Genomic DNA, 47,879 nt, shown 5'->3' with positions numbered 1-47,879 from the left:
AGCTTAAAACGGGGCTTTCCGGGGTGTTAGGATTGTATACAATCAGCGACAGACTTTTTCTTTACATATAAAAAGCAAAAGCATATGGTTTTCATACATTTTATATCTCTATCGCCTTCCCCAGCGACATAAATGAAAATATACCTACCGCAAGCTCGACATCGTCCTGATCTTTTACAGATATGCTGTAGACGGAGATTTTCTTTCCTTTCTTTATTTCTGTGGCTGTAGCATAAAGTTTTTTTGTGTTTAATCCTGCACGCAGATAATGGAAGTTTCCGTCTATTGTAGTAACATGTATTCCGTAGGAACTTGCGGCGGCACCACCTGCTATATCGGCGATGGTATAGAGGCAGCCTCCATGTATTGAACCTATGGGATTTAAAAGTTCTTTTGTGACTTTCATTTCTGCTTTGGCATAGCCGTTTGAAAGCTCGGTAAGTTCTATGCCAAGTAATTTTGCAAAGTTGTTGTTTATATTTCTAAATGATTTCAGTTTCTCATAATCCATATGTATCCTCCTGATAATCGAAATTTACTCCGATTAATTTTAATAATTATACAATAAAATGTACCATATAAGAATATCATTTTTATTTTACACTTTAATAATATGTATTGTATTAATGAAATATATGTGCTAATATATCTAAGTAAAATTTAATTGGTTTATATTTCAGCCATTGTTTTTAGAATGAATCGTACTACCTAGGGGGTAGTGCGTCAATTTTAAAGGCAATGGCTTTTTGCTGTGCTTTTTTGCACCTTGAAAATTAAATCCGCAGATGCAAATGACGGCCGGCCGGGGAAGTATGCGATGACAGACAGTGAGCATGCCAAGGAAGAGTTATTGCAGACTGCGACTAAAACAAAATAAATTAAAAACGAAAAGAGGTATGGCAATGAATAAAACAAATGAAATACGTAAAGAATTCTTATGTTCAACATCAATAGTATATACAGGTGAATTTAACGGTGAGATATATGGTGTCAGTGACAGATTTATGACCTATGGAATGTATTTAAAAGAAGGTGAGACTTTGGGATTTGAAATTGTAATGAATCAGGGTTAGCCTTATAAAAACTATATATACTTGGATGCGGACAAGAAGGTTTCTACAGATGAGTTTTACTGGATTTTCGGTAATTACGCAAAGATAATTCCTGACAAGTATATTTTGGAAGATAAATTCTCCAAGAATGACAGAGTAAAGTATAGAGCGGTTGCCTGTGAGAGTATGAATATGAATTTTATAGATGATGACATAATATATATGATTCCTAAATCCGAATATTTTGAGGCAATGTGTAAGGAGATAAGAGAGGTTGGAGGACATATCAGTGTTATTATGAAAGCCGGAGGAAATAAAGACGGTAATGTTGGAAGTATTGTTTTTGATTTTCCGCAAAGAATATCCAAAAAGCTTAAATCACTTATAAGTATGGTCTTTAAGGGTTGTGTTTTGGAAGAGGTAGGAGATGAAGCAAGTGATAATAACATAAGTAAAAAGAATTTACGAGATTATATTATCATTCTATTGAAAGTACTTGGTATTCAACAAAAGTTGGATAGGGACTCTATTGACAATCTGGAACTGGGGGTTAGATCTTATAATTCATTAAAAAAGGCAAATATAACATCTATAAAGAAGCTTCTTGAAATGTCCGATATGGAACTACTTAAGGTTAAAAATCTCGGCAGGAAACATGTTGCGGAGATCAGAACACAGCTTATTGAAAAGAATTATGTAAGTTCGTATGAGGATGAATTATTTGAAAATATGGATTCTGCCGGATTGCCGGCAATTTCCGAAAACATTTTTGATAATATAACGGATAAGCGTAACTACATGGAGGAACTACAGTCTTTGGTTGGGATAAAGGCTGCAAAGAATCAGGTGAAAAAGATTTTAGCATTTGCAAGGATGAGAAAGGCCATGGAAGAAAAGGGAGAACAGTTAGAGCCTATAACTTTGAATATGGAGTTTGTAGGGAATCCGGGCACTGCAAAGACTACTGTAGCAAGGATTGTGGCCGGATTGCTGAAGGAAATCGGTATTATAAAAACAGGAGAGTTTATAGAGGTAGGAAGAGCCGATCTTGTAGCACAGTATGTGGGTCAAACAGCTCCGATGGTAAAGAGTGTATTTCAAAGAGCCAAGGGAGGTGTGCTCTTTATAGATGAGGCATATTCTCTTTTAGATAAAGGAAGCGGAAGATTCGGTGACGAAGCTCTAAATATGATTGTTCAGGAAATGGAAAATAACAGAAAGGATACCATCGTAATATTTTCAGGCTATCCTGATGAGATGGAGAAGTTTTTCTTGCGAAATACCGGACTTAGATCAAGAGTACCTTTTAGAGTGAGATTTGACGACTATACTACAGATGAACTGGCAGATATTTGTGAGCTTGAAGCAGGTAAAAGAGGATTTTTAGTAGATAATAATGCAAAGGCATTTATTAAAGAAATCTGTGCGAGCTCTACAAAAAACATTGAGAGCGGAAACGGAAGATTTTGCAGAAATCTTGTGGAAAGGGCTGTTTTAAACTTCGCATTAAGAAATTACAGAGGAGATGAAGTTGAAGCTGATATTGAATATATATTAAAAAGGGAAGATTTTTGTGACGTAAATGTTTTTGAAGAGAAGAAATCAACGATCGGTTTTCAAGTTTTTGCCTCATAATTTTAGTCAAAAGCGGTTTTACATAGAAATATCGTATTTCTTTATAATTTATTTCTAAATATTGATATTGGCTAATTTCATTATTTGTTGTAGAATAGTATACAGTGTGTTACATTAAAATTTATAATAAGTAGTTTGGAGGAGAATATGTTTTGGTTTACATCCAATGACATTGGTATAGATCTTGGAACAGCAAGTATCTTAGTTTATATAAAGGGCAAGGGTGTTGTTTTAAAAGAGCCAAGTGTTGTAGCTATAGATAGAGAAAACGGCAAGATACAGGCCATAGGTGAAGAAGCCAGACTTATGATCGGAAGAACACCGGGAAATATTGTGGCGGTAAGACCGCTTCGTCAGGGTGTTATTTCAGATTATACAATTACAGAAAAGATGTTAAAGTACTTTATCGACAAGGCTGTAGGAAAGAAGACTTTCAGAAAGCCTAGAATTGCAGTATGTATCCCGTCAGGTGCTACTGAGGTCGAGAAGAAGGCTGTAGAGGATGCAACATATTCTGCAGGTGCAAGAGAAGTTAAGATTATTGAGGAGCCTGTAGCTGCCGCTATAGGTGCAGGAATTGATATTGAGAAGGCTGTAGGAAACATGATAGTTGATATCGGTGGAGGTACAGCGGATATTGCGGTTATATCTCTTGGAGGTACTGTTGTAAGTACATCAATTAAGATTGCGGGTGACGATTTCGATGAGTCTATCGTAAGATATATGAGAAAGAAGCATAATCTTTTGATCGGTGAGAGAACAGCGGAAGAAATTAAGATTAATATCGGTGCAGCATACAGAAGACCTGAGGTTCTTACTATGGAAGTTAAGGGTAGAAACCTTGTAACAGGACTTCCAAAGACCATAGAGGTTAACTCTGATGAAACTTTAGAGGCACTCAGAGAGCCTGCAATGCAGATCGTAGACTCTGTTCACAATGTTTTGGAGAGAACACCACCTGAGCTTGCGGCCGATGTATATGACAGAGGTATTGTACTTACCGGCGGTGGTGCATTACTTTCAGGTCTTGATGCTCTTATTGAGGAAAAGACAGGTATCAACACTGTAATAGCTGACAATCCTTTGACAGCTGTTGCTATAGGTACAGGTAAGTTTATCGAATTTAGAACCGGTAATAAGGGAGATTCTAAAAAATAATATGTCAACAGTATCAGGCTATATCGAAAAAATCATTTATAGGAATGAAACAAATGGCTATACTGTGCTCAGCGTGGAGGCCGATGATGACGACTATGTCCTTGTCGGTACCTTCAACTATATCGCTGAAGGCGAATTTATAAAGGCAAAGGGAAATATGAAGCTGCATCCAAACTATGGAGAGCAGCTTTTTGTCGATGAATACGAAATAATCGAGCCTAGAGAACTTGACAGTATACAAAAGTATCTGGAATCTTCCGCAATAAAGGGTGTAGGCGAGGCACTGGCAAAAAGAATTGTCAAAAAATTTAAGATGGATACTCTAAGGGTTATGGAAGAAGAACCTGAGAGACTGGCTGAAGTCAAAGGTGTAAGTGAAAAGCTTGCAAGATCAATAAGCGAACAGATACAGGAAAAAAAGTCCATGCGTGATGCTATGATTTTTTTGCAAAAGTTCGGTATCAGCATGAAGCTTTCCGCAAAGATATATATGGAATACGGAAGTAAAATATATACTATAATAGAGACCAATCCATACAAACTTGCAGATGATATAGACGGTATAGGTTTTAAGATTGCAGACGATATTGCCAAAAAGGTCGGTATTACAGCCGATTCCAAGTTTCGTGCCATTGCCGGGGTGGAGTATATTCTATCAAATGCCATGATGTCCGGACATCTATATCTGCCTGATACAGTTTTAAATGCTGAATTCCTTGATTTATTCGGTGAAAATATATTTGACTTTGATTCTTTACTTTCAGAGATGCAGATGGAAAAAAGAATCGTTGTGAAGAAAAATGAAGAAACTCAAGTTTATCTTTCACAGTGTTATTATACTGAGCTTGCCGTAGCAAAAATGCTGACAGATATCAATATAAAAGCAAAGTATGATATAGAAAAGATAGAAGAGAAAATTCTAAAGATTGAGGATAAAGAAGGTATTGTCCTTGATGACTTGCAAAGGCAGGCGGTAATAGAATCCATAAGCAGCGGTCTTATAATAATTACCGGAGGACCGGGAACCGGAAAGACTACAACTATAAATACTATTATCAAATACTTTGAGAGCGAAGGCGAAAGCATTGCGCTCGCAGCACCTACGGGAAGAGCTGCAAAGAGGATGTCTGAAGCCACATCATATGAAGCGAAAACCATTCACAGACTTCTGGAAATAACACCTAATAACAGTGATAATTCGAGCAATATAGGCACTCATTTTGAGAGAAATGAAGACAATCCTCTTGAGTCAGATGTACTTATAGTGGATGAAGTCAGTATGGTGGATATTTTCCTTATGAATGCACTTTTAAAGGCTGTAGCAATAGGAACCAGACTGATTCTGGTAGGAGATATAAATCAGCTTCCAAGTGTAGGACCGGGAACAGTGTTAAAAGACATGATTGATTCAAATTGTTTTAATGTTGTAAGGCTTAATAAGATATTCCGCCAGTCCACGGGAAGTGATATTGTTGTAAACGCTCATAAAATAATGACAAATGAAGAGATTGATCTGGGTAAGAAAAGTAATGATTTTATTTTTATCAAACAGAGTAATCCCGAGCATGTAATGGCTTCCGTTATTTCCCTTATAAGAGATAAACTTCCTTCATATGTAAAAGCATCTACAAATGAACTTCAGGTTATGACACCTATGAGAAAGGGTCCTCTCGGAGTGGAGCTGTTAAATTCATTTTTACAAAATAAACTTAATCCTGCAAGTAACTCCAAAAAAGAAAAAGAATATGATGCCACAGTCTTTAGAGAAGGTGATAAGGTAATGCAGATAAAAAACAATTACCAAAAAGAGTGGTTCGTATACAATGAAAAACATCTGCCGGTAGATAAGGGACTTGGAGTTTACAATGGTGATACCGGAATAATTAAAGAAATAGATATGTTTTCGGAAAGCTTCACCATTTGTTTTGATGACGGTAAGGTTTCAAATTATGAGTTTTCTGAGTTTAATGAGATTGAACTTGCATATGCTATTACAGTTCATAAATCACAGGGAAGTGAGTATCCGGCTGTAATTATTCCCATTTATAAGGGACCTGCAATGCTTATGAACAGAAATCTTATATATACGGCTGTTACAAGAGCAAAAAAATGTGTGGTACTTGTAGGTATTCCTGAAGTGTTTTACAGTATGATTCAAAATACTAAGGAGATGGCAAGATATACCGGTTTAAAATCCAAAATAATTGAACTTTCCATGTTATCTAAGGAGGATTAGGACATATTTAAAAACATAGTTGATATTATTTACCCGAGAAGATGTCCTGTGTGTGAAGAGATAGTAAATGAAAAAGGTCATCTTATATGTAAGACATGCATAAAAAAGCTCTCTTTTGTGAAAGAGCCATATTGTATTAAATGCGGTAAGGAAATAATTTCAGAAGATTCCGCCTACTGTGACGAGTGTAATTCAGACAGAGAGTTTGAAGCCGGAAGAGGACTTTGTAATTATACCGATGAGATGAGGCATATCATACTTAAAATTAAGTATGATAACAAAAGAGAATATATTGAAGGCTTTGCAAAGCTAATGGCAATTCGCTATGAAAAGTTTATTAAAGTCTCAAATATTGACTGTATCATGCCTGTTCCCCTTCACAGCTCACGAAAGAGGATGAGAGGTTTTAATCAGTCCGATATATTGGCAAAGAACTTATCAAAGTATCTGGATATACCTGTATTACATGACTGCCTTTGCAGAGTAAAAAAGACTATAGATCAAAAGGGCTTAAGCAGAACGGAGAGGCTTCACAACCTTGACAATGCATTCATAGTAAGGGATTTGCCTTCAAATATTAAAAATATTTTGATTGTTGATGATGTATATACTACAGGTACAACTATAGAAAAATGTGCAAAAGTCTTAAAAGATTCGGGAGCAAACAAAATTTATTTCTTAACCATATGTACAGGAAGTATAAGTTAGTAGTACAATATACTTAGGTTTACAGTTCTTAAAACCTTACATTTTAACTTCCGGGAGGACATAATTTATGAAAAAGAGTTTATATCTGTTACCTTTAATGATTGTAATGCTTTCTGCTTGTGGAAATAAACAGGCGGATGTAGCGGCGACTGCAAAAGCGGATGAGAGTACGGTGGAAGCCACACAAAAAGATGATGCCGCCACTAAAGACTCAAAGAGAGTTGAAAAGGAGTTTGGAAGCTTTATCGTGGCTGATGGATTCGGTGAAGCAAAGGAACAGTCGGGAGGCGGAAGATATTTTTATGTTGTGGAGGGTCATGAACATGATGCAAGACCAAATAATATCTCTATAAATACCGGACATCAAAATTACAACTTGGATGAAAGTGAAAGGTTTGCCGAGTCTACCACATGGCAGTTAAATATGCAAATCAAACAATACGGTATGGATGCTGTAGTTTACGGTTCATCGGGAAAAACCGATGCAGGAGATATAATGTATATATTTGATATCAAGTTTAATGACAGTGATGAGATAGATCGTCAATACTATATATTAAGAGATAAAAAATATGTGATGGTATTTATGTCAAACTTTGACAATGATGAGTCTGTAAACAAGGCGGCGGAGCTGATGGCAAAGAGTTTTGAGTGGAAATAAATTTTCTTTGTGCAAACTTTAAGGGTTTATTTTGACATTGTATAACTATTTTCCCTATGGTATACTTGTGTCATAATTCCAATTAAAAAGGATAGAAGAATCTATGCAAAATAAAAGAGTAATGTTGAAACTGAGCGGTGAAGCTTTGGCTAAACCTGAAGGCGGTTACAACGAAGATAAAGTAAGAGATATTGCAAAGCAATTAAAGCCTTCCTTGGCTGCAGGTACAAATATAGGTATTGTTATCGGTGGAGGTAACTATTGGAGAGGCAGAACGTCTGAGGCTATAGACAGAACAAAGGCGGATCAGATAGGAATGCTCGCAACCATTATGAACTGTATTTATGTATCTGAGATTTTCCGTTCTGAGGGAATAGATACTGCAATCTTTTCAGCATTTGCATGTGGAGATATGGCGGAGATCTTTTCAAAAGACAGAGTAAATGAAAGATTTAAAGAGGGTAAGGTTGTATTCTTCGGTGGCGGTACAGGTCACCCATACTTCTCTACAGATACAGGTATAGTTTTAAGAGCTATAGAGATGGATGTAGATATGATACTTTTGGCAAAGTCTATTGACGGAGTATATAATGCAGATCCTAAGGTCGATCCTAATGCCAAGAAGTATGACACACTTACAATTCAGGAAGTTATTGATAAGAGACTTGCTGTAGTGGATTTGACCGCTTCAGTAATTTGTCTTGAGCATAAGATGCCGCTTGCAGTGTTTGATTTAAATGAAGAGAATTCTATAAAAAATGCACTTGACGGTAAGATAAACGGAACAATTGTGACAGTGTAAATTGTATTATATTTAATAAACATAATTTTTAAGGAGATTTTATGCAAGAGAGTATTAAAAAGTTTGAAGAGAAGATGACTAAATCTATCGATGTTTTGCTTGAGGAATACGCTTCAATCAGAGCAGGAAGAGCTAACCCTCATGTACTTGACAGAATAAAAGTTGAATATTACGGAACACCTACACCTATTCATCAGGTAGGAAACATTTCAGTTCCTGAGCCAAGAATTATACAGATATCACCTTGGGAGAAGTCTCTTTTAAAGGAAATCGAGAAGGCTATCAATTTGTCGGACCTTGGTATCAATCCTACAAATGACGGTTCATGTATCAGACTTATCTTCCCTGAGCTTACAGAAGAGAGAAGAAAAGAGCTTGTTAAGGATGTAAAGAAAAAAGGTGAGGCATGTAAGGTTGCTGTCAGAAATATCAGACGTGATGCTATAGATGCCATCAAAAAACTTGAAAAGGCCGGAGAGTTCACAGAGGATGATTTAAAGGACGGCGAAAATAAAATACAAAAGATTACAGATAAGGCTATTGAGAGAGTAGATAAGGCTATTGAAGACAAGTCAAAGGAAATATTAACAGTTTAATTAGCCGACTTCATATCAGTAGAGACAAACAGTTTCTAAAGTTTAAGAAGGTGGGCTTCCACCTTCTTGTTTTATAATTTAAAGTGAATGGAGTATAAATTTGGAAAACTTAGTTATACCGAAAAGCATTGCCATAATACTGGACGGCAATGGCAGATGGGCTGAAAGAAGAAACCTTCCAAGAGCAATGGGACATAAAGCCGGATGTGAGGCGCTCGAAAAAACTGTTGAGGACTGTGTACGACTTGGAGTGGAGTGCCTTACAGTATACGCTTTTTCTACAGAGAATTGGAAAAGATCCGCTGTGGAAGTAAGTGCTTTGATGAAGCTTCTCAGATTTTACATGGTGAAGCTTATTGATGTTGCAAATAAAAACAATGTAAAGGCTGTAATGATCGGTGATGAGAGCAGATTTGATCCCGATATCAGAAAAGGAATTCAAAAGCTTGTGGATGCAACAAGTAAAAACACCGGTATGACTTTTGCATTTGCAATAAATTACGGTGGAAGAGATGAGATAAAAAGAGCTATAGAGCATATAGTGGATGATGCCGCCGCCGGAGTTATTTCAAAAGAGAATATAAATGAGGAGCTTATATCCTCATATTTAGATACAAAGAATTTACCGGATCCGGATTTGCTTATTCGTACAAGCGGTGAGCTGAGAGTTTCAAACTTCTTACTTTGGCAGATAGCATACAGTGAGTTTTATATTACGGATACCTTGTGGCCGGATTTTGATAAGGAAGAGCTTTTGAAGGCTGTTGAGAGCTACAGCAAAAGACAGAGGAGATTTGGAGGTCGTTAATGTTTTTTACCAGACTGATAAGTGGAATAGGACTTTTGATAGTGGCTATCTTGGCTTTTTATATCGGTAATTTACCGCTTATAATATTATCCGCATTGATTTCCTTTATAGGTTTATTTGAGTTTTACAGAGCTTTGGACCTTGATAAGAAAAATATTGCATATCTTGGATATGTGTATTCATTGATATATTATTGCTTGATTTATTTTAAATTAAATCAATATATATTCTTTTCAGTGATAGCATTTCTTATGCTTATTTTTGCAATATATGTATTTACATTTCCAAAGTATAAGACCGAGGAGATATCACTTATATTTATGGGAGTGATGTATATTCCAATACTGTTTTCATATGTTTACAATACCAGAACATATGAGGACGGACAGTATCTTGCATGGCTGATACTTATATCCAGCTGGGGCTCGGATACATGTGCATATGCAGTAGGATCACTTTTCGGTAAGCACAAAATAGCTCCTGTACTAAGTCCTAAGAAGTCTGTAGAAGGCAGTATAGGCGGAGTTTTGGGTGCCGCTCTTATAGGAGGTATATTCGGCTTTATATTGTCGGGACATTTTACAAGTACTTTCTCACCTATATTTACCTGTGCGGCTTCATGTGCCATAGGTTCTGTAATATCACAGGTTGGAGATGCACTTGCCTCAGCTATAAAGAGAAATCATGATATAAAAGACTATGGAAATTTGATTCCGGGACATGGTGGCATACTAGACAGATTTGATAGTATGATATTCACCGCTCCTGCAATCTTTTTTGCAATATATTTTTTGGGTTAAATAAATGAAAAAAATATCTATTTTGGGGTCCACAGGATCCATAGGAACACAAACACTTGATATAGTGAGAATAAATAATGATGTGGAAGTGGTAGCACTTTCCGCACATAAAAATATAGATTTACTGGAAAAGCAGATACGAGAGTTCAAGCCTAAGGTGGTTGCCATATGGGAGGAAGCTGATGCTAAAATTCTTTCAGATAAAGTAAAGGATTTGAATGTAAAGGTGAGCTTCGGTATGGAAGGACTGATAGAGGTTGCCACTGTTTGTGATGCGGATATAGTGGTAACGGCTGTTGTAGGTATGATAGGTATAGAACCTACTATTGCGGCAATTAAGGCAAAGAAGGATATTGCACTTGCAAATAAGGAGACACTTGTTTGCGCAGGTCATATTATAATGCCGCTTGCAAAGGATATTGGTATTAATATATATCCTGTTGACTCTGAACACAGTGCTATTTTTCAATGCCTTGATAAAAACAATCCTATCAAGAAGATCTTGCTTACCGCTTCAGGAGGTCCTTTTAGAGGATTCAGTAAGGAAGAGTTAGAAAATGTTACTCTTGAAGATGCTCTAAAGCATCCGAATTGGAGTATGGGCAAAAAAATCACCATCGATTCTGCTACAATGATCAACAAGGGATTGGAGATAATTGAGGCGTCGCATTTATTTGATGTGGATATTGATGATATTGAAGTTGTAATACAGAAAGAATCCATCATTCATTCTATGGTAGAGTTTAAAGATAACGGAATTTTAGCACAGCTTGGTACACCTGATATGAAGTTGCCTATTTCCTACGCTATTTTTTATCCGGAGAGAAGATATATATCTGAGGAAAGAGTGAACTTTTCAAAACTTTCAACTTTAAACTTTTCAAAACCTGATTTGGATGTATTTGAAGGACTCAAGATGGCTATATCGGCAGGCAAAAAGGGTGGAAGTGCACCTACAGTTTTAAATGCCGCCAATGAATGGGCTGTAGATAAATTCTTAAATAAAAAGATTGGATTTACAGATATACCGCGTCTCATAGGTCTTGCCATAGAAAATCATCAGTTCAAGGAGAATCCGTCTCTTGAGGATATCCTATCATTGAAACAATGGACCGAAGAATATCTGGAAAGGATAAAAATTTGAATATAGTTATTGCACTGATTATTTTTGGAATAATAGTTTTAATACATGAGTTTGGACATTTTCTTTTTGCCAAACTCTCAGGAGTAAAAGTTGTAGAGTTTTCTGTAGGTATGGGACCTAGAATTTTTTCTGTAAAAGGAAAAGAGACCAGGTACTCACTGAAACTCTTACCGCTTGGCGGTTCCTGCGCCATGTATGGAGAAGATGAGGATGAAGATGCACCGGGAAGCTTTAACAGTGCACCGCTTTTAGGTAGAATTGCCACTATTGCGGCAGGACCTTTTTTTAACTTTATCTTAGCATTTTTAGTTGCCATATTTATAGTTGCAAATGTAGGCGTGGATAAACCTGTTATAAGCGGATTTGTATCAGGACTTCCGGCTGAGATCTCAGGGCTTATGGTAGGCGATGAGATAGAAAAAATTAACGGAAGAGAGATTGATTTTTACAGAAGTGTTTCCACATATCTGTTTATGAATCAGGGTAAGGATATTACACTTACAGTAAAAAGAAATAATGAAAAACAAACAATAACCGTTACACCTGTGTATAATGAGGAATACTCTCAATATATGATAGGTATAAAAAGCTCAGGATATGAAAAGCTGAAAAATCCTTTTTCTGTACTGAAGTATTCTGTTTTGGAAGTAAAATATACAATTTCCATGACTGTTGATTCACTTATATACCTTCTCAGAGGCAGAGCAAGGGCAAGTGAGATAAGCGGACCTGTAGGTATTGTAAATATGATTGGAACTACGGTAAATGAATCAAAACCGTATGGAATATTTGTTGTGCTGCTTTCATTGTCACAGATGGTTTTGCTTTTAAGCGCAAACCTTGGAGTAATGAATTTACTTCCACTACCGGCACTTGACGGCGGAAGACTTATCTTTTTATTCCTTGAGGCGATATTTAGACGACCGTTAAACAGAAAAGTGGAAGGCTATATTCATTTTGCAGGTTTTGCTCTCTTAATGCTTTTGATGGTTTTTGTAATGTTTAATGATATAAGAAAGATTATATGATGCTAAACATCATTGGAGTAAATAATGAGAAAGAAAACAAGATTAGTACAAATAGGAGATAAATATATAGGCGGTGACATGCCTATTCTTATACAGTCGATGTGTAATACAAAGACTGAGGATGTTAAAGCAACTGTAGATCAGATTTTAAGACTTGAGGACGCAGGATGTGACATAATAAGAGTTGCAGTACCAAATTCGGAGGCCGCTTCGGCAATCTCCGAGATTAAAAAGCAGATACATATACCTCTTGTTGCAGATATTCATTTTGACTACAGACTGGCACTTGAGGCTATAAAGTCAGGTTGTGATAAGATAAGGATAAATCCCGGAAATATCGGAAGCAGTGAAAGAATAAAAGCTGTAGTGGATGCCTGCAAAGAAAGAAATCTTCCTATAAGAGTCGGGGTAAACTCAGGTTCTTTGGAGAAAAATCTTATAGAAAAATATGGCGGTGTCACTGCTGAAGGTATTGTAGAGTCTGCACTTGATAAGGTTAAAATTATAGAGGATATGGATTATAACAATCTGGTTATAAGTATCAAATCTTCCGATGTAATGATGTGTGTAAAGGCACATGAGCTTATTTCACAAAAGACCGACTATCCTCTTCATATAGGTATTACGGAATCCGGAACGGTAAAAAGAGGTATGATAAAGTCATCCCTCGGCCTTGGTATTATATTATATCAGGGTATAGGTGATACTGTCAGAGTATCTCTTACAGGTGATCCGGTAGAAGAAATCTTTGCGGCAAAGCTTATATTAAACAATCTCGGCCTGAGAAAGGGCGGTATTGAAGTTGTATCCTGTCCTACATGCGGAAGAACAAATATTGATCTGATAGGTCTTGCAGGTAAGGTTGAAAAGCTTGTAGAAGGTTATGATCTTAATATAAAGGTCGCAGTAATGGGATGCGTGGTAAACGGACCGGGAGAAGCAAAGGAAGCCGACATAGGAATTGCCGGTGGAATAGGTGAAGGGCTTTTGATAAAGAAGGGCAAGGTTGTGAAGAAATTGCCGGAGAATGAACTTTTGGCAGCCCTTAAAGAGGAACTTGATATATTGTCAAAAGAGGCATAGAATGTTAAAAAAATTCAAAGATGTTTTTCAAAGTTTAGAATGTTCAGGTCATATTGATGAACTTTTAAACTTTGTTTTTGTGGAAAAAGTAAGCGCCAGCAATGATATGTCTTTGATAAAGATAAATATCATTGCCGAGAGAATAATAGAGAAGAAAACAATCCTTGATTTGGAAAAGCTTATAAAGGATAAGATGTTTCCAAAGAAGAATGTTAAAATTAAAATATTTGAAAAATTCAAACTATCAAGCCAATATACCGCCAAGAACCTTTTTGAGGCATATAGAGAGAGCATACTTCTGGAAATAAAAAACTATAAGATATCCCAGTATGTTATTTTAAACAATGCCTGTATTACATTTGACGGTTCATACATGGACATGACGGTTGAGAAAAATCCTTTAAATGAAAGTGTAATTGATGAGCTTGTAAGAATACTTGAAAAAATATTTAATGAAAGATGTGGAATACTTTGTACGGTAAGGCATAAGTTTATTGCAAGAAAAGAAAAGAACGAAGAGATAGAGTATGCCGAGCGAACTGTTACAAAGAAAAGCGATAACAGTGATTTTGTTACCGGAAATGCAAATGCGGCCTGGGAAAGCGGTGAAAATAATGAAGCTGCAAAACCAAATGAAGCTACAGCAAAGTCAAATTCCCAAAATGATAACGGTAAGAAAAAGTTCGGAAACAAAGGCTTTGATAAAAAAGGATATACTCCTAAATTTACAAAACAAAAGTCTGATAATCCGGATGTTATTTACGGAAGAGATTTTGATGACAATTTTATAAAACTCTCAGACCTTATCGGAGAGATTGGAGAAGTCACTGTCAGAGGAAAGATAATAGAAGTTGAAAGCAGATATCTTGAAAGAAGTGATTCTACACTTTATATTTTTGCAATTACAGATTTCAGCGATTCTATTTATGTAAAGATGTTTGTTCGTGGCGAGCAGTTGGATGCTGTTAATGCAAATATAGTCAAGGGAAATTACATAAAAGTAAACGGTATGGCTCTGATTGATAAATTTGACAGTGAGCTTACTATATCTTCTATAAAGGGAATTAAAAAATGTGAGAAGTTTGAAGAAAATATAAGAACGGATAATGAGCCTATAAAAAGAGTGGAGCTTCATTGTCACACAAAGATGAGCGATTTTGACGGTGTTTCTTCAGCTTCCGATATCATAAATCAGGCTAAAAACTGGGGTATGGATGCAATTGCAATTACAGATCATGGAAATATTCAAGGCTTTACCGAAGCCAGCCATGTGAAGAATCCACCTAAGATAATATATGGCGTAGAAGGTTATCTGGTAGATGATTTAAAAGAACTTGTGACCAATCCTATGGATAAAACCTTGGATGACGGTTTTATAGTATTTGATATAGAGACCACAGGTTTTTCTGCAAAAAACGATGCCATCACAGAGATTGGTGCTGTAAAGGTTGTAAAGGGGGAGATAGTTGACAGGTTTTCTACATTTGTAAATCCAAGAAGACCAATTCCTTTTAAGATAGAGGAACTTACACATATAAACGATGCAATGGTAATGAATGCCCCTGTTATCGAAGATATACTTCCGGATTTTTTGGATTTTTGCGAGGATTATATTATAGTTGCACATAATGCAGGCTTTGATACCGGCTTTATACGTGAGAATGCAAAGAGGATAAACAGAGAGTACAATCCTTCTATAATAGATACCGTAGCAATGGCAAGATTACTTCTGCCTGATCTTAACAGATTTAAGCTGGATACGGTATGTAAGGCTTTAAATATATCACTTGAAGGCCATCATAGAGCAGTAAATGATGCCGAAGCTACGGCACAGATATGGGTGGAGTTTATAAAAAGACTTAAAGCAAGGGGGCTGTCAAAATTAGCAGAGGTAGCAAGTTTAGGTGAGACAAATGCGGATATTGTAAAGAAAACCAAATACAATCATGTAATAATACTTGCAAAAAATGATATCGGAAGAATAAATCTTTATAAATTGATTTCTTTATCACATATCGATTTCTTTAATAAAAGACCCAGAATACCTAAGTCAATTCTTTCAAAGATGAGAGAGGGACTGATTATAGGAAGCGCCTGTGAACAGGGAGAGGTTTATAAGGCTATTTTAGATGATGCTACAGATGATGAATTAAACAGAATAGTATCATTCTATGATTATCTTGAGATTCAACCTATAGGCAACAATATGTTCCTTTTGGAAGATGAACAAAATGATATTCATTCTATAGAAGATCTTCAGGATATCAACAGAAGGATTGTAGAGCTTGGAAATGTATATGAAAAGCCTGTAGTTGCCACCTGTGATGTGCATTTTTTGAATCCTGAGGATGAAATATATCGAAGAATTATATTCTATGGAAAGGGATATAAGGATGCGGATACACAGCCGCCTCTATATCTTCGTACAACTAAAGAGATGCTTGATGAATTTGAATACCTCGGCAGTGAAAAAGCCTATGAAGTGGTTGTTACAAATACAAGGATGATTGCAGATATGGTGGAGGTGATATCACCGGTAAGACCTGATAAATGTCCTCCTGTCATAGAAAATTCGGATGAGGATTTGACCAATGCATGTTACAAGAAAGCACATGAGCAGTATGGTGAAGTATTGCCTAAGATAGTGGAAGACAGACTGAAAAAAGAGCTGAACTCCATTATCTCAAACGGATTTGCGGTTATGTACATTATTGCAAAAAAGCTGGTGGAAAAGAGCAACGAAGACGGCTACCTTGTCGGTTCAAGAGGATCTGTAGGTTCTTCTTTTGCCGCATATACATCAGGAATAACAGAGGTTAATCCGCTACCTGCACATTATTACTGTGATTGTAAATATGTGGACTTTGATTCACCTGAGGTAAAGGCGTTTGCGGGAATGGCAGGCTGTGATATGCCTGATAAGATTTGTCCGAAATGCGGTAAGAAGCTTAAAAAAGACGGATTTGATATTCCTTTTGAGACTTTCCTTGGATTTAAGGGAGATAAAGAGCCCGATATCGATTTGAACTTCTCAGGAGAATATCAGCCAAATGCCCATGAATATACCGAGGTGATATTCGGTAAGGGTTATACTTACAGAGCCGGAACAGTCGGTACTCTGGCAAACAAGACGGCATACGGTTATGTAAAGCATTACTTTGATGATAAAAATGAGAGTAAGAGAAAATGTGAAATAAACAGACTTGCTGTAGGCTGTGAAGGTGTAAGAAGAACTACAGGTCAGCACCCGGGAGGTATAATAGTATTGCCTCATGGTGAGGAAATATATACATTTACACCGGTGCAAAGACCGGCAAATGATATGACAACAAAGACCATTACCACACATTTTGATTATCATGCTATTGACCACAATCTTTTGAAACTTGATATACTGGGACATCAGGATCCTACAATGATAAGAATGCTTCAAGACCTTACAGGTATTGATCCTGTAAAGGATATTCCACTGGATTCAAAGGAGACAATGAGTCTGTTCCAAAACACTTCGGCACTTGGTATTGAGCCGAAGGATATACTTGACTGTCCGCTTGGTGCCTTAGGAGTACCGGAGTTTGGTACCGACTTTGCTATGCAAATGTTAATTGATACCAAGCCACAGGGACTTTCAGACCTTGTAAGAATTGCAGGACTTGCACATGGTACCGATGTTTGGCTTGGAAATGCACAGACCTTGATACTTGAAGGCAAGGCAACCATCAGAACAGCCATCTGCACCAGAGATGATATCATGATTTATCTTATAGAACAGGGACTTGATGAGGGTGAATCATTTAAGATAATGGAGAGTGTAAGAAAGGGTAAGGGACTTACAGACGAATGGGTGGAACATATGGAGGAAAAGGGTGTGCCTGGCTGGTATATCTGGTCCTGTAAGAAAATAAAGTATATGTTCCCTAAAGCTCATGCGGCGGCCTATGTTATGATGGCATGGAGAATTGCTTACTGTAAGATATTTTATCCTTTGGCATATTATACGGCATATTTTACTATAAGAGCTACAGGATTTAACTATTCTCTTATGTGTATGGGAAAGGATAAACTTGAGTTTAATATTGCTCAGTATAAGAAAAATCCTGATACCACAGCCAAATATGCGGATACTCTTCGTGATATGAGAATAGCACAGGAGATGTACGCCAGAGGTTTTGAATTTGCAAAGATTGATCTTTTCAAAGTGCATCCTACAAAGTTTCAAATAATGGATGACGGTAAAATAATGCCTTCGCTTTCAAGTATTGAAGGCCTTGGAGAAACTGCCGCAACATCCATAGTCAATGCAACAAAGGCCGGACCTTTCATTTCAAAAGATGATTTTATGTCAAGAGCCAAGGTCGGAAAGAGTACATGCGAACTTCTTGACAGTTTGAACTTGCTGGGTGATTTGCCGGAGAGTAATCAGATATCGTTTTTTGATTTGATGGGGTAAAATAAAGAAAATTATAAGGGGGAATTTATGGCAAAAAGACCTATATTTATTGCAAAGGATAAGTATCCTTTTTATACAGAGAAAACAATTGAATTTGAGTATTTTGCAGGATTTTCTGAAAGTCAAAAGAAAAAATCAATCAACTCTCTTCACAATTCTTATAAAGAACAAGGTGGAGGTAATGTTTTAGAGATTTCAACTAAGGGAGAGAATAAGCTTGGAATAAACCTAAGTGCCTTTAACTTGTTGACCTGTATAAATGGGAGTCAATATAAACTTGAATATGTATTTCAAGGAAGTAAAGTCTTTGAACATGGTGGACCGTATACAGATTTATATGATGTTAAACCGTGGGAGGCAAAGAAAGATAGCCGCTTAAGAGAAAGCGGAAAGGTAATAGGATTTAATTTGTTCGGAAAAGATTTTAAAAGCGAACCTAAAGATTTTTTCTATAATTGGATCTACATAAATGCCTTAGCTAAAAATAAGAAGTATTTGGAAGAACTTGATATGTATGAGGCATTTACAGATATTGAGTTTAATCCGAATAAATCCATCAACTGCCAGGCCAGATCTGTTGCAATTGCAGTCGGCTTAAAAAAAGCCGGTATATTGGAAAAATGTATTTCGGATGAAAAAGTTTTCTTAAAAGAAATTTACAATATAGAAGTATAAATATATGAACAGATAGTATTTCACTATCATATTAAAACATCTGAGGTGTGTGTAAATGGAATTTCCTTTTCACACACCTCTTTTTATGTTGTTTTATTAGATTTAAGGATATTTAATACTAAATATTTATTATTATACTCGATAAAACTTCTACTTTTTATTGAATTAATCGATTTTATAATTGAAAAAGAGTAAAATATAAGTTACAATAATATAATAAAATTCGTAGTATTTATATCAACATATATGCTTATTACGGAATATATAATGATTTATATAATCAATATAACTATTCCGTTGATTAAAGTAGGGGAAATATGAGTAAAAATAAGAAGATAATTATAATGTTTTTAATATTGACAGCCGTTTTTGTTATGTCATTCGGAATAGGAAAATATTCGATAAATCCGATAAATGTAGTAAAAGTGCTTTTATCAAAGTTTATTCCTTTAAAGAAAACCTGGGATGATAACACATATACAGTTATATATCAGATAAGAATGCCGAGAATACTGGCAGCTTTACTGATAGGAAGTGCTTTGTCGGTGGCAGGTTGTGTATATCAGGGGCTTTTTAAAAACAACATGGTTTCTCCAGAAGTGCTTGGTGCATCAAACGGTGCAGGTTTCGGTGCGGCACTTGGGATATTCTTTTCAATAGGATATGCCAAGACTACATTTTTATCATTTATTGTAGGGCTTTTTGCAGTGAGTTTGGCATATTTTATAAGTGAAAAATCTAGGGCGGACAAGACTTTCAGTATGATATTGGCTGGTATAATGGTAGGCTCGTTGTTTTCAGCTATGATTTCATATCTAAAGCTTATCGCAGATACCGATAATACATTGCCGGCAATAACATATTGGTTGATGGGATCGCTTGCATCCATAAAGATGAGTGATACAGTATTTGTAAGTATTCCAATCATACTTTCTATGATTCCTCTTATGCTTATCAGATGGCGAATAAATATTTTGACAATGGGTGAAGAAGAAGCGGCTACTCTTGGAATTAATGTTAAAGTCTTAAAGGTTATTATAATTGTGACAGCCACACTGATGACTTCAGCAAGTGTAAGTGTAAGCGGAATAATCGGCTGGGTAGGGCTTGTTATACCGCATTTTGCAAGGATGATAGTGGGATATGACTACAGATATCTCCTTATAAGTTCCGCATTGCTCGGATCTGCATTTTTGATTTTTGTAGACAATTTTGCAAGGAATATTTCAACTTCGGAAGTACCGCTTGGTATACTGACTTCCTTTATAGGCGCTCCGCTGTTTTTATACTTAATATATAAATCGGGGGAGAATAAATAAATGGGTATAAAAGTTAACAATTTAAGCTTTGCGTATAAAAAAGATCTTATACTTGATGATGTGAATTTTGAAATAGAAAGTGATACTTTACTTTGTGTTCTCGGACAAAACGGTGCCGGTAAATCGACACTGTTTAAATGTATGCTTGGAGTATTAAAGCCGAAATCAGGAAATATCTTCATAAATGATAAGGATATTTCAAAGCTTTCAGCAAAAGAGATTTCAAGAATGGTGGCATATATACCACAGGTTCACACACCACATTTTAACTATACAGTTATAGATGTGGTGATAATGGGAATGGCAAGTAAGATAGGAAGTTTTTCGGTCCCTAAGGATACTGACTATGACAGAGCAAGAGAAGTTTTAAACTATTTGAATATAGCAGATTTGGAAAAACGCGGATATCTGGATATAAGCGGAGGAGAGAGACAGCTTGTTTTGATAGCCAGAGCCATGTTGCAGGATGCAAAAATACTTATAATGGATGAACCTACATCAAACCTTGATTACGGCAATCAAATAAGGGTTATGAAGAGAATACAGAGGCTTTCAAAAGAGGGATATATAGTTATTTTATCCTCTCATAATCCGCAGCATTCTCTTATGTTTTGTGATAAAGCTCTGGTATTAAAGAACGGGAAAGTACTAAGTTACGGCAATACAAAGGATACTCTGAATACTGATATATTAAAACAAATATATAAAATAGATATCAATATAAAAGATGTGGAGGGTACGCCGGTATGCCTGCCTGTTTTGTAAGACTTATAACAGAGGATAAAATGGAAGAGTTAAAGACTATGTTTAATTGGAACGAAGATAAAATATACTGGAACATAGTATGTTGTGAGACAAACAACATGGATGAAAAAATTTGTAATGAGATAAAAGACTACATTAAGAATAAAAATGTAGCCGAACTTGGTTGCGGTACAGGATATTTTTCACTTGCTATGTCAAAATATGCCAATATTGTGGTGTCAACCGATATACAGGATAAGGTACTTGATGTATTGGAAAAGAATATAAAAAAACACAACATAAAAAATATAATTCCTATAAGATCAAATGTGTATGAGAATGTGTTCCACAATGTGGATTATATAGTGGCAAAGTTTTTTTCAAGGCCTTCAAAGGATGTGAAGCTCATGCTTGATATGGCAGATAAAGGGGTTATTCTTATCAAAAATACTACATCCGACAGCGGTATGAATCAGGATGAGGCAAGTAAATTTTGTAAGGAAAACTCATTAACCATAATTCTATACCTTGAAAAAGAGAAAATAAAATATAAAAAGATTGATATGGAATGTGAGAACGGACAGTATGTAAGAGATGAAGATGAGGGAATAAGGTTTTTGAAATCTTATACTCAAAATAATAATGAGCAGATAAAGGATATACTTAAAAAAAGTAAGCTCTCAAAAGAGTATAAGGCTTTGGGCGAAACTTTTACCTATTTTATAAGTGTATACAGAAGATTCAGTATATTTATAATAGAAAAATAAATTATAAGGAAGGCTCTTATGTTTGATAAAAGTTACTATTTGGAGAAACTTAAAAAAGCCGTCAACTACCACGGACATCTTTGTTCCGGGCAGGCAATAGGTGTTAAAATGGCAATCTATGCTGTAAGGCTTTTAAATCTCGGTGAAAAAGAAGATTATAAGAACTTAAAGGTTTATGTTGAAACCGACAGATGTATAGCGGATGCAATAATGACAGTTACAGGATGTAAAGTAGGTAAGCGAAGATTTGTATTTCTTGACTATGGCAAAACCGCATGTACATTTGTAAATATGGATACTAAAGAAGCTTACAGAATTTATAGAAAGAACAGGTGTTATCCTCCGGATGGCGGAGACATTGCAGAGTTTTTTGCCGATTTAAAAGATGAAGACTTGTTCACAGTCCAAAGAGTGTTTGTAGATATAAAACCTCAAGATATGCCGGGGCTTCCTCTTGGAGAGGCTGTTTGCGAAGTATGCGGTGAAGAGGTAATAGATTTAAGGCAGGTAGTAAAAGACGGCAAGGTTATGTGCAAAAATTGTGCAGATAAAAGCTACTACAGGGTAACAGAATAAAATCGGGGTTGTGAAACTCAGGTTTATATAAATTTAATTTAAGGAGAGAAGTTATGAAAAAATTTCTATCGGCACTGATTGTGTCAACACTTATGTTCTCGGCTACAGCCTGTTCAAGTCAGTCTTCAAAGAATACCGGACAGGAACAGTCCACCACGGCACAGGCGGTGGAGAGCAGTAAAGAGCAGACAACTGCCACGGCTACAGAGCAAAAGTCACAGGAGGAAACTGTAAAGTTCACAGATTCCGCAGGTCGAGAGGTGGAGTTACCTGCAAATATTGAAAAGATTGCACCTTCAGGATATTTAGCACAGATAATGCTTTACTCCATTGCACCTGATAAGATGGTCGGATGGGGTTCAAAGCCTAAGGATGCTCAGATGAAATATATTGATGCTAAATACGCAGATAAGCCTGAGTTCGGTGCATTCTACGGTAAAAATGCAAATCTGAATATGGAAGCTCTTATGTCGGCAGGACCGCAGGTTGTAATTGATCTCGGTGAACCGAAAGACGATATTAAAGAAGGTATGGATACCATTCAGACTCAGACAAATATTCCCGCTATCTTTATAGACGCAACATTTGATAAACTGCCTGAGGCGTATACAACACTTGGTAAGGTGTTGGGAGAAGAGGAGCAGGGAAAGAAGTTGTCTGATTACTGTAAGGAAGCTCTTGATGTAGCTAAGTCAAATGCCGAAAAAGTTACCACAAAGCCAAAAGTATACTATGCGGAGGGTGAAGATGGGCTTTCAACTATGGGTTCAGGATCTATACACTCTGAGACTATTGAGTATATGGGCGCTGAAAATGTAGCCAAGCTTGAAAAGGGCAGCAAAAGCGGAGCGCAAGTTTCAATGGAGCAGTTAATGAACTGGGATCCTGATGTTATTATAACAGCGGATTCTAAGGTGTATGAGCTTATAACAACCGACAGTGCCTGGGCAAATCTTAGAGCAGTAAAAGACAACAAAGTCTATGAGGCACCTTCACTGCCGTATAACTGGGTAGGAAGACCGCCTTCAGTAAACAGAATACTTGGAATGCAGTGGCTCGGAACAATACTTTTCCCTGATAATTTCAAGTATGATATGGTTAAGCAGGCGCAGGAGTTCTACAAATTGTTTTATCACTATGATTTAAGTGAGGATGAAGCAAAGGACATGCTGAAAAACTCAATATTAAAACAGCAGTAAAAATAAATTTTGAAGGTCATATTTGACAAAATACAATTTAAGTAATACAATTGTAATACACAAGAAAGGAGAGAGTTATGTCTGTAATCAGTTTGAGAGTTCCTGAAAATGAATTGAACATTTTTAAATCGTATGCAAAACATAATAATAAGTCCTTGTCTGAAATAATCAGAATTGCTATGCTTGAACGTATTGAAGACGAATATGATCTTAAAGTTTTTGAAGAATATGAGGCTGAGAAAAGGTCAGGTACACTAAAAACAAGACCAATTAGTGAACTTTGGAAAGACCTTGACTTATGATTTATGAAATAAGTACAACAGAAAAATTTGATAAAGCATTTAAAAAATTAGATAGACAAACTCAAAGGATAATCAAAGCATGGATTGAAAAAAATCTGATAAACTGTGAAAATCCAAGAATACATGGTAAAGCTCTCACTGCAAACAGGAGCGGACAATGGAGATATAGAGTTGGAGACTATCGTATTTTAGCCGAAATACAAGATGATAAACTTGTTTTAATCTTTATTGATGTCGGACATAGAAAAGATATCTATTTGTTTTAAGGCATGTATATTTATTTTTCAAGCTGTCAAGTAAAAACACTTTTTCAAGCTGTCAAGTAAAAACACTTGACAGCTTCTTTTTATGCTGTTATACTCTCACAGTATGGAAAATAATGATATAGAAAAATATATCAATCAAGGGATTCTTTATGATTTCTATGGAAAGCTTTTGACAGAGCATCAGCAAAGAATTTATGAGGATGTGGTTTTCAATGATTTCTCACTAAGTGAGATTGCTGAAAATGAGGGAATAAGCAGACAGGGTGTGAGCGATCTTATAAAAAGATGCAATAAATCACTGGTTTCTTATGAGGAAAAGCTTGGTTTGATAAAAAAGTTTGATGAAACAAAATCTTATGTAAAAGAGATACAAAGGATTGTTAAGATATATCAGGACACAAAGAATGAAGAACTTATATCAAAGATAGAAGAGCTTTCATTCAAGATACTGGATGTATAGGAGGTTTGAATGGCTTTTGAAAGCTTATCGGAAAAACTTCAAAATGTTTTTAAAAATCTTCGAGGCAAGGGTAGACTTACTGAGGATGATGTAAGAGCCGGATTAAAAGAAGTAAGGCTGGCACTTCTTGAGGCTGACGTAAGTTTTAAAGTTGTAAAAGATTTTATAAAGAGTATTCAGGAGAAGGCAACAGGTACTGATGTACTTAATTCACTTACACCGGCTCAACAGGTTATTAAAATAGTTAATGATGAGATGGTTTCTTTGATGGGTAGTGAGACTACAGAAATAAAGATTAAACCGTCAGGAGAAATAACTATTATAATGATGGCAGGTCTTCAGGGTGCAGGTAAAACAACAACTACCGCAAAGCTTGCCGCAAAATTAAAGAAAAAGGGAAATTCTCCACTTCTTGTAGGTTGTGATATCTACAGACCTGCCGCCATAGAGCAGTTAAAAAGAAACGGTGAAAAGGTGGATGTGCCCGTCTTTGAGATGGGAACCGATCACAAACCTGCAGAGATTGCTAAAAGAGCTGTAGAATTTGCTAAGGAGAATCATCACAACATCATATTCCTTGATACTGCAGGTCGTCTGCATATCGATGAAGATATGATGAATGAGTTGATAGAGATAAAAGAAAATGTAACTGTTGACGATATCATTTTGGTGGTTGATGCCATGACAGGTCAGGATGCGGTAAATGTGGCCGAGACCTTCAATGAAAAGCTTGATATTACCGGAGTAATACTTACAAAGCTTGACGGTGATACCAGAGGTGGTGCGGCTCTTTCAGTACGTGCCGTTACAGGTAAGCCGATACTTTATGTAGGAATGGGAGAAAAACTCTCTGATCTGGAGCAGTTTTATCCTGACAGAATGGCAAGCAGAATTCTCGGCATGGGAGATATCCTTTCTCTTATTGAAAAGGCCGAGATGGATATGGACAGTGAGAAAGCTAAGAAGCTCTCACAAAAGATTGCCAAAGCTGATTTTGATTTCAACGATTTCCTTGATCAGCTGGAACAGCTTGAGAAGATGGGTGGCATGGCAAGTATACTCAGCATGTTACCGGGAATCGGTGGTAAGGCTGCATTGCCTGAGGTGGATGACAGTCAGATGATAAAAATAAAAGCTATTATTCAGAGTATGTCTGAAAAGGAGAGGCTTGATCCGAGTCTTTTGAACCCTTCAAGAAAAAACAGAATTGCAAAGGGTTCAGGTGTTAATATTGCTGATGTCAACAGACTTGTAAAGCAATTTGAGCAGATGAAAAAGATGATGAAGCAATTCCCCGGCATGATGAAGAATGGTAAAAAGAGAGGAGCCCTTGGTGGACTCTTCGGAGGAAAATTAGGTTTTTAGCGGATTTTATTCTAAATAATTAGAATTGATCATATATAGATTTTTATAGCTATTAGGAGGATAATAAAATGGCAGTTAAGATGAGATTAAAGAGAATGGGACAGAAGAAGGCACCTTTCTATAGAGTAGTAGTGGCTGATGCTCGTTCACCAAGAGACGGTAGATTTATCGATGAGGTTGGTTACTATGATCCTACAGTTGAGCCAAGCGTAATCAAGTTTGATGAGGAGAACACAAAGAAGTGGCTTGCTAACGGTGCACAGCCAACTGACAGAGTTGCTAAGCTTTTAAAGAGTGCCGGATTAGTATAATAAGGACTGATTATGAAAGAAGTCATTGAGGTTATAGCAAAAGCTTTGGTAGATGACCCGGCTCAAGTAAAAGTTGAAGAGACAATCGATGGTGATACTACTATCTGTACATTGTCTGTAGCCGAAGCTGATATGGGCAAGGTTATAGGGAAGTCAGGAAAGATAGCTAAGGCTATTCGTTCTATTATAAAATCAGCATCTATAAGAGCTGAAAAAAAAGTAGTATTAGAAATAAAATAACAAAACAAGCTGCTACATTTGTAGTAGCTTTATTGTTATTTAAAGGCTGCATTAAGTAATTTTTGAAAGTGAACAAAATGATAGATAGATTTAGAGTGGGAGTCATCACAAGCTCTCATGGAATAAAAGGTGAGGCAAAGGTATATCCTACATCTGATGACCAAAACAGATTGAAAAAGATAAAGAAAGTATATGCAAATATTAAGGGAGTTGAGACTGCACTTGATATTGAAACTGTCAGATTTCAAAAAAATATGGCACTTGTAAAGTTTAAGCAGTTTAACACTCCTGAAGAAATACAGGCACTTAGGAATACTGATTTGTTTGTAGACAGACAAAATGCCACACCTTTAAAAAAGAATGAAAACTATATTGCGGATCTTATAGGTCTTGATGTAATTGATGAAGAAGGTATTTTGCTTGGTAAGGTTACAGATATATTCCCTACAGGGGCTAATCATGTAATGGAAGTGGATATGGGAGAAAAGAAAGTATTATTCCCATATATCAGCCAATGTATACTGGATGTGGATCTTGAAGAGGGAAAGATTAGAGTCCATGTTTTGGACGGACTTTTGGATTTATAGATATGAAGTTTTTTTGTTTAACATTATTTCCTGAAATGATAGAAATGTGTATGAACACAAGTATAGTAGGTAGAGCCATAAAAAATGATTTGATATCAATGGAAGCTATAAATATTCGTGATTATACACTTGATAAACATAGAAGAGTGGATGACTATCCATATGGCGGCGGTGCAGGAATGGTAATGCAGGCTGAGCCTATTCACAAAGCATATGAAAGTATCTGTGACAGACTGGATAAAAGAGCTAAGCTTATATATCTTTCACCACAGGGTAAGGTGTTTGATCAAAATGATGCCAAGGAACTTGCAAAGCTTGATGAGATAGTTTTTCTTTGCGGTCATTATGAAGGCGTCGATGAGAGAGCACTTGAACTTACAAATGCGCAGTGTTACTCCATAGGAGACTATGTACTTACAGGTGGTGAGCTTCCGGCTCTTGTAATGATGGATGCAATCGCAAGGATGGTAGACGGAGTACTTACCAATAATGAAAGTGCTGATTTTGAGTCATTTGAAGACAATTTGCTTGAGTATCCGCAATATACAAGACCTGTAGAGTATGAGGGACTTAGGGTACCTGATATGCTTCTTTCAGGGCATCATAAAAATATAGAAGAGTGGCGTAGAAAAGAGTCTATAAAGAGGACTTATCTTAACAGACCGGATTTGCTTGAGATCGCCAATCTTTCAAAAAAAGATTTAATTTATCTGGAGCAATTGAAGCAGGAAAGTAGTGAAAAAAGATGATTAGAGAAGAAATAAACGAGATCAAAAAGCAATTTAATAAGGATACCAATGTTATCACAAAGTATGCAGGTTGCTATGTTGATGCTGAAAAGAATATAAAATTTATGAATAAGGATGCTTTCTATTCATTACCTGAGGAGGATGCTTTCAAATATGAAGAAATATTCAGAAAGACCTTGTCGGGAGCAATTGGGAAGTCATTACTGACCTTGGACTTTTCTTTGGATGATGAAGATGAAGACAGTCCACATGCATTTTTAATGAAACTTAGAGAGAGCAGGCTTGATGATGAATTGCTTCTGGATGAATTCTTCAGAAAAGTAATAGAATCCTATGAGCATGCCGAAAATTATTACATAATACTTATTGATATCATGTATGATATTCCGGGTAAGGCAAGCGATAAACTTGCAATGGATGATGCTTCAACCGAAGTTTATCATGCACTGCTATGCAGTATATGTCCTGTGAGCCTTTCAAAGCCTGCACTCAGCTATTTTGCCAATGAAGGTGTAATTGCAAACAGAGTCAGAGACTGGATAGTAGGTATGCCTATGCACGGATTTTTATTCCCTGCATTTACAGACAGAACTACAGACATACATGCGGCATTATACTTCAGCAAGAAAAATGATGCACTTAATGAGAGCTTTATAAATGAAATAATAGGTGTTGAGCCTCCTATGTCATCAGTTATGCAAAAAGAAACTTTTGAAGCTGTGCTTTATGATATTTTAAGAGATGAGCTTACAATGCCTGTTATGTCATCTTTAAGTTCAAATATGCTTGATTTGATTGCTGAAAACTCCGACAACCCTGAACCTTTGGTACTTACAAAAAATGATATGGTTAAGCTTATTTCAAAGAGCGGTGTATCAGATGAAGCAGTGGAATCATATGAGAAAAGTGCAGATGCAGATATAGAAGTACTGGCAGATAATGTAATAGATACAAAGAAATTTGAAGTTAAAACACCCGGCATTACCGTAAAAACCGATACGGACTCTATTGAAAAGCTTGAGACAAGAATAATAGACGGAAGAAAATATATTCTCGTTCCTATAGAAGATGATGTGGAAGTTAACGGTATGCCTGTAAGGAGTCTATAATACTATTGACATTTTGTATAAAAAGTTTTAGAATTAAGTTAATAAAAATTAATATTTCTTCGGGGCGGGGCGTAATTCCCCACCGGCAGTATAGTCTGCGACCTGCATGAGCAGTTGATTTGGTGAAATTCCAAAACCGACAGTATAGTCTGGATGAGAGAAGAGTGTTTTCAAATTCATTTGCTTATGCCCCCTATAGATAATATAGGGGTTTTTGCATTGAAGAAAACCACTCCGAAGCATAAGCTATGGAGGTAGTTATGTTAAAAACAGTAGTTGAAAATTTGGTTTTTGTAGCAGAGTTTCTGGGAATAGTATTTGCTACATTTTTAGTTGCATATCTTTTTGAGAAGATAGCAAATAAGAGGTCCGGCTATACAGGTCCTGTTATTACCACTCAAAAGATTGCAATGGTCGGTTTGTTCGGTGCCATAAGTACAATACTCATGATGTTTGAGTTCCCTGTACCTTTTGCTCCTACATTTTACAAACTTGACTTTTCCGAGTTACCTATAATGATAGTAACCTTTGCTTTCGGTCCGGTTGCCGGAATACTTACAGAGTTTATAAAGATACTTTTAAAAGTAATGTTTAGATCAACTACCACAGCATTTGTGGGCGAGCTTGCAAACTTCTGTGTAGGAGCATCTTTAATCCTTCCTTCAAGTATTATTTATATATTCAGCAAAACAAGAAAAGGAGCTTTGATTGGAAGTATAGCAGGAACACTTACAATGACAGTATTCGGATCGCTTTTTAATGCATTGTATCTTTTACCTAAGTTTGCACAGATGTATGGAATGGATCTTAGTGCACTTGTAGGAATGGGAAGTGCACTAAATCCTGCAGTAACAAGTATTCAAACCTTTGCATTGATGATAGTTGCACCGTTAAATCTGTTAAAGGGTTGTATGATTTCAGTCCTTACAATTGCTTTATATAAGAAATTTTCACCTATATTAAAGCAAGGCAATTCATTCAGAGAAGTGAATACAGTAAAATAGACTTGAAATAATAGATTTAAAGAGTGACAATGACATTATGGTTTAAGGAGGTGCACATAAATGAGATATAATAAAGATAGGCATTTACCATTTTGGTATTTAGTAATGTTATTTCAAGTTATAGGTTTGATTGTATTTTTCCCATTTTACATAATATATTTACTGGCAAAAAATCAAAAATAAAGTTTAATAATAAAATTTAAGGGTTTGATAAAAATGTTGAGATTTAGTATTTGTAAATCTCAACATTTTTTTGATATAATTAAAAACTTTAAATTCACAGTTTGTAATAATCTACATAATCATTTTATAAAGCACCTTTTTTCTTAGGTTTTCTTGCTTTTTTTACATTATATTCGTATAATAAAAGCTTAGACATATATAACCCAAACTATAGCTTTGCAATATTTTAGCCTGAGAATGAGGAATTTAATGAAAGAGGATAAGTTGAACTTTCTGGATGAAAATATAGAAACACCTATTGATAAACCGGCAGATTTTACTTCGCCGGAAAGCTTGTATAAAAAACTTGTTGATATCATATTACATTATCATCCTTCAGATGATATCACAATGATATCAAAAGCCTATGAACTGGCAAAAAAAGCACATAATGATCAAAAAAGAAAATCGGGTGAACCATATATCATTCACCCTATTTGTGTTGCAATTATTCTTGCCGAGCTTGAACTTGATAAGGAAACAATAGCCGCAGGTCTCTTACATGATGTAATAGAAGATACGGCTATATCATTTGAAGAGCTATCAAATATATTCGGCGTGGATGTAGCCAACTTGGTAGACGGTGTTACAAAGCTTACACAGCTTTCATTAAAGAATGATAAAATAGAGATGCAGGCTGAAAACTTAAGAAAGATGTTTTTGGCAATGGCAAAGGATATAAGGGTTATTCTTATAAAGCTTGCTGACAGACTTCACAATATGCGTACACTTCAATATATGAAGCCTGAAAAGCAAAAAGAAAAGGCAAGGGAGACTATGGATATATATTCTCCGATTGCTCAAAGACTGGGTATTTCAAAAATAAAGGTTGAGCTTGACGATTTATCATTAAAGTATCTGCATCCTGATGTTTACTATGATCTGTCGGAAAAGCTTGCATTCAGAAAAGAACAACGACAGCAATTTGTCGATGAGATTATAAAGAAGTTCGATGAGCATTTATCCGGTACAGGAATGAAATATCAGATAAGCGGAAGAGTAAAACATTTATTCTCAATATATAAAAAGATGGTAAATCAGAATAAGACTCTGGACCAGATTTATGATGTGTTTGCCATCCGTATAATTGTGGAAGATGTGGCCGCATGTTATCTGGCTCTAGGTACGGCACATGAAATCTATAAGCCTATACCCGGAAGATTCAAAGACTATATTGCGATGCCGAAACCGAACATGTATCAGTCGCTTCATACCACACTTATCTCAGATACGGGACAGCCTTTTGAGGTGCAGATAAGAACATTTGAGATGCATAAGACTGCAGAGTTCGGTATCGCCGCTCACTGGAAATATAAAGAGAGCGGAAGCGGTACATCTGCACAGGGGTCAGAGGATGCCAAGATGAACTGGCTCAGACAAATACTTGAGTGGCAAAAGGATACCTCCGACAATGCTGAATTTTTAAAGGTAATTAAGAGCGACTTGGATCTTTTTTCTGACAGTGTATATTGTTTTACACCAAATGGTGATGTTAAGAACCTGCCTGCAGGTTCAAATCCTATAGACTTTGCTTATTCAATACATTCGGCTGTCGGAAATAAGATGGTCGGTGCAAGAGTTAACGGTCGTCTTGTAAATATCGACTATGAGTTGAAGAGCGGTGACAGAGTCGAAATCATAACCTCTCAAAACTCAAAGGGACCAAGTAGGGATTGGCTTAACATAGTCAAGTCAAATCAGGCTAAGTCTAAGATACAACAATGGTTTAAGACCGAGCTTAAAGAGGACAATATCCTTCGAGGTAAGGATCTTCTTGAAAAGTACTGCAAAGCAAAGGGAATAAGCTGGAATGAGATAAACAAGCCTCAATTCCAGGAAAAGGTAATGAAGCGCTATGCAATCAAAGACTGGGATTCAATTCTGGCATCCTTAGGTCACGGTGGTTTAAAAGAAGGTCAGGTCATCAATAAGATGATTGAAGAACAAAAGAAGGTTGCAAAGAAAGAAATTTCCGAGTCTGCTCTTTTGGAAAGTCTTAGTGATAATAACAATACGGCAATACATAAGAAATCTAAAAACGGTATTACCGTAAAGGGTATAGAGGATATAGCTGTCAGATTTTCAAAATGTTGCAATCCTGTTCCGGGTGATGAGATAGTTGGCTTTATTACAAGGGGCAGAGGAGTTTCAATACACAGAACAGACTGTATAAATGTGATGAATCTTCCTTCGGATGACAGAACAAGACTTATACCTGCCGAGTGGCAGGAGTTTGAAGATGCCAAACTTGAAGAGAAGTATCAAACAGAATTGCAGATATTTGCGCACAATCGTCAGGGACTTATATTCGACCTTATAAGAATTTACAGTGAAAACAACATCACTATCAATAATATGAATGCCCGTACAAACAAGCAGGATATTTCAACCATAAATCTTGTGTTTGATATAAAGGGAAGAGAAGAGTTGAACTCTTTAATCGGTAAACTCAGACAGATTAACGGAGTAATAGATATTGAAAGGGCTACAGGCTGATGAATAAATTAGGAATATATGTACTTACACTCGGTCCGGTACAGACCAATGTGTTTGTTGCATACAATAAAGAAACTTTGGAATGTTTGATAGTGGATCCTTCTGCCCAGGCGCAGTCTATTATCAAAGTTATAGAAGAGAATAAGTTAAAACCAAGTGCAATACTTCTTACACATGGACATTTTGACCATATAATGGCGGTAAATGATTTGGTGGAAAAATATAAAATAAAAGTATACATATCAAAAAATGATGAGGAAATGCTTGGAGACAGTTATAAATCCGGCGGAAAGTCATTTATCGGACATGGATATGTTACAAAGGCTGATTTCTTGTTGAATGATGGTGATATTATCCGCTTACTGGATGAAGATATAAAATTTATCGCTACACCGGGACATACAAAGGGATCGGGTTGCTATTATATAGAGTCTGAAAAGATTTTATTCTCGGGTGATACGGTTTTTAGAGAGGACTGTGGAAGAACGGATCTTTACGGAGGAGATAATCCTACTATAATAAGGTCGATATATGATAAGGTCCTTACTTTGCCGGAAGATGTAAACATATTACCCGGGCATATGGATATGACTACGGTAGGACATGAAAAAAAATTCAATCCTGTTGCAATTTATGTAGAAAAGCATGGGATAGATAGATGATTTCATTACTATTGGAAGATATGACCTTTGAGCAGGATATCAGAGAGCTTTTGATGGCTTTTTATCCGGAGGAAAAATATATTTACACAGATGAAGATGTATTTCTTTCATTGCTTTTATCAAAGGACAATACTGATTATCATATTAAAATCAAAAGTAAAGACAATGTATTGGAGTTTAGTTCACCGCTTAGAGATACAAAATTTGATACCAAAAATGATTTAAAAAGAAATATATATAAAAATCTTTTAAAGCTTGGCAACAAGGAACTTACTTGGGGAACTCTAACCGGAATAAGACCCACAAAGATAGTAATGGAAATGCTTGAAAATGATATGTCTTTAGAAGATATAAAAAAACATTTAAAAGAAGTCTATCTTGTAAGCGATAAAAGAATTAAGCTTTGTACCGATACGGCAAAAAATGAATTCAATATATTAAAGAAAATTGATTATAAGAACGGATACAGTCTTTATATAGGTATACCGTTTTGCCCTACAAGATGTTTATACTGTTCTTTTACATCTTATTCTATTGCACAATGGAAGAAAGATACCGATACGTATGTAGAAGCGCTTTGCAAAGAACTTTTAGCTGTTTCTAAGATGTATGAAGGCAAAAAACTTCAAACTATTTATATGGGTGGTGGAACACCTACTTCACTTGAAGGATATCAACTGTCAAAAATTTTAAATGTTGTAAAGACAAATTTTGATCTTTCAAATCTTTTAGAGTTGACGGTTGAAGCAGGAAGACCTGACAGTATAACAAGAGAAAAGCTTGAGGCATTAAAGGACGTGGGAGTTGACAGAATATCTATAAATCCACAGACAATGCAGCAAAAGACTTTGGATCTTATAGGAAGACATCATAGTATTGAAGATATATATGAAAGCTATAAGCTTGCAAGAGATGTAGGATTTGAAAATATAAATATGGACTTTATAATCGGACTAAACGGTGAAACTTTAGAGGATGTTATCGACAGCTTCACAAAGGTGAGAACCTTTGCTCCTGAATCTGTTACCATACATTCTCTTGCACTAAAGAGAGCTGCCAGGTTAAATACAGAAAATAAAAGAGAGATTATGGACAATGATCTGATTTTATCAATGATAAATACAGCTACCGATACCTGTGCCGATTTGGGGTTGGAGCCGTATTACTTGTACAGGCAAAAAAACATGGCGGGCAATCTTGAAAATATAGGATTTTCAAAACCGGGTAAAGAATGTCTATACAATATATTGATTATGGAAGAAAAACAGACTATCATAGCTTGTGGAGCAGGTACATCAAGTAAAATAGTATTCGGAGACGGCAGAATAGAGAGAATTGAAAATGTCAAGGATCCGAAACTTTATATAGAAAGGCTTGATGAAATGATAATGAGAAAGGAAAGTATGCATGGCATTGATTAAAAAAGGTGTCACCGGAATGAAGGACATTCTCCCTGAGGAGATGGTTATCAGGGATTATTTGATAAATATAATAAAAAAGACTTATGGAAGTTTCGGCTTTACCTCAATAGAGACTCCTGCAATGGAGCATATTGAAAATCTTTTAAGTAAGCAGGGTGGTGACAATGAAAAGCTTATTTTTAAGGTTTTAAAAAGAGGTGAGAAATTAAAGCTTGATGATGTTAAGGATGAGAATGACCTGGTAGATGCAGGACTTAGATATGATCTTACATTACCGCTTGCAAGATACTATTCAAATAATCAGGCAAATCTTCCAAATCCGTTTAAGGCATTGCAGATAGGTAATGTATATAGAGCCGACAGACCTCAAAAAGGTAGATTCAGACAGTTTACACAATGTGATATAGATATCCTCGGTGAGGCTTCAAATCTTGCAGAAATAGAGCTTATACTTGCTACAACAAAAGCACTTAGTGAGATTGCAAAGGACAAAAAATTCACTGTAAGAATCAATGACAGAAGAATTCTTCTGGCAATGGCACTTTTTGCAGGCTATTCAGAAGATAATATAAGTAATGTATTTATTATCCTTGATAAGATGGATAAGATAGGACTTGACGGTGTAAGAAAAGAATTGACAGAGCTTGACGGTTCGGATAAATGTGAGAAGTATCTGAATCTTTTTGACGGATTATCTAATGATTCAAAGGCTCTTGTATCTTTAAAGGAAAGTTTGGCCGGTTTTATTGAAGAAGGTGTACTTGACAGTTTATCTGAGATAATGAATACAGTACTTGATGTAAAAGAAAATGATTTTTCACTGGAGTTTGATCCTACATTAGTTCGCGGTATGGGATACTATACAGGAACCATATTTGAAGTAAGTATGGAGGGATTCTCAGGTTCGGTAGCAGGTGGCGGAAGATATGACAAGATGATAGGAAAATTTACAGGAAGTGATACACCTGCCTGCGGATTTTCTATCGGTTTTGAAAGAATTATCACAATACTTATGGATTCAGGATTTAAGATACCTGATGAGAGCAAAAAAATCGCATTCCTTTATGAAAAGAATATTGATGCAAGTGTATTAACATCTATATTAAAGGAAGCATCAGCTCTCAGAGCGGACGGAAATATTGTTCTGGTTTCAAAGATGAATAAGAATAAGAAGTTCCAAAAAGAGGGACTTGAAAAACAAGGATATGTAGAATTTAAAGAATTTTATAGAGAAGCTTTAAAATAGTGAGGAGATAAAAAATGGCAGAATCAATGCTCGGCTTAAAGAGAAGTCACAGATGTGCAGAGGTGGTTAATGCACCGATTGAAAGTGAAGTTACAGTAATGGGTTGGGTTCAAAAGAACCGTAACAAAGGTGGAATTATATTTTGTGATTTAAGAGATCGTTCAGGTATCTTACAGATTATTTTTGAAGAAGATGAGTGCGGTAGCGAAGTATTTAACAAGGCAATGAAGCTTAAACAGGAGTTTTGTATAGCTGTAACCGGAATTCTTAAAAAAAGAAGCGGTGCTTTTAACGATTCACTTGAAACGGGTGAACTGGAGGTAAGAGCAACAGGACTTAGAATACTTTCAGAGTCAGAGACACCACCATTTCATATAGAGGAAGATTCAAAGACTAAGGAAGAGCTTAGATTAAAGTACAGATTCCTTGATCTTAGAAGACCTGACCTTCAAAGAAATCTTATGGTAAGAAGTAAGGTGGCTACAACCACAAGAAACTTCCTTGCAGAAAACGGATTTTTAGAGATTGAAACACCTACACTGATAAAGAGCTCACCTGAAGGTGCAAGAGATTATCTTGTGCCAAGCCGTGTATATCCGGGAAGTTTCTATGCACTTCCACAGTCACCTCAGCTTTTTAAGCAGCTTTTAATGGTATCGGGATATGACAGATATTTCCAGCTTGCAAGATGCTATAGAGATGAGGACCTTAGAGCGGATAGACAGCCTGAGTTCACACAGATAGATATGGAACTTTCATTCGTTGATGTGGATGATGTTTTGGATGTAAACGAAAGACTCTTACAGAGACTTTTTAAGGATGTACTTAATATCGATGTTAAGCTCCCTATACAGAGAATGACATGGCAGGAGGCTATGGACAGATTCGGTTCAGATAAGCCTGACCTTAGATTCGGTATGGAATTAAAGGATGTTTCAAATGTTGTTGCAAACTCTGAATTTGCAGTATTTAAGAATGCTTTGGCAGCCGGCGGCAGTGTAAGAGGTATCAATGCTACAGGCCAGGCAGGTATGCCTAGAAAGAAAATAGATGCTCTTGTAGAGTTTGTTAAGAGCTACAGAGCTAAGGGACTTGCATATATGGCTATTGAAGCTGACGGAAATATCAAGTCTTCATTTGCAAAATTTATGACTGAGGCTGAGATAGAAGGACTAAAGCAAGCTATGGATGCCAAACCGGGTGATATGCTCTTCTTTGCTGCCGACAGCAATAAAGTTGTTTGGGATACTCTCGGTGCTCTAAGAGTTGAACTTGCAAGCCAACTCGGTCTTTTAAAGAAAGATGATTACAGATTCCTTTGGGTTACAGAATTCCCGCTTCTTGAGTGGTCAGAGGAAGAAAACAGATTTAAAGCAATGCACCATCCGTTTACCGCACCTATGGATGAGGATTGGCAGTATATTGATTCGGATCCCGGCAGAGTAAGAGCAAAGGCTTACGATATTGTGCTTAACGGTACTGAGATAGGTGGAGGTTCTGTAAGAATTCACCAGGGAGATGTACAGGCAAAGATGTTTGATGTACTTGGACTTTCAAAAGAAGTTGCACAGGAAAGATTCGGTTATCTTCTTGATGCATTCAAGTATGGTGTACCGCCTCATGCAGGACTTGCATATGGTCTTGACAGAGTGGTAATGCTTATGGTTGAGGCAGATTCTATAAGAGATGTTATCGCATTCCCAAAGGTAAAGGATGCATCAGATCTTATGACAAATGCTCCTGATAAGGTAGATGATGCACAGCTTAAGGAACTTGGACTTATAATAAAGAGCGAACAGTAAACTGAATCTTTATACTGTTGTGGGGATTATATGGAAGATATAAAGATACTGGTGGTTGATGATGAAGCCAGAATGAGAAAACTTGTAAAAGATTTTCTTTCTGTAAAGGGATTTATAGTTTTGGAAGCCGAAGACGGTGAGGAAGCTCTAAAAGTCTTTGATGCAAATAAGGATATAAAACTGATTCTATTAGATGTAATGATGCCGAAACTTGACGGCTTTGAAACTTTAGAAGTTATAAGACAGTATTCCAAGGTACCAGTTATGATGTTGACTGCAAGAAGTGAAGAAAGAGATGAGCTTAAAGGCTATAAGCTCGGTGTAGATGAATATATCACAAAACCTTTTTCACCTAAGATACTTGTTGCCAGAGTTGAAGCGGTACTTAGAAGAACAATGGGTGAGTCTGAAGAAAAACTTATAGCCGGTGCAATAGAGATTGATAAGGTTGCACGCAGTGTTTATATAGATCAAAAGCCGGTTGACTTAAGCTTCAAAGAATATGAACTTTTAACCTACTTTATTGAAAATAAAGGTATTGCATTATCCAGAGAAAAAATCCTTAATTCAGTATGGAATTACGATTATTTCGGAGATGCCAGAACCATTGATACCCATGTAAAAAAACTTCGTGCCAAAATGGGTGAGAGAGGTGATTATATAAAGACAGTATGGGGCATGGGCTATAAGTTTGAGATAACACCATAAATAATAATTATATATAGATAAGGAGCATTTATGACAAAAATAAGGACAAGATATGCACCGAGTCCTACCGGAAGAATGCATGTTGGAAATCTTAGAACCGCATTGTATGCATATTTGATAGCAAAGCATGAAGGAGGAGACTTTCTACTTAGAATAGAGGATACAGACCAGGAAAGATATGTGGAAGGTGCTACAGAGATAATCTATAGAACATTGGCAGAGACAGGACTTATACATGATGAGGGTCCTGACAAAGACGGCGGTTGCGGTCCATATGTACAAAGTGAGAGACAAAAACAGGGACTATACCTTGAGTATGCAAAAAAGCTTATAGAAAAGAAGCAGGCGTACTATTGTTTCTGTACTCCTGAGAGACTTAATTCACTCAGATCAAGTGTGAACGGTGAGGAGATAATGAAATATGATAAGCACTGCCTTTCATTATCTGAAGAAGAAATAAAGAAAAATCTTGAAAGCGGTATACCATATGTTATCCGCCAAAATAATCCTACTACAGGTACAACATCTTTCCATGATGATATCTATGGAGATATCACAGTGGATAATTCAGAGCTTGATGATATGGTACTTATAAAGTCTGACGGTTATCCTACCTATAATTTTGCAAATGTTGTAGATGACCATCTTATGGGAATCACCCATGTTGTCAGAGGAAATGAGTATCTTTCATCATCACCTAAGTACAACAGATTATATGAGGCATTCGGATGGGAAGTACCTACATATGTTCACTGTCCTTTGATAACAAATGAGGAGCATAAAAAACTTTCAAAAAGAAGCGGCCATTCTTCATTTGAGGATCTTATTGAACAGGGCTATGTATCTGAAGCTATAGTAAACTTTGTAGCATTACTTGGATGGTCGCCTGAAGATGATAAGGAATTATTCTCATTAGATGAGCTTATAAAAGCTTTTGACTATAAGCATATCTCAAAATCACCTGCAGTCTTTGATATGGTAAAGCTTTCATGGATGAACGGTGAGTATTTAAAGAATATGAGTGAAGATGATTTCTTCAAACTGGCAGAACCGTATATTAAAGAAGTTATAAAAAAGCCTCTTGATTTAAAGAAGATCTCAAATATGGTAAAGACCAGAATAGAAGTATTGCCACAAATTGCTTCACATATTGATTTCTTTGAAGAGTTGCCTGAATATGATACTGAAATGTATACACATAAAAAGATGAAAACCAACTCTGAGAATTCATTATCTCTTTTAAAAGAGGTATTACCAATTCTTGAAAATACGGATGACTATACAAATGATAATTTGTTTGGTATCTTGCAGGAATTTGGTAAGGAGCATGAATATAAGACAGGATTTATTATGTGGCCGATAAGAACAGCTCTTTCAGGAAAGCAGATGACTCCTGCAGGTGCTACAGAGATTATGGAAGTTCTTGGAAAAGATGAATCAATAAGAAGGATTAAGATTGGAATTGATAAATTACAACAGTAATCAAAAAAAAGCCATAGAGCATGGGGCAGGGCCCTTGATGGTATTGGCAGGTCCCGGCTCCGGAAAAACCTTTGTAATCACACATAGAATAAAATATCTTATAGAGGGGTCGGGTATAAACCCGGCCCATATTTTGGTTGTTACATTTTCAAGAGCTGCATCCAAGGAAATGAAAGACAGATTTGAAAAACTTATCGGAAAAACTCTTGTAACATTTGGAACATTTCATTCAGTGTTTTTCAATCTTCTAAAAACAGCTTACGGATTCAGTGCGGAACAGATTGCCTCTGATGAATTAAGATATACCCTTATAAAGGAATTGATAAAGAAAATTGAAATAGTGAATGAAGATATCAATACACTTTCCGGTAATCTTTTAAATGAAATAGCTCTTATTAAGCAGGATAATATAAATATAAAAAACTATTATTCAAACAGTATTGCAAGTGATACTTTTAAAAAGCTCTACAGAGAATATGAAGCCGAGCTTGAAGCAAGAAATAAACTTGACTTTGAAGATATGCTTTCACTTACATATGAGCTATTAAGCGAAAGAAAAGATATTTTAACTGCAGTACAAAACAGATACCAATATATTTTGGTAGATGAGTTTCAGGACATAAATTTTTTACAATATAATATCATAAAACTTATGGCGGGAAAGAATCAAAATATCACTGTTGTAGGAGATGACGATCAATCTATCTATAGATTTAGAGGTGCAAGGCCTGAAATAATGCTTGGATTTGAGAGAGACTTTAAAAATGTTTCAAAAGTTTTTCTGGATATAAATTTCAGATCAAGTACTCAAATAGTGGATGCCTCGACCAAACTTATATCATTTAACAGCAAGAGATTTCCTAAAACTTTTACGGCACATAACGGAAGCGGTGCACCTGTATCGGTAATAGAATTTAAAAATCCTTTTGCCGAGGTAAATACTATAGTAAATGATATAAAGGAATATATAAAATCCGGGCAGGATATAAACAATATTGCGGTGCTTTATCGTACAAACCTTTCACCGAGACTTTTAATTGAGAGGATGATGAAGAATAATATTCCTTTTACTATAAGAGATTCTATTCCGAATCTTTTTGAGCATTGGGTATCAAAGGATATTATATCTTACATAAAGCTTTCTATAAATTCAGGAAATAAATCCGATTTGCTTCGTATTTCCAATAAGCCTAACAGGTATATAAGCAGAGATTCACTTTCCTCATCAAAAGCAAATATTGAAACACTATTTGACTATTATGAAGATAAAAGCTATATGATTAAAAGAATAATAGAACTTAGAGAACATTTAAGGACTATAAAGAATCTTAAGCCTGCAACGGCTCTCAGATATATAAGAAATGTAGTAGGATATGATGAGTATATAGAAGAGTACTGTGATATGAACGGTATAGAAAGTGATGACTGCTATACAGTTTTGGGGGATCTTGAAAACAGCGCATCTGAATTCGGTACATTTTCAGACTGGTTTGTACATATGGAAGAGTATAAGGAAGAGCTGATAGAGGCAAGAAAAAAGTCAAATGAAGATGATAACGGCGTAAGGCTTATGACCTTCCATTCCTCCAAAGGACTTGAATTTGATATTGTTTATATTATTGATGTAAATGAGGGAAGTGTGCCTTATAAAAAAGCAAAAGGTGCTGATGAGATAGAAGAAGAGCGAAGAATGTTTTATGTTGCAATGACAAGAGCCAGACATAAACTCTTTATTTGTTGCTGCAAGGAAAATTTTGGAAAGTCTGTAGGTAAGTCTGATTTTATAGTGGAACTTTCTTCCAAGACTAAGCCATAAAGAGGTATATATGTTACAAAAATTCAGCCATTCACTGCGTATGAAGATAACCTTGATAATCTTATTGATTATTTCGGTATTATTACTTTCAATAGGTCTTTTAAACAATTTCGGACTGAGATGGTTTTATCAGAATGAAAAGGTAAGTGAAATAAAAGAGGCATACCTTAAAATAGATAATGAAGTAATGAAAATCGGCTCCTCGGGTCAGCATATCATTGATGAAAGTACTGAAGAATCTGTTATTAATGACAGCCTTAAAAGTATTATTCTGGATTACTCAAATAAATATAATATAACCATTGCCCTTGTAGACTCCTTTACAAATAAGGCCATATATTCATCCGCAAGGGAGGGTGACGGATTAATAAGTAGAATCCAGGACGGATTTATTGGAAATCAAAATCAGGATATTTTGTACACTAATAATAATTACACAATAATACTTCATAAGACTATGCAAAACACATCTTTTATAGAAGGTTTCGGATATTGCAGTGATAATCAGACAATGGTTATAATGTCTACTCCGGTTGCAAGTTTAAAAGAAAGCGTAAGTATTTCAAACAGATTTCTGATATATATGGCAATTATAGGATTCATTATAACTGTTATACTTACATTTATTATTGCAAAAATGATTACCTATCCGATACTTGAGTTGGCTGAGATTTCAAATAAAATGGGTAAACTTGATTTTACCGCCAAATATATAGGTAACAGAAGTGATGAAATACAGACGCTTGGACAAAATATGAATTATATGTCCGACAGACTTAAAAAGGCTATTGACGAATTACAGGAAGCCAATGAACTCTTAAAAGAAGACATTAAGAGAAAAGAAGCTATTGATGAAATGCGGAAAGATTTTATTGCGAATGTTTCTCATGAGTTAAAGACACCTATTGCACTTATTCAAGGATATGCGGAAGGACTGAATGAAGGACTCTGTGAAGATGAAGAGAGCAGAAAATACTATACAGAGGTAATACTTGATGAAAGTGAAAAGATGAACAAAATGGTAAAACAATTACTTACACTTTCTTCACTTGAATCCGGAAACAGTATTTTGCATAAGGAGAACTTTAATCTGACTTCTCTTATTGAGTCGGTGCTCGGTTCAATATCAATACTTATAGGTGAAAAGAATGTAAATATTGAATTTGATTCCGACAAGGAAATATTTCTTAATGCTGATGAATTCAAAATAGAAGAGGTGGTTACAAACTATATCAGTAATTCTATTCATCATGTAAGTGACTCCGGGGAAATAAAAATAAATGTATCAGATGATGGAGAAAATATAACTTTTAGTGTTTATAATACAGGTAATCCTATTCCTGAAAAAGATTTAAACAATATTTGGGAAAAGTTTTTTAAGGTGGATAAGGCACATTCCAGAGCATATGGAGGAAGCGGTATCGGACTGTCTATAGTAAAGGCGATAGTAGAAGCTCATAACGGTACTGTTGCTGTAAGAAATATACTTGACGGTGTTGAATTTTCATTCAAGATACCAAAGGTATAAATATGACAATTGATGAATTTAATATAAAAAACGGCCATACACAAAGGTATGGCTTTACCACAGGAACTACAGCAACTGCTGCTGCAATAGGAGCTGCATATATGTATCTGGATGATAAAAAGGATATAGTGGATGTAGAGTTACCTGCAGGTATAACACTCAGTATTCCAATAGAATATCACACAGTACAAAATAATTTATTTATCTGTGGTGTAAAAAAGAATGCAGGTGATGACCCGGATGTTACTGACGGAATCATGATCAGTACAAAGATTGAATTTATAAAAAAAGAAAACGGTCTTGAGTTTAATTTTTTTGCCGGAGAAGGTGTAGGAATATTTACAAAAGACGGACTGGCCTTACCAAAGGGAGAAGCGGCTATAAATCCGGTTCCAAGGCAGATGATGATTGACAATCTTTCACGTATATTAAAAGAAGCAGGATTTAGCGGTATAGTAAATATAACCGTTATGGTAGAAAACGGAGTGGAGATAGCAAAAAAGACCTTTAATGAAAGACTTGGAATTATAGGTGGAATCTCAATACTTGGGACCTCAGGTCTGGTACTGCCTATGAGCAAAACAGCACTCTTAGAAACAATAGAAGCTGATATAAAATTCAGGTTAAAAAATTCAAAAGAAAGACGAGTATATTTGGCACCCGGAAATATAGGTGCAAAATTCTTAGAAAAAAATTTTAATATAAACAGCACTACAGTGGCTATTATAAGCAATTTTATAGGTGAAAGTATTGATTATGCAATCTCAAATGATGCAAGAGAAATTGTACTATGTGGCGACTTGGGCAAACTTATAAAGCTGTCAGGCGGAATAATGAATACACATTCAAATGATTCGGATTCCAGACTTGAATTGCTTGTAGCGGCAGTAACAAAACTTTGTATAAAAGAAAACAAAGAATTACCGATTCAGGTTGCTTCAAATATATTTGAGCAAAAGACCACTACAGGTGCCGTAAATATAATAAAAGAAAATAACTTTGAAAATTGCTTTGATATACTTGCAGATCAGATGCTTTACTATGCATATAACCGTGCATTTAAGGCTGAGATATTTTATCATAAAAACAGATATGCAAATATTGAAGAGTTTAAAAACAATTTAAAAATCAGAATTATTGTTTTCAGTGATAATATAACGATTATAGATACAGGAGAAAATAAATGAGTAAACTATATGGTGTAGGAGTAGGCCCGGGAGATCCCGAGCTTATGACAATAAAGGCTTTAAATGCAGTAAAAAATTCAAAAACTATATGTTATCCCGGGAAAAGCGAGGATACTTCCATTGCGTTTAATATTGCAAAGCAAGTGATTCCTGGGATAAATGAAAAAGATAAATTATGCATAGATTTTCCTATGACAAAGGATCCTGATATATTGGAAGAAGCACATTCAAAAATCACCAATGAGATAAAAGAACTTTTAAAAGAAGGAGATGTAGCACTCCTGACACTTGGTGATCCGGGAGTATATGCGACTTATTCATATATTGCACAAAGACTGAAAGCAGAAGGGATAGACGTAATTACTATACCCGGTATCACATCATTCAGTGCCGCTGCCGCTACACTTGGTATTCCGCTTACATTGGCAGATGAAGAGCTTCATGTGATCCCATCATCATACTCATTTGAAGAGGCATTCAAACTTAAAGGTACTTTGGTATTTATGAAATCCGGAAGAAGCTATGAGAAGCTGGCTTCATATATCAAGAAAGAAAAGTTTGATTATGATATTTATATGGTGGAAAATTGCGGTATGCCAAATGAAAGATTATTTGTCGGAGCAAAAAATCTTCCTGAAACAAGCGGATATTTTACAATAATTATAGTAAGAGGTTTAAAATGAAACAAATATATATAATCGGTATGGGACCGGGTAAATATGATCAGATGACTGTCGAGGCGATAAAGAAAATAGAAGAGAGCGATATAGTTATAGGTTATACGGTATATACAGATTTGATAAAGGAAATATGGCCTGATAAGGAATGCCTTTCAACACCTATGACAAAAGAATATGAAAGATGTGTAATGGCATTTGAAGAGGCTGATAAGGGAAAAACGGTAGCAATGGTTTGCTCAGGTGATGCAGGTGTATACGGACTTACAGGGCTTATGCTTGGTATAGCTCCGGATTACAAAGATGTAGCGGTGAAAACAATTGCCGGAGTTACCGCGGCAATTTCAGGTGCCGCTATTATAGGAGCACCACTTATCCATGATTTTGCAGTAATCAGTCTCAGTGATCTTTTGACACCATGGGAGAAGATAGAAAAAAGACTTGAATGTGCTGCAATAGGAGATTTTTGTATCTCAATATATAATCCGGGAAGTAAAAAACGTGTAGATTATCTTCAAAAAGCCTGTGATATATTGCTTAAGTATAAGAGTGACAATACACCATGTGCCATAGCAAAGAACATAGGAAGAGAAGGTGAAGGATATAGCGTCTATACTCTTTTGGAATTAAGAGATGTGACAGTCGGCATGTTTGAAACGGTATTTATAGGTAACTCTATGACTAAAGTTATTGACGGTAAACTTGTAACGCCAAGAGGATACTCCAATGAGTGATGTTTTAATCTTTGGCGGTACTACTGAAGGAAGAGAGATTGCTACCTACTGTGATAAGCTTAAAATAGATACTATACTATGTGTAGCTACCGAGTATGGCAAGGAAGTTCTTCCGGAATTTAAAACTGTCAAAGTTAGTAATAAACGACTGGGTACAGAAGAGATAGCTAAGCTTATAAAAGAAAATAATATATCCTGCGTCATAGATTCAACACATCCATATGCTTATGATATATCTAAAAATATAGAATCTGCATTAAAACTCTTAGAAAAAGATATCACTTTTTTTAAAATAAAAAGAGAGTCTATGGATGTGAGTTTAGAAGATGTTCTTGAGTTTTCAAGTAATTTTGATGCGGTTAATTATCTTTTGAATACAGAAGGAAATATTTTACTTACAACAGGCAGTAAGGAAATATCAGCTTTCAGTGAGCTGTCAAATCGTATATTTCCAAGGGTACTTCCAAGTATAGACTCTATAAATGCCTGTATATCTGCCGGTGTACCTTCAAAGAATATTATTGCAATGCAGGGACCTTTTTCTATGGCTTTAAACGAAGCAATTATAAAAGAATTTGATTGCAAATATCTTGTAAGTAAATTGTCAGGAAGAAGTGGTGGCTTTGAAGAAAAGATAGAGGCGGCAAAAAATACCGGTTGTATTCCGGTGATTATTATGCCGAAGACTGAGATAACAGGTATTTCTGTAGATGATTGCAAATTTAATTTAAAGAATATATATAGTAAACAGGGATAAGTATGGTAAATACAAAAAATATAAATCTTGTAGGAATTGGACTTGGAAATCCAAATCTTCTAACAAAAGCTGCAATTTCTGCACTTGAAAGGTCTTCAGTAATTATCGGTGCAAAAAGAATAGTTGACAGTGTAAAAGAAGATTTTCCGGATAAAAAATATTTTACAGAGTATAATACAGATAAGATAATTGAAATTATAAGAGAAAATATGGATAACGAAACAGCTGTAGTATTCAGTGGGGATATTTCACTTTTTAGCGGAAGTTTGAAACTTTTTGATAAATTAAAGTATTTGGTAGAAGAAAAGGATTTTAAAGACTGCAATATAAATACCTACCCCGGAATATCAAGTCTTAGCTATTTATGTGCAAAGTCAAATACCGATATTTCAAAAGTAAAGATATTATCATTTCATGGTAAGGAAGAGCTTTTATATCACAATATAGATTCTAATGAATTTACATTTATTATCACATCTAAGGGTGAAGGAGTAAAAGAAATCTGTAGAAAGCTTATAGACTTCGGATTATTTGACCTTGATATAATACTGGGAGAAAATCTCTCTTATGAAAATGAAAGAATAACAAAGGCCAAGGCATCAAAAATTATAGAAATGGAAATATCTGATTTAAACTGTATGCTTATTTCAAATCCGGATGCAGATAAGTCTATAAGTATCGGACTTCCCGATGAAGTATTTGCAAGAGATAAAGTGCCGATAACAAAATCCGAAGTTAGAGCAGTTATTATGAGTAAGTTGGATATTTGTCCAAACAGTATCTGCTATGATATAGGCGCAGGAAGCGGATCTATAAGTATTGAAATGTCAAGGCTTGCATATGAAGGAAAAGTATATGCTATAGAGAAAAATCCTCTTGCAGTAGAGCTTATAAAAAAGAATATTCATAATTTCAGTGCTGAAAATATAGAGCTTATACATGCAAAAGCACCTGAGGGACTTGATAATATCTTAGATGCGGATAAAATCTTTATAGGTGGCAGCGGTGGTGAACTTATCAGTATGATGGAGATGATATTTACCTCAAAGAAAAATCCTACTATCGTAATCTCCGCTATAACAATGGAAACCATTGCACAGATAACAGACATAGTAAAACTTGCAAAAGAAAAAGGTTATGATACCGAAATCACAGCTGTAAATGTATCCAAGTCAAAAGAAGTCGGACCTTATAATATGATGATAGCACAGAATATGGTGTTTATAGGAGTAATTAAAATGTAAAAATAAGGGGGGTGTGAAAAAACTCGATTGAGTTTTTTCACACCCCCCTTTTTACCTTTATTG

The 47,879-nt window shown here is 35.8% G+C and carries 45 protein-coding genes and 1 riboswitch; of the genes, 44 read left to right on the top strand and 1 reads right to left on the bottom strand.

Annotation, left to right across the window (positions count from 1 at the left end; translation table 11 throughout):
• Nucleotides 1-100: 100 nt before the first annotated feature.
• Complete coding sequence (locus HMPREF1495_RS09090; RefSeq protein ID WP_034214026.1) at nucleotides 101-511, bottom strand: PaaI family thioesterase; 411 nt, start codon at nucleotides 509-511, stop codon at nucleotides 101-103.
• Nucleotides 512-896: 385 nt separating this feature from the next.
• Here HMPREF1495_RS09090 and HMPREF1495_RS14095 point away from each other — a divergent pair, with 385 nt between their 5' ends.
• From HMPREF1495_RS14095 to HMPREF1495_RS08875, 44 genes are all read left to right on the top strand, one after another.
• Nucleotides 897-1,073: a hypothetical protein gene (locus HMPREF1495_RS14095; protein ID WP_242832886.1), complete on the top strand. Its 177-nt coding sequence runs from the start codon at nucleotides 897-899 to the stop codon at nucleotides 1,071-1,073.
• A gap of 21 nt (nucleotides 1,074-1,094) precedes the next feature.
• Entirely contained in the window at nucleotides 1,095-2,687 is a 1,593-nt protein-coding gene (locus HMPREF1495_RS13465) for a DNA-directed RNA polymerase subunit alpha C-terminal domain-containing protein (protein ID WP_242832885.1), read from the top strand.
• A 147-nt stretch (nucleotides 2,688-2,834) separates the two neighbouring features.
• Nucleotides 2,835-3,845, top strand: coding sequence for a rod shape-determining protein (locus tag HMPREF1495_RS09080; RefSeq protein WP_007591892.1), 1,011 nt, complete (start codon nucleotides 2,835-2,837; stop codon nucleotides 3,843-3,845).
• A 1-nt stretch (nucleotide 3,846) separates the two neighbouring features.
• The gene (gene recD2, locus HMPREF1495_RS09075) at nucleotides 3,847-6,081 is read left to right on the top strand and encodes an SF1B family DNA helicase RecD2 (protein WP_034214022.1); all 2,235 of its coding nucleotides are present in this window, start codon (nucleotides 3,847-3,849) and stop codon (nucleotides 6,079-6,081) included.
• A 3-nt stretch (nucleotides 6,082-6,084) separates the two neighbouring features.
• Nucleotides 6,085-6,789 carry a ComF family protein gene (locus tag HMPREF1495_RS09070; RefSeq protein WP_330368704.1) on the top strand — a complete coding sequence of 235 codons (705 nt, stop codon included), beginning with the start codon at nucleotides 6,085-6,087 and terminating at the stop codon, nucleotides 6,787-6,789.
• A 67-nt stretch (nucleotides 6,790-6,856) separates the two neighbouring features.
• The gene (locus HMPREF1495_RS09065; protein WP_034214017.1) at nucleotides 6,857-7,450 is read left to right on the top strand and encodes a hypothetical protein; all 594 of its coding nucleotides are present in this window, start codon (nucleotides 6,857-6,859) and stop codon (nucleotides 7,448-7,450) included.
• 103 nt (nucleotides 7,451-7,553) lie between these two features.
• Nucleotides 7,554-8,252: a UMP kinase gene (gene pyrH, locus HMPREF1495_RS09060; protein WP_034214016.1), complete on the top strand. Its 699-nt coding sequence runs from the start codon at nucleotides 7,554-7,556 to the stop codon at nucleotides 8,250-8,252.
• Between the two features lie 41 nt (nucleotides 8,253-8,293).
• Nucleotides 8,294-8,848, top strand: coding sequence for a ribosome recycling factor (frr, locus tag HMPREF1495_RS09055; RefSeq protein WP_034214015.1), 555 nt, complete (start codon nucleotides 8,294-8,296; stop codon nucleotides 8,846-8,848).
• Nucleotides 8,849-8,948: 100 nt separating this feature from the next.
• Nucleotides 8,949-9,656, top strand: coding sequence for an isoprenyl transferase (locus HMPREF1495_RS09050; RefSeq protein WP_034214013.1), 708 nt, complete (start codon nucleotides 8,949-8,951; stop codon nucleotides 9,654-9,656).
• Complete coding sequence (locus tag HMPREF1495_RS09045; protein ID WP_034214011.1) at nucleotides 9,656-10,456, top strand: phosphatidate cytidylyltransferase; 801 nt, start codon at nucleotides 9,656-9,658, stop codon at nucleotides 10,454-10,456. Before HMPREF1495_RS09050 ends, HMPREF1495_RS09045 begins: the two co-directional genes overlap by 1 nt.
• A 4-nt stretch (nucleotides 10,457-10,460) precedes the next feature.
• Nucleotides 10,461-11,600: a 1-deoxy-D-xylulose-5-phosphate reductoisomerase gene (gene dxr, locus HMPREF1495_RS09040; protein ID WP_034214008.1), complete on the top strand. Its 1,140-nt coding sequence runs from the start codon at nucleotides 10,461-10,463 to the stop codon at nucleotides 11,598-11,600.
• Nucleotides 11,597-12,628, top strand: a complete 1,032-nt coding sequence (gene rseP, locus HMPREF1495_RS09035; RefSeq protein WP_034214031.1) for an RIP metalloprotease RseP — start codon at nucleotides 11,597-11,599, stop codon at nucleotides 12,626-12,628. The genes dxr and rseP overlap by 4 nt, the downstream gene beginning before the upstream one ends.
• 24 nt (nucleotides 12,629-12,652) lie before the next feature.
• The gene (gene ispG / locus HMPREF1495_RS09030) at nucleotides 12,653-13,711 is read left to right on the top strand and encodes a flavodoxin-dependent (E)-4-hydroxy-3-methylbut-2-enyl-diphosphate synthase (RefSeq protein ID WP_034214005.1); all 1,059 of its coding nucleotides are present in this window, start codon (nucleotides 12,653-12,655) and stop codon (nucleotides 13,709-13,711) included.
• Nucleotide 13,712: 1 nt separating this feature from the next.
• On the top strand, nucleotides 13,713-18,161 hold the full coding sequence (locus HMPREF1495_RS09025; RefSeq protein WP_034214002.1) for a PolC-type DNA polymerase III: 4,449 nt from the start codon (nucleotides 13,713-13,715) through the stop codon (nucleotides 18,159-18,161).
• Between the two features lie 27 nt (nucleotides 18,162-18,188).
• Nucleotides 18,189-18,836 (top strand): DarT1-associated NADAR antitoxin family protein, encoded by a 648-nt coding sequence (locus tag HMPREF1495_RS09020; protein WP_034214000.1) that lies wholly within the window; start codon nucleotides 18,189-18,191, stop codon nucleotides 18,834-18,836.
• Between the two features lie 317 nt (nucleotides 18,837-19,153).
• Nucleotides 19,154-20,155: a FecCD family ABC transporter permease gene (locus HMPREF1495_RS09015; protein ID WP_034213997.1), complete on the top strand. Its 1,002-nt coding sequence runs from the start codon at nucleotides 19,154-19,156 to the stop codon at nucleotides 20,153-20,155.
• Complete coding sequence (locus tag HMPREF1495_RS09010) at nucleotides 20,156-20,920, top strand: ABC transporter ATP-binding protein (protein WP_034213994.1); 765 nt, start codon at nucleotides 20,156-20,158, stop codon at nucleotides 20,918-20,920.
• Nucleotides 20,902-21,666: a methyltransferase gene (locus tag HMPREF1495_RS09005; protein ID WP_034213992.1), complete on the top strand. Its 765-nt coding sequence runs from the start codon at nucleotides 20,902-20,904 to the stop codon at nucleotides 21,664-21,666. Before HMPREF1495_RS09010 ends, HMPREF1495_RS09005 begins: the two co-directional genes overlap by 19 nt.
• Before the next feature lie 18 nt (nucleotides 21,667-21,684).
• A complete protein-coding gene (locus HMPREF1495_RS09000; protein ID WP_034213990.1) occupies nucleotides 21,685-22,242 on the top strand; it encodes an FmdE family protein in 558 nt (185 codons plus the stop codon).
• Nucleotides 22,243-22,295: 53 nt separating this feature from the next.
• Entirely contained in the window at nucleotides 22,296-23,441 is a 1,146-nt protein-coding gene (locus HMPREF1495_RS08995) for an ABC transporter substrate-binding protein (RefSeq protein WP_034213989.1), read from the top strand.
• Nucleotides 23,442-23,518: 77 nt separating this feature from the next.
• Nucleotides 23,519-23,743 carry a type II toxin-antitoxin system RelB family antitoxin gene (gene relB / locus HMPREF1495_RS08990; RefSeq protein ID WP_034213986.1) on the top strand — a complete coding sequence of 75 codons (225 nt, stop codon included), beginning with the start codon at nucleotides 23,519-23,521 and terminating at the stop codon, nucleotides 23,741-23,743.
• Nucleotides 23,740-24,009, top strand: coding sequence for a type II toxin-antitoxin system RelE family toxin (locus tag HMPREF1495_RS08985; protein ID WP_034213984.1), 270 nt, complete (start codon nucleotides 23,740-23,742; stop codon nucleotides 24,007-24,009). The genes relB and HMPREF1495_RS08985 overlap by 4 nt, the downstream gene beginning before the upstream one ends.
• Nucleotides 24,010-24,112: 103 nt before the next feature.
• On the top strand, nucleotides 24,113-24,469 hold the full coding sequence (gene ylxM, locus HMPREF1495_RS08980) for a YlxM family DNA-binding protein (protein ID WP_034214029.1): 357 nt from the start codon (nucleotides 24,113-24,115) through the stop codon (nucleotides 24,467-24,469).
• 9 nt (nucleotides 24,470-24,478) lie between these two features.
• Entirely contained in the window at nucleotides 24,479-25,834 is a 1,356-nt protein-coding gene (gene ffh, locus HMPREF1495_RS08975) for a signal recognition particle protein (protein WP_034213981.1), read from the top strand.
• Nucleotides 25,835-25,902: 68 nt separating this feature from the next.
• Complete coding sequence (gene rpsP / locus HMPREF1495_RS08970; protein ID WP_007591924.1) at nucleotides 25,903-26,145, top strand: 30S ribosomal protein S16; 243 nt, start codon at nucleotides 25,903-25,905, stop codon at nucleotides 26,143-26,145.
• Nucleotides 26,146-26,157: 12 nt separating this feature from the next.
• Nucleotides 26,158-26,385, top strand: a complete 228-nt coding sequence (locus HMPREF1495_RS08965; RefSeq protein ID WP_009218659.1) for a KH domain-containing protein — start codon at nucleotides 26,158-26,160, stop codon at nucleotides 26,383-26,385.
• Between the two features lie 77 nt (nucleotides 26,386-26,462).
• The gene (gene rimM, locus HMPREF1495_RS08960; protein ID WP_034213976.1) at nucleotides 26,463-26,972 is read left to right on the top strand and encodes a ribosome maturation factor RimM; all 510 of its coding nucleotides are present in this window, start codon (nucleotides 26,463-26,465) and stop codon (nucleotides 26,970-26,972) included.
• Between the two features lie 2 nt (nucleotides 26,973-26,974).
• Nucleotides 26,975-27,721: a tRNA (guanosine(37)-N1)-methyltransferase TrmD gene (gene trmD / locus HMPREF1495_RS08955; protein ID WP_007591927.1), complete on the top strand. Its 747-nt coding sequence runs from the start codon at nucleotides 26,975-26,977 to the stop codon at nucleotides 27,719-27,721.
• Complete coding sequence (locus HMPREF1495_RS08950; RefSeq protein ID WP_034213973.1) at nucleotides 27,718-28,830, top strand: DUF4317 domain-containing protein; 1,113 nt, start codon at nucleotides 27,718-27,720, stop codon at nucleotides 28,828-28,830. Before trmD ends, HMPREF1495_RS08950 begins: the two co-directional genes overlap by 4 nt.
• Before the next feature lie 51 nt (nucleotides 28,831-28,881).
• A riboswitch (FMN riboswitch) is annotated at nucleotides 28,882-28,999 on the top strand.
• A 91-nt stretch (nucleotides 29,000-29,090) separates the two neighbouring features.
• The gene (locus HMPREF1495_RS08945) at nucleotides 29,091-29,834 is read left to right on the top strand and encodes an ECF transporter S component (protein WP_034213971.1); all 744 of its coding nucleotides are present in this window, start codon (nucleotides 29,091-29,093) and stop codon (nucleotides 29,832-29,834) included.
• Nucleotides 29,835-30,266: 432 nt separating this feature from the next.
• Nucleotides 30,267-32,552, top strand: coding sequence for a RelA/SpoT family protein (locus HMPREF1495_RS08940; protein ID WP_034213969.1), 2,286 nt, complete (start codon nucleotides 30,267-30,269; stop codon nucleotides 32,550-32,552).
• The gene (locus HMPREF1495_RS08935; protein WP_034213966.1) at nucleotides 32,552-33,214 is read left to right on the top strand and encodes an MBL fold metallo-hydrolase; all 663 of its coding nucleotides are present in this window, start codon (nucleotides 32,552-32,554) and stop codon (nucleotides 33,212-33,214) included. The genes HMPREF1495_RS08940 and HMPREF1495_RS08935 overlap by 1 nt, the downstream gene beginning before the upstream one ends.
• On the top strand, nucleotides 33,211-34,635 hold the full coding sequence (hemZ, locus tag HMPREF1495_RS08930) for a coproporphyrinogen dehydrogenase HemZ (RefSeq protein WP_034213964.1): 1,425 nt from the start codon (nucleotides 33,211-33,213) through the stop codon (nucleotides 34,633-34,635). Before HMPREF1495_RS08935 ends, hemZ begins: the two co-directional genes overlap by 4 nt.
• Nucleotides 34,622-35,881, top strand: coding sequence for a histidine--tRNA ligase (hisS, locus tag HMPREF1495_RS08925; protein ID WP_034213961.1), 1,260 nt, complete (start codon nucleotides 34,622-34,624; stop codon nucleotides 35,879-35,881). The genes hemZ and hisS overlap by 14 nt, the downstream gene beginning before the upstream one ends.
• A gap of 14 nt (nucleotides 35,882-35,895) precedes the next feature.
• The gene (aspS, locus tag HMPREF1495_RS08920) at nucleotides 35,896-37,683 is read left to right on the top strand and encodes an aspartate--tRNA ligase (protein WP_034213959.1); all 1,788 of its coding nucleotides are present in this window, start codon (nucleotides 35,896-35,898) and stop codon (nucleotides 37,681-37,683) included.
• 30 nt (nucleotides 37,684-37,713) lie between these two features.
• Nucleotides 37,714-38,391 (top strand): response regulator transcription factor, encoded by a 678-nt coding sequence (locus tag HMPREF1495_RS08915; RefSeq protein ID WP_034213958.1) that lies wholly within the window; start codon nucleotides 37,714-37,716, stop codon nucleotides 38,389-38,391.
• 30 nt (nucleotides 38,392-38,421) lie between these two features.
• Complete coding sequence (gltX, locus tag HMPREF1495_RS08910; RefSeq protein ID WP_034213956.1) at nucleotides 38,422-39,873, top strand: glutamate--tRNA ligase; 1,452 nt, start codon at nucleotides 38,422-38,424, stop codon at nucleotides 39,871-39,873.
• Nucleotides 39,848-41,689 (top strand): ATP-dependent helicase, encoded by a 1,842-nt coding sequence (locus HMPREF1495_RS08905; protein WP_034213953.1) that lies wholly within the window; start codon nucleotides 39,848-39,850, stop codon nucleotides 41,687-41,689. Before gltX ends, HMPREF1495_RS08905 begins: the two co-directional genes overlap by 26 nt.
• A 10-nt stretch (nucleotides 41,690-41,699) precedes the next feature.
• Nucleotides 41,700-43,217, top strand: coding sequence for a sensor histidine kinase (locus tag HMPREF1495_RS08900; RefSeq protein ID WP_034213951.1), 1,518 nt, complete (start codon nucleotides 41,700-41,702; stop codon nucleotides 43,215-43,217).
• A gap of 2 nt (nucleotides 43,218-43,219) precedes the next feature.
• Entirely contained in the window at nucleotides 43,220-44,404 is a 1,185-nt protein-coding gene (gene cbiD / locus HMPREF1495_RS08895; protein ID WP_034213949.1) for a cobalt-precorrin-5B (C(1))-methyltransferase CbiD, read from the top strand.
• Nucleotides 44,401-45,087 (top strand): precorrin-2 C(20)-methyltransferase, encoded by a 687-nt coding sequence (gene cobI / locus HMPREF1495_RS08890; RefSeq protein WP_034213947.1) that lies wholly within the window; start codon nucleotides 44,401-44,403, stop codon nucleotides 45,085-45,087. Before cbiD ends, cobI begins: the two co-directional genes overlap by 4 nt.
• Nucleotides 45,084-45,815, top strand: a complete 732-nt coding sequence (gene cobJ, locus HMPREF1495_RS08885; protein WP_007591949.1) for a precorrin-3B C(17)-methyltransferase — start codon at nucleotides 45,084-45,086, stop codon at nucleotides 45,813-45,815. The genes cobI and cobJ overlap by 4 nt, the downstream gene beginning before the upstream one ends.
• Entirely contained in the window at nucleotides 45,808-46,572 is a 765-nt protein-coding gene (cobK, locus tag HMPREF1495_RS08880) for a precorrin-6A reductase (protein ID WP_034213943.1), read from the top strand. The genes cobJ and cobK overlap by 8 nt, the downstream gene beginning before the upstream one ends.
• Before the next feature lie 2 nt (nucleotides 46,573-46,574).
• Nucleotides 46,575-47,816, top strand: coding sequence for a bifunctional cobalt-precorrin-7 (C(5))-methyltransferase/cobalt-precorrin-6B (C(15))-methyltransferase (locus HMPREF1495_RS08875; protein WP_034213941.1), 1,242 nt, complete (start codon nucleotides 46,575-46,577; stop codon nucleotides 47,814-47,816).
• The last annotated feature ends 63 nt before the right edge of the window (nucleotides 47,817-47,879 follow it).

Origin of the sequence: Lachnoanaerobaculum sp. MSX33 (assembly GCF_000512995.1) — a bacterium.
Classification (GTDB): domain Bacteria; phylum Bacillota; class Clostridia; order Lachnospirales; family Lachnospiraceae; genus Lachnoanaerobaculum.
The sequence above is the reverse complement of the archived record's forward strand: the minus strand, read 5'-3'. Positions and strand labels throughout refer to the sequence as shown.

Coding starts and splice junctions, on each gene's coding strand:
- HMPREF1495_RS09090 (WP_034214026.1), bottom strand. CDS start 511: ATGGATTATGAGAAACTGAAATCATTTAGAAATATAAACAACAACTTT.
- HMPREF1495_RS14095 (WP_242832886.1), top strand. CDS start 897: ATGGCAATGAATAAAACAAATGAAATACGTAAAGAATTCTTATGTTCA.
- HMPREF1495_RS09080 (WP_007591892.1), top strand. CDS start 2,835: ATGTTTTGGTTTACATCCAATGACATTGGTATAGATCTTGGAACAGCA.
- recD2 (WP_034214022.1), top strand. CDS start 3,847: ATGTCAACAGTATCAGGCTATATCGAAAAAATCATTTATAGGAATGAA.
- HMPREF1495_RS09065 (WP_034214017.1), top strand. CDS start 6,857: ATGAAAAAGAGTTTATATCTGTTACCTTTAATGATTGTAATGCTTTCT.
- pyrH (WP_034214016.1), top strand. CDS start 7,554: ATGCAAAATAAAAGAGTAATGTTGAAACTGAGCGGTGAAGCTTTGGCT.
- frr (WP_034214015.1), top strand. CDS start 8,294: ATGCAAGAGAGTATTAAAAAGTTTGAAGAGAAGATGACTAAATCTATC.
- HMPREF1495_RS09045 (WP_034214011.1), top strand. CDS start 9,656: ATGTTTTTTACCAGACTGATAAGTGGAATAGGACTTTTGATAGTGGCT.
- dxr (WP_034214008.1), top strand. CDS start 10,461: ATGAAAAAAATATCTATTTTGGGGTCCACAGGATCCATAGGAACACAA.
- ispG (WP_034214005.1), top strand. CDS start 12,653: ATGAGAAAGAAAACAAGATTAGTACAAATAGGAGATAAATATATAGGC.
- HMPREF1495_RS09025 (WP_034214002.1), top strand. CDS start 13,713: ATGTTAAAAAAATTCAAAGATGTTTTTCAAAGTTTAGAATGTTCAGGT.
- HMPREF1495_RS09020 (WP_034214000.1), top strand. CDS start 18,189: ATGGCAAAAAGACCTATATTTATTGCAAAGGATAAGTATCCTTTTTAT.
- HMPREF1495_RS09015 (WP_034213997.1), top strand. CDS start 19,154: ATGAGTAAAAATAAGAAGATAATTATAATGTTTTTAATATTGACAGCC.
- HMPREF1495_RS09010 (WP_034213994.1), top strand. CDS start 20,156: ATGGGTATAAAAGTTAACAATTTAAGCTTTGCGTATAAAAAAGATCTT.
- HMPREF1495_RS09005 (WP_034213992.1), top strand. CDS start 20,902: ATGCCTGCCTGTTTTGTAAGACTTATAACAGAGGATAAAATGGAAGAG.
- HMPREF1495_RS09000 (WP_034213990.1), top strand. CDS start 21,685: ATGTTTGATAAAAGTTACTATTTGGAGAAACTTAAAAAAGCCGTCAAC.
- HMPREF1495_RS08995 (WP_034213989.1), top strand. CDS start 22,296: ATGAAAAAATTTCTATCGGCACTGATTGTGTCAACACTTATGTTCTCG.
- relB (WP_034213986.1), top strand. CDS start 23,519: ATGTCTGTAATCAGTTTGAGAGTTCCTGAAAATGAATTGAACATTTTT.
- HMPREF1495_RS08985 (WP_034213984.1), top strand. CDS start 23,740: ATGATTTATGAAATAAGTACAACAGAAAAATTTGATAAAGCATTTAAA.
- ylxM (WP_034214029.1), top strand. CDS start 24,113: ATGGAAAATAATGATATAGAAAAATATATCAATCAAGGGATTCTTTAT.
- ffh (WP_034213981.1), top strand. CDS start 24,479: ATGGCTTTTGAAAGCTTATCGGAAAAACTTCAAAATGTTTTTAAAAAT.
- rpsP (WP_007591924.1), top strand. CDS start 25,903: ATGGCAGTTAAGATGAGATTAAAGAGAATGGGACAGAAGAAGGCACCT.
- HMPREF1495_RS08965 (WP_009218659.1), top strand. CDS start 26,158: ATGAAAGAAGTCATTGAGGTTATAGCAAAAGCTTTGGTAGATGACCCG.
- rimM (WP_034213976.1), top strand. CDS start 26,463: ATGATAGATAGATTTAGAGTGGGAGTCATCACAAGCTCTCATGGAATA.
- trmD (WP_007591927.1), top strand. CDS start 26,975: ATGAAGTTTTTTTGTTTAACATTATTTCCTGAAATGATAGAAATGTGT.
- HMPREF1495_RS08950 (WP_034213973.1), top strand. CDS start 27,718: ATGATTAGAGAAGAAATAAACGAGATCAAAAAGCAATTTAATAAGGAT.
- HMPREF1495_RS08945 (WP_034213971.1), top strand. CDS start 29,091: ATGTTAAAAACAGTAGTTGAAAATTTGGTTTTTGTAGCAGAGTTTCTG.
- HMPREF1495_RS08940 (WP_034213969.1), top strand. CDS start 30,267: ATGAAAGAGGATAAGTTGAACTTTCTGGATGAAAATATAGAAACACCT.
- HMPREF1495_RS08935 (WP_034213966.1), top strand. CDS start 32,552: ATGAATAAATTAGGAATATATGTACTTACACTCGGTCCGGTACAGACC.
- hemZ (WP_034213964.1), top strand. CDS start 33,211: ATGATTTCATTACTATTGGAAGATATGACCTTTGAGCAGGATATCAGA.
- hisS (WP_034213961.1), top strand. CDS start 34,622: ATGGCATTGATTAAAAAAGGTGTCACCGGAATGAAGGACATTCTCCCT.
- aspS (WP_034213959.1), top strand. CDS start 35,896: ATGGCAGAATCAATGCTCGGCTTAAAGAGAAGTCACAGATGTGCAGAG.
- HMPREF1495_RS08915 (WP_034213958.1), top strand. CDS start 37,714: ATGGAAGATATAAAGATACTGGTGGTTGATGATGAAGCCAGAATGAGA.
- gltX (WP_034213956.1), top strand. CDS start 38,422: ATGACAAAAATAAGGACAAGATATGCACCGAGTCCTACCGGAAGAATG.
- HMPREF1495_RS08900 (WP_034213951.1), top strand. CDS start 41,700: ATGTTACAAAAATTCAGCCATTCACTGCGTATGAAGATAACCTTGATA.
- cbiD (WP_034213949.1), top strand. CDS start 43,220: ATGACAATTGATGAATTTAATATAAAAAACGGCCATACACAAAGGTAT.
- cobI (WP_034213947.1), top strand. CDS start 44,401: ATGAGTAAACTATATGGTGTAGGAGTAGGCCCGGGAGATCCCGAGCTT.
- cobJ (WP_007591949.1), top strand. CDS start 45,084: ATGAAACAAATATATATAATCGGTATGGGACCGGGTAAATATGATCAG.
- cobK (WP_034213943.1), top strand. CDS start 45,808: ATGAGTGATGTTTTAATCTTTGGCGGTACTACTGAAGGAAGAGAGATT.
- HMPREF1495_RS08875 (WP_034213941.1), top strand. CDS start 46,575: ATGGTAAATACAAAAAATATAAATCTTGTAGGAATTGGACTTGGAAAT.